The organism is Methylobacterium sp. PvR107 (assembly GCF_017833295.1).
Classification (GTDB): domain Bacteria; phylum Pseudomonadota; class Alphaproteobacteria; order Rhizobiales; family Beijerinckiaceae; genus Methylobacterium.
This window is the reverse complement of record NZ_JAFIBW010000001.1, coordinates 4,839,833-4,896,082: the sequence shown is the minus strand read 5'-3', so window position 1 is coordinate 4,896,082 and position 56,250 is coordinate 4,839,833. Positions and strand designations below refer to the sequence as shown.

The 56,250-nt window shown below is 69.8% G+C and carries 57 protein-coding genes (2 of these 57 only partly in view); 31 read left to right on the top strand and 26 right to left on the bottom strand.

Annotated elements, in window-relative coordinates; genetic code table 11:
- Positions 1–155, top strand: the final stretch of a protein-coding gene (locus tag JOE48_RS23135; RefSeq protein WP_210033186.1) for an alpha/beta fold hydrolase. Its footprint begins 865 nt before the window's first position; the window shows 155 of its 1,020 coding nt (coding positions 866–1,020); its start codon lies beyond the left edge, outside the window; the stop codon is at positions 153–155.
- A 196-nt stretch (positions 156–351) separates the two neighbouring features.
- Here the strand turns inward: JOE48_RS23135 and pyk are convergent, their stop codons facing one another.
- The 3 genes from pyk to JOE48_RS23120 form a co-directional block, all read right to left on the bottom strand.
- Complete coding sequence (gene pyk, locus JOE48_RS23130) at positions 352–1,788, bottom strand: pyruvate kinase (RefSeq protein WP_210033184.1); 1,437 nt, start codon at positions 1,786–1,788, stop codon at positions 352–354.
- Between the two features lie 112 nt (positions 1,789–1,900).
- Complete coding sequence (locus tag JOE48_RS23125) at positions 1,901–2,383, bottom strand: DUF1036 domain-containing protein (RefSeq protein ID WP_210033182.1); 483 nt, start codon at positions 2,381–2,383, stop codon at positions 1,901–1,903.
- The gene (locus tag JOE48_RS23120; protein WP_210033180.1) at positions 2,349–3,668 is read right to left on the bottom strand and encodes a glycerate kinase; all 1,320 of its coding nucleotides are present in this window, start codon (positions 3,666–3,668) and stop codon (positions 2,349–2,351) included. Before JOE48_RS23120 ends, JOE48_RS23125 begins: the two co-directional genes overlap by 35 nt.
- Positions 3,669–3,845: 177 nt before the next feature.
- Here JOE48_RS23120 and JOE48_RS23115 point away from each other — a divergent pair, with 177 nt between their 5' ends.
- The 3 genes from JOE48_RS23115 (at position 3,846) to JOE48_RS23105 (ending at position 5,382) form a co-directional block, all read left to right on the top strand.
- Positions 3,846–4,610 carry an N-formylglutamate amidohydrolase gene (locus JOE48_RS23115; RefSeq protein ID WP_210033178.1) on the top strand — a complete coding sequence of 255 codons (765 nt, stop codon included), beginning with the start codon at positions 3,846–3,848 and terminating at the stop codon, positions 4,608–4,610.
- Between the two features lie 61 nt (positions 4,611–4,671).
- Positions 4,672–4,980: a DUF1244 domain-containing protein gene (locus JOE48_RS23110; protein WP_210033176.1), complete on the top strand. Its 309-nt coding sequence runs from the start codon at positions 4,672–4,674 to the stop codon at positions 4,978–4,980.
- A 123-nt stretch (positions 4,981–5,103) separates the two neighbouring features.
- The gene (locus tag JOE48_RS23105) at positions 5,104–5,382 is read left to right on the top strand and encodes a DUF2312 domain-containing protein (protein WP_210036008.1); all 279 of its coding nucleotides are present in this window, start codon (positions 5,104–5,106) and stop codon (positions 5,380–5,382) included.
- A 228-nt stretch (positions 5,383–5,610) separates the two neighbouring features.
- Here the strand turns inward: JOE48_RS23105 and JOE48_RS23100 are convergent, their stop codons facing one another.
- Positions 5,611–7,443, bottom strand: a complete 1,833-nt coding sequence (locus JOE48_RS23100) for an alkaline phosphatase family protein (protein ID WP_210033175.1) — start codon at positions 7,441–7,443, stop codon at positions 5,611–5,613.
- Between the two features lie 140 nt (positions 7,444–7,583).
- On the bottom strand, positions 7,584–8,621 hold the full coding sequence (locus tag JOE48_RS23095) for an aspartate-semialdehyde dehydrogenase (RefSeq protein ID WP_210033174.1): 1,038 nt from the start codon (positions 8,619–8,621) through the stop codon (positions 7,584–7,586).
- 843 nt (positions 8,622–9,464) lie between these two features.
- Here JOE48_RS23095 and JOE48_RS23090 point away from each other — a divergent pair.
- The 3 genes from JOE48_RS23090 to JOE48_RS23080 all read left to right on the top strand — a co-directional run bounded on the left by JOE48_RS23090 (position 9,465) and on the right by JOE48_RS23080 (position 12,265).
- Positions 9,465–9,929 (top strand): hypothetical protein, encoded by a 465-nt coding sequence (locus JOE48_RS23090; RefSeq protein ID WP_210033172.1) that lies wholly within the window; start codon positions 9,465–9,467, stop codon positions 9,927–9,929.
- Between the two features lie 136 nt (positions 9,930–10,065).
- Complete coding sequence (locus JOE48_RS23085) at positions 10,066–10,488, top strand: hypothetical protein (protein ID WP_210033170.1); 423 nt, start codon at positions 10,066–10,068, stop codon at positions 10,486–10,488.
- Between the two features lie 157 nt (positions 10,489–10,645).
- Positions 10,646–12,265 (top strand): gamma-glutamyltransferase family protein, encoded by a 1,620-nt coding sequence (locus tag JOE48_RS23080; protein WP_210033168.1) that lies wholly within the window; start codon positions 10,646–10,648, stop codon positions 12,263–12,265.
- A 4-nt stretch (positions 12,266–12,269) separates the two neighbouring features.
- Here JOE48_RS23080 and JOE48_RS23075 read toward each other — a convergent pair whose 3' ends face one another.
- From JOE48_RS23075 to ruvA, 7 genes are all read right to left on the bottom strand, one after another.
- Positions 12,270–13,238, bottom strand: coding sequence for a hypothetical protein (locus JOE48_RS23075; protein ID WP_210033164.1), 969 nt, complete (start codon positions 13,236–13,238; stop codon positions 12,270–12,272).
- Positions 13,239–13,350: 112 nt separating this feature from the next.
- Positions 13,351–14,004 carry an alpha-ketoglutarate-dependent dioxygenase AlkB gene (locus tag JOE48_RS23070; RefSeq protein ID WP_210033163.1) on the bottom strand — a complete coding sequence of 218 codons (654 nt, stop codon included), beginning with the start codon at positions 14,002–14,004 and terminating at the stop codon, positions 13,351–13,353.
- On the bottom strand, positions 14,005–14,643 hold the full coding sequence (locus JOE48_RS23065; protein WP_210033162.1) for a 2,3-bisphosphoglycerate-dependent phosphoglycerate mutase: 639 nt from the start codon (positions 14,641–14,643) through the stop codon (positions 14,005–14,007). It lies immediately after the preceding gene.
- Between the two features lie 14 nt (positions 14,644–14,657).
- Positions 14,658–15,455 (bottom strand): 4-hydroxy-tetrahydrodipicolinate reductase, encoded by a 798-nt coding sequence (dapB, locus tag JOE48_RS23060; protein ID WP_210033160.1) that lies wholly within the window; start codon positions 15,453–15,455, stop codon positions 14,658–14,660.
- 116 nt (positions 15,456–15,571) lie between these two features.
- The gene (gene bfr, locus JOE48_RS23055) at positions 15,572–16,069 is read right to left on the bottom strand and encodes a bacterioferritin (protein ID WP_043380322.1); all 498 of its coding nucleotides are present in this window, start codon (positions 16,067–16,069) and stop codon (positions 15,572–15,574) included.
- A 43-nt stretch (positions 16,070–16,112) separates the two neighbouring features.
- A complete protein-coding gene (locus tag JOE48_RS23050; RefSeq protein WP_210033158.1) occupies positions 16,113–16,385 on the bottom strand; it encodes a bacterioferritin-associated ferredoxin in 273 nt (90 codons plus the stop codon).
- 460 nt (positions 16,386–16,845) lie between these two features.
- Complete coding sequence (ruvA, locus tag JOE48_RS23045) at positions 16,846–17,463, bottom strand: Holliday junction branch migration protein RuvA (RefSeq protein WP_210033156.1); 618 nt, start codon at positions 17,461–17,463, stop codon at positions 16,846–16,848.
- Between the two features lie 134 nt (positions 17,464–17,597).
- Between ruvA and JOE48_RS23040 the strand changes: the two genes are divergently transcribed.
- The 6 genes from JOE48_RS23040 (at position 17,598) to obgE (ending at position 21,497) form a co-directional block, all read left to right on the top strand.
- Positions 17,598–18,221 (top strand): YceI family protein, encoded by a 624-nt coding sequence (locus JOE48_RS23040; RefSeq protein WP_210033155.1) that lies wholly within the window; start codon positions 17,598–17,600, stop codon positions 18,219–18,221.
- Between the two features lie 115 nt (positions 18,222–18,336).
- A complete protein-coding gene (locus JOE48_RS23035; protein WP_210033153.1) occupies positions 18,337–18,738 on the top strand; it encodes a hypothetical protein in 402 nt (133 codons plus the stop codon).
- 189 nt (positions 18,739–18,927) lie between these two features.
- Positions 18,928–19,242, top strand: coding sequence for a 50S ribosomal protein L21 (rplU, locus tag JOE48_RS23030; RefSeq protein ID WP_210033151.1), 315 nt, complete (start codon positions 18,928–18,930; stop codon positions 19,240–19,242).
- 86 nt (positions 19,243–19,328) lie between these two features.
- The gene (rpmA, locus tag JOE48_RS23025) at positions 19,329–19,595 is read left to right on the top strand and encodes a 50S ribosomal protein L27 (RefSeq protein ID WP_210033149.1); all 267 of its coding nucleotides are present in this window, start codon (positions 19,329–19,331) and stop codon (positions 19,593–19,595) included.
- A gap of 185 nt (positions 19,596–19,780) precedes the next feature.
- Positions 19,781–20,377 carry a GNAT family N-acetyltransferase gene (locus JOE48_RS23020; RefSeq protein ID WP_210033147.1) on the top strand — a complete coding sequence of 199 codons (597 nt, stop codon included), beginning with the start codon at positions 19,781–19,783 and terminating at the stop codon, positions 20,375–20,377.
- A gap of 91 nt (positions 20,378–20,468) precedes the next feature.
- Positions 20,469–21,497: a GTPase ObgE gene (obgE, locus tag JOE48_RS23015; protein ID WP_210033145.1), complete on the top strand. Its 1,029-nt coding sequence runs from the start codon at positions 20,469–20,471 to the stop codon at positions 21,495–21,497.
- Between the two features lie 84 nt (positions 21,498–21,581).
- Here the strand turns inward: obgE and JOE48_RS23010 are convergent, their stop codons facing one another.
- Positions 21,582–22,193 (bottom strand): cupin domain-containing protein, encoded by a 612-nt coding sequence (locus tag JOE48_RS23010; protein ID WP_245252926.1) that lies wholly within the window; start codon positions 22,191–22,193, stop codon positions 21,582–21,584.
- 177 nt (positions 22,194–22,370) lie between these two features.
- Here JOE48_RS23010 and proB point away from each other — a divergent pair, with 177 nt between their 5' ends.
- From proB to JOE48_RS22960, 10 genes are all read left to right on the top strand, one after another.
- Positions 22,371–23,486, top strand: a complete 1,116-nt coding sequence (proB, locus tag JOE48_RS23005; RefSeq protein WP_210033142.1) for a glutamate 5-kinase — start codon at positions 22,371–22,373, stop codon at positions 23,484–23,486.
- Positions 23,487–23,645: 159 nt separating this feature from the next.
- Positions 23,646–24,944 carry a glutamate-5-semialdehyde dehydrogenase gene (locus tag JOE48_RS23000; RefSeq protein ID WP_210033141.1) on the top strand — a complete coding sequence of 433 codons (1,299 nt, stop codon included), beginning with the start codon at positions 23,646–23,648 and terminating at the stop codon, positions 24,942–24,944.
- Between the two features lie 19 nt (positions 24,945–24,963).
- Positions 24,964–25,575 carry a nicotinate-nucleotide adenylyltransferase gene (locus JOE48_RS22995; RefSeq protein ID WP_210033140.1) on the top strand — a complete coding sequence of 204 codons (612 nt, stop codon included), beginning with the start codon at positions 24,964–24,966 and terminating at the stop codon, positions 25,573–25,575.
- A gap of 123 nt (positions 25,576–25,698) precedes the next feature.
- Complete coding sequence (rsfS, locus tag JOE48_RS22990; protein WP_312893423.1) at positions 25,699–26,085, top strand: ribosome silencing factor; 387 nt, start codon at positions 25,699–25,701, stop codon at positions 26,083–26,085.
- A gap of 13 nt (positions 26,086–26,098) precedes the next feature.
- Positions 26,099–26,593, top strand: coding sequence for a 23S rRNA (pseudouridine(1915)-N(3))-methyltransferase RlmH (gene rlmH, locus JOE48_RS22985; protein ID WP_210033139.1), 495 nt, complete (start codon positions 26,099–26,101; stop codon positions 26,591–26,593).
- Between the two features lie 78 nt (positions 26,594–26,671).
- Complete coding sequence (locus JOE48_RS22980) at positions 26,672–27,982, top strand: peptidoglycan DD-metalloendopeptidase family protein (RefSeq protein WP_245253466.1); 1,311 nt, start codon at positions 26,672–26,674, stop codon at positions 27,980–27,982.
- Entirely contained in the window at positions 27,982–29,322 is a 1,341-nt protein-coding gene (locus tag JOE48_RS22975) for a S41 family peptidase (protein WP_210033138.1), read from the top strand. Before JOE48_RS22980 ends, JOE48_RS22975 begins: the two co-directional genes overlap by 1 nt.
- A 171-nt stretch (positions 29,323–29,493) precedes the next feature.
- The gene (locus JOE48_RS22970) at positions 29,494–30,726 is read left to right on the top strand and encodes a divergent polysaccharide deacetylase family protein (RefSeq protein WP_210033137.1); all 1,233 of its coding nucleotides are present in this window, start codon (positions 29,494–29,496) and stop codon (positions 30,724–30,726) included.
- 95 nt (positions 30,727–30,821) lie between these two features.
- The gene (locus JOE48_RS22965) at positions 30,822–31,376 is read left to right on the top strand and encodes an RNA pyrophosphohydrolase (RefSeq protein WP_210033136.1); all 555 of its coding nucleotides are present in this window, start codon (positions 30,822–30,824) and stop codon (positions 31,374–31,376) included.
- Between the two features lie 24 nt (positions 31,377–31,400).
- Positions 31,401–32,033, top strand: a complete 633-nt coding sequence (locus JOE48_RS22960; protein WP_210033134.1) for a DUF2939 domain-containing protein — start codon at positions 31,401–31,403, stop codon at positions 32,031–32,033.
- A 16-nt stretch (positions 32,034–32,049) separates the two neighbouring features.
- On the opposite strand, the gene JOE48_RS22955 is transcribed toward JOE48_RS22960, so the two are convergent.
- Both JOE48_RS22955 and JOE48_RS22950 read right to left on the bottom strand, forming a co-directional pair.
- Positions 32,050–32,415 carry a photosystem reaction center subunit H gene (locus JOE48_RS22955; protein ID WP_210033132.1) on the bottom strand — a complete coding sequence of 122 codons (366 nt, stop codon included), beginning with the start codon at positions 32,413–32,415 and terminating at the stop codon, positions 32,050–32,052.
- 24 nt (positions 32,416–32,439) lie between these two features.
- Complete coding sequence (locus JOE48_RS22950; RefSeq protein WP_210033129.1) at positions 32,440–32,871, bottom strand: response regulator; 432 nt, start codon at positions 32,869–32,871, stop codon at positions 32,440–32,442.
- 207 nt (positions 32,872–33,078) lie between these two features.
- Here JOE48_RS22950 and JOE48_RS22945 point away from each other — a divergent pair, with 207 nt between their 5' ends.
- From JOE48_RS22945 to JOE48_RS22930, 4 genes are all read left to right on the top strand, one after another.
- Positions 33,079–33,753, top strand: coding sequence for a YoaK family protein (locus JOE48_RS22945; RefSeq protein WP_210033128.1), 675 nt, complete (start codon positions 33,079–33,081; stop codon positions 33,751–33,753).
- Positions 33,750–34,763, top strand: a complete 1,014-nt coding sequence (locus tag JOE48_RS22940) for a WD40 repeat domain-containing protein (RefSeq protein WP_210033127.1) — start codon at positions 33,750–33,752, stop codon at positions 34,761–34,763. Before JOE48_RS22945 ends, JOE48_RS22940 begins: the two co-directional genes overlap by 4 nt.
- Before the next feature lie 70 nt (positions 34,764–34,833).
- Positions 34,834–35,358 carry a DUF2937 family protein gene (locus tag JOE48_RS22935; RefSeq protein ID WP_210033126.1) on the top strand — a complete coding sequence of 175 codons (525 nt, stop codon included), beginning with the start codon at positions 34,834–34,836 and terminating at the stop codon, positions 35,356–35,358.
- A 116-nt stretch (positions 35,359–35,474) separates the two neighbouring features.
- Positions 35,475–36,713 carry a peptide ABC transporter permease gene (locus JOE48_RS22930; RefSeq protein WP_210033124.1) on the top strand — a complete coding sequence of 413 codons (1,239 nt, stop codon included), beginning with the start codon at positions 35,475–35,477 and terminating at the stop codon, positions 36,711–36,713.
- Positions 36,714–36,717: 4 nt separating this feature from the next.
- Here the strand turns inward: JOE48_RS22930 and JOE48_RS22925 are convergent, their stop codons facing one another.
- Positions 36,718–37,737 carry an alpha/beta hydrolase gene (locus JOE48_RS22925; protein ID WP_210033122.1) on the bottom strand — a complete coding sequence of 340 codons (1,020 nt, stop codon included), beginning with the start codon at positions 37,735–37,737 and terminating at the stop codon, positions 36,718–36,720.
- A gap of 99 nt (positions 37,738–37,836) precedes the next feature.
- Positions 37,837–39,138 carry an RsmB/NOP family class I SAM-dependent RNA methyltransferase gene (locus tag JOE48_RS22920; protein ID WP_210036002.1) on the bottom strand — a complete coding sequence of 434 codons (1,302 nt, stop codon included), beginning with the start codon at positions 39,136–39,138 and terminating at the stop codon, positions 37,837–37,839.
- 210 nt (positions 39,139–39,348) lie between these two features.
- On the opposite strand from JOE48_RS22920, the gene JOE48_RS22915 reads away from it, so the two are divergent.
- A complete protein-coding gene (locus JOE48_RS22915; RefSeq protein WP_210033119.1) occupies positions 39,349–39,522 on the top strand; it encodes a hypothetical protein in 174 nt (57 codons plus the stop codon).
- A 21-nt stretch (positions 39,523–39,543) separates the two neighbouring features.
- On the opposite strand, the gene panE is transcribed toward JOE48_RS22915, so the two are convergent.
- Together panE and guaB are read right to left on the bottom strand one after the other, a co-directional pair.
- Positions 39,544–40,488 (bottom strand): 2-dehydropantoate 2-reductase, encoded by a 945-nt coding sequence (gene panE, locus JOE48_RS22910; RefSeq protein ID WP_210033117.1) that lies wholly within the window; start codon positions 40,486–40,488, stop codon positions 39,544–39,546.
- A gap of 7 nt (positions 40,489–40,495) precedes the next feature.
- Positions 40,496–41,989, bottom strand: coding sequence for an IMP dehydrogenase (gene guaB, locus JOE48_RS22905; protein WP_210033115.1), 1,494 nt, complete (start codon positions 41,987–41,989; stop codon positions 40,496–40,498).
- A 271-nt stretch (positions 41,990–42,260) separates the two neighbouring features.
- Between guaB and JOE48_RS22900 the strand changes: the two genes are divergently transcribed.
- Entirely contained in the window at positions 42,261–43,415 is a 1,155-nt protein-coding gene (locus JOE48_RS22900; protein ID WP_210033106.1) for a M20 family metallopeptidase, read from the top strand.
- On the opposite strand, the gene JOE48_RS22895 is transcribed toward JOE48_RS22900, so the two are convergent.
- Positions 43,412–44,302, bottom strand: coding sequence for a DUF3313 domain-containing protein (locus tag JOE48_RS22895; RefSeq protein WP_210036001.1), 891 nt, complete (start codon positions 44,300–44,302; stop codon positions 43,412–43,414). The two genes, JOE48_RS22900 and JOE48_RS22895, sit on opposite strands and share 4 nt — an antisense overlap.
- 205 nt (positions 44,303–44,507) lie before the next feature.
- On the opposite strand from JOE48_RS22895, the gene JOE48_RS22890 reads away from it, so the two are divergent.
- Positions 44,508–45,953, top strand: a complete 1,446-nt coding sequence (locus JOE48_RS22890; RefSeq protein ID WP_210033104.1) for an MFS transporter — start codon at positions 44,508–44,510, stop codon at positions 45,951–45,953.
- On the opposite strand, the gene JOE48_RS22885 is transcribed toward JOE48_RS22890, so the two are convergent.
- The 4 genes from JOE48_RS22885 to JOE48_RS22870 form a co-directional block, all read right to left on the bottom strand.
- Entirely contained in the window at positions 45,954–46,481 is a 528-nt protein-coding gene (locus JOE48_RS22885) for a DoxX family protein (RefSeq protein ID WP_210033103.1), read from the bottom strand. It abuts the gene before it with no gap.
- 75 nt (positions 46,482–46,556) lie between these two features.
- Positions 46,557–47,723 (bottom strand): multidrug effflux MFS transporter, encoded by a 1,167-nt coding sequence (locus JOE48_RS22880; RefSeq protein WP_245253462.1) that lies wholly within the window; start codon positions 47,721–47,723, stop codon positions 46,557–46,559.
- Between the two features lie 192 nt (positions 47,724–47,915).
- Positions 47,916–49,202 (bottom strand): MFS transporter, encoded by a 1,287-nt coding sequence (locus JOE48_RS22875; protein WP_210033101.1) that lies wholly within the window; start codon positions 49,200–49,202, stop codon positions 47,916–47,918.
- Positions 49,203–49,238: 36 nt separating this feature from the next.
- Positions 49,239–49,595, bottom strand: coding sequence for a MarR family winged helix-turn-helix transcriptional regulator (locus tag JOE48_RS22870; protein WP_312893351.1), 357 nt, complete (start codon positions 49,593–49,595; stop codon positions 49,239–49,241).
- Positions 49,596–49,815: 220 nt separating this feature from the next.
- Here JOE48_RS22870 and JOE48_RS22865 point away from each other — a divergent pair, with 220 nt between their 5' ends.
- Positions 49,816–54,660 carry an NAD-glutamate dehydrogenase gene (locus JOE48_RS22865; protein WP_210033099.1) on the top strand — a complete coding sequence of 1,615 codons (4,845 nt, stop codon included), beginning with the start codon at positions 49,816–49,818 and terminating at the stop codon, positions 54,658–54,660.
- Positions 54,661–54,706: 46 nt separating this feature from the next.
- On the opposite strand, the gene JOE48_RS22860 is transcribed toward JOE48_RS22865, so the two are convergent.
- Entirely contained in the window at positions 54,707–55,882 is a 1,176-nt protein-coding gene (locus JOE48_RS22860) for an MFS transporter (RefSeq protein WP_210033098.1), read from the bottom strand.
- Positions 55,883–56,102: 220 nt separating this feature from the next.
- Positions 56,103–56,250: the 3' end of a MucR family transcriptional regulator gene (locus JOE48_RS22855; RefSeq protein WP_210033097.1), read on the bottom strand. The gene runs 353 nt beyond the window's last position; the window shows 148 of its 501 coding nt (coding positions 354–501); its start codon lies off the right edge, out of view — the gene reads right to left on this strand; its stop codon occupies positions 56,103–56,105.

The following is a 56,250-nucleotide window of genomic DNA, read 5'->3' as shown; positions in this document are numbered from 1 at the left end:
TGGCGCGGGCGATCCCGGAGGCACGTCTCGTTCAGCTTCCGGGGGTCGGACACATGCTCCAATACGTGGCCGCGGAGCGCGTGACCGACGAGATCGTTCGGCTCTCGGGCGAGGTGAAGAGGTCGGTCAGCGCCGTGCCGGCTGCGTCTCGGTGAATCGCCGGGCGATCGGATTTCGTTTCTCCGACCGTTCCAGCCGTCATTCCGGTGCGCCGGAGGCGAGCCCGGACCCGAAAGGGCACGCCGGATGCGGGCAATCCAGACGCCTTGCCGGTCCTGAGTCGTGGCGCGTCGGCGGTTCTGGATCCCGGGTCCCGCTGCGCGGTCCCAGGATGACAGGGAGTGAAAGCGATCAGGCCTTCTCGGCGTGCTCGCGGGTGATGAAGGCGAGCCGCACCAGATTCGTCGCACCGGGCGTACCGAACGGCAGACCTGCCACCACGATCACCCGGTCCCCGACCGCGGCGAACTTCTCACGCACGGCGAACTTGGCAGCGCGGAACGACATGTCGTCCACGTCGCTGGCATCCTTGGTCACGATCGGATGCGTCCCCCAGACGAGCGCCAGGCGGCGCGCCGTCTCGCGCCGGGGCGTCAGCGCGATCACGGTGGCGTTCGGGCGCTCGCGGGAGAGGCGCAGGGCCGTCGAGCCGGAATTGGTCCACGCCATGATCGCGTCGAGGTTCAGGGCGTCGACCATCTGGTGGGCGGCGGCCGCGATCGCGTCGGCCGCCGTCTCGTCCGGCGTCGCGCTCTGCGCCCGGATGATCGACCAGTAGATCTGATCCCGCTCAACCTGCTCGGCGATGCGGTTCATGGTCTCCACCGCGCCGATCGGATGGGCGCCGGAGGCGCTCTCGGCCGAGAGCATCACGGCGTCCGCGCCCTCATAGACCGCCGTCGCGACGTCCGAGACCTCGGCACGCGTGGGCACGGGCGCCGTGATCATCGATTCGAGCATCTGGGTGGCCACGACGACGGGCTTGCCGTAGCGCCGCGCCCCCCGGGTGATGCGCTTCTGCACGCCCGGAACCTGCTCGAGGGGCATCTCCACGCCGAGATCGCCGCGGGCGACCATCAGCCCGTCGGAAATCTCCAGGATCTCGTCGAGGCGCGTCAGCGCCTGAGGCTTCTCGATCTTCGCCATGACCAGGGCGCGCCCGGCGCAGACCTTCTTTACCTCGGCCACGTCCTCGGGCCGCTGGACGAAGGACACGGCGATCCAGTCGGCGCCGGCGTTCAGCCCGGCATCGAGATCCAACCGGTCCTTGTCGGTCATCGCCGGCACCGGAATCACGGTGTGCGGCAGCGACACGCCCTTCCGGTTCGAGATCCGCCCGCCGACCTCGACGCGGGTGACGGCCCGGTTCTCCGACGTCTCGACCACGGAGAGCCGCAACTTGCCGTCGTCGAGCAGGATCGCGTGGCCCGGCTCGAGCGCCTCGAGGATCTCGGGATGCGGCAGGTGGCACCGGGTGGCGTCGCCGGGTGTCGTATCGCCGTCCAGCACGAAGGTGGCGCCGGCCTCGATCATCGCGGCGCCCTCCGCGAAGGTGCCGAGCCGCAGCTTCGGCCCCTGGAGATCGACCAGAATGCCAATCGGCCGCTTCGCCTCGCGTTCGATCGTGCGGATGGCCTCAACCTTCTCGGGCAGCTTCTCCCGCGGAAGATGGCTCATGTTGAGCCGGAAGACATCGACGCCCGCGCGGAACAGCCGCTCGATCATCTCCGGCGAGTCGGAGGCCGGGCCCAGGGTGGCGACGATCTTCGTGCGGCGCGAGCGTTTCAAGCGTCATCCTCCGGATGTTTTTACGGCCAGCCCGTAAGCATTGCCGAGTCGTTGTTCTGTTTGCGGGTGTGAGCACCCCGGACCCGACAGCGTCAAGGGCGCCGTCATCGCGTCAGGGTTTTGCGGGTGCGTCGGCCCGGTTGGGGTCGGTGAGCTGAATCGTCCAGCTCTTCTGCTCGCCGGTATCGACTTCGAAGAAGCCGTTACGGTCGTAGCCTCGGGCCAGACAATCCTCGTTGCCGCGAATCGTGAACTCGGAATCGCGGGTACACATCAGGGAGCGCCCGCTCCACTCGCCGCCGCGCGTATAGTCGACCGCGAAGACGTAGTAGAACCGCGCGGCCAGCGCGCCCTTGAGCAGAGTCTCGCAGGCTTTCGGCGCCAGATCCCACCAGCCCTCCGTCACCCACCCCTGCGGGTCGCGGTAGCCTAGCGAGATCCCGACCTTGCTGCCGGTCTGGTTGCACAGGCGCAGGTCGGCTCTTGCCGGGCTCGCGCAGACGAGCGCGAGGCCGAGTGCGGTGAGGGCGGGGAAAACCTGAGCCGTCGGCGCGCGACGCCTAATTGACGAGAATGATACGGCAGTCGTTGACATTGGTACGGGTCGGGCCGGGGTTCACGAGGTCGCCGAGGGCCGCGAAGAACGCGGTGGAGTCGTTCTGCTCCAGCATCGCGGCTGGGTCGAGGCCGGCGGCCTTGGCCCGCGCCAGGGTGGTCGGGTCGATCAGACCGCCCGCCGGGTCGGTGGCGAGGCCGCGGCCGCCATCGGTTCCGTCGGTGTCGGCGCTGATGCCGGAGATGCCGGGCTCCCCGGCGAGCGCCACCGCGAGCGCCATCGCGTATTCCTGATTCGGACCGCCATTGCCCTCGCCCCGGATCGTGACGGTGAGTTCGCCGCCCGAGATCAGCGCGACGCGCCGCCCGGCCGCCTTGTGGCGCTTGGCTTCCACCGCGTGCTCGGCGGCGACCGCGCGGGCTTCGCCCTCCAGGTCGGCGCCCAGCATCACCGGCTCGTAGCCCGCGGCCCGGGCCGCTTCGGCGGCCGCCTTCAGGGCATCGATCGGTCGCGCGATGATCCGGTATTCGGCCCGCGCGAAGGCCGGATCGCCGGCCTTCGGCGTCTCGTTGTGCGGATCGTTCAGGAGACGCACGGCTTCTTCGGGCAGCGGGATGCCGCGCTTCGCGCAGATGGCGCGGGCGTCGGCGAGCGTCGAGGGATCCGGAACCGTCGGGCCTGAGGCGATCACCGCCGGATCGTCGTGCGGAACGTCCGAGATCGCCAGTGTGAGGATTCGCCGGGCATTGCGGGCGGCTAGGGCGAGGCGACCGCCCTTGATGCGGGAGATGTGCTTGCGCACCGTGTTGATCTCGCCGATCGGCGCGCCCGAGCGGAGCATGGCCCGGGTGATGGCCTGCTTCTCGATCAGCGTGAGGTCGCCGGCCGGGGCGATCCAGTTGGCCGAGCCGCCGCCCGAGAGCAGGACCAAGACCTCGTCCTCCGGCCCGGCCTCCGTGGCGAGGCGGAGCGCCTCCTTGGTGGCGGCGATGCCGGCTTCGTCCGGGACCGGGTGGCCGGCCTCGACCATGTGGATACCCGGCGCCTCCTGGCCGTAGCCGTGCCGCGCCACGGCGAGTCCGACGATCCGGTCGTCCCCCAGCCCGTGCTGTTGCCGATAGAACCGGCTCGCCACGGCGCTCATGCTGCCCGCGGCCTTGCCGGCGGCCAGGATGATCAGCCGGCCCGGGCTCGGTGCGGGCAGATGCGGTGGCAGGGCAAGATCGGGATGGGCGGCCCGGATCGCCGCCGTCAGGATCGTCTCGAGCAGCGCGCGCTGCGCCTGGATGGCCGGATCGGCAACGGGCGGAACGGTCTCGGTCATGGCGTCGGACGGGCTCCTCTCTCGATTATATCGCGCGATCCCCGCCCGTTTTTCCGGGGGCGGCGGGCCCGTTTCTTGCCGTGAGCGCACGATCCTTGATAGGTGATCTGCCCGAGCGGCCGCGCCACGGCAAGCGCCATCGGCGGCCTCGCACAGAACTGAAGACCTCGGAGCCCCGTGACCTGCCCGGAGACTGAAGCGGCCCTTTCGCCTGTGCACCCTTGCGAGATCATCCCCGGCGATCCCGCCTGCGGCCTCGTCATCGCCTGCGATCACGCCTCGAACTATGTGCCGCCGGATATCGATCTCGGCGTGCCGGCTTCCGAGTTCGCTCGGCACATCGCCTACGATATCGGCGCGGCGGGGGTGACGCGGCGTCTGGCGGCCCTGCTCGACGCGCCCGCGATTCTCACGAACTTCTCCCGCCTGATCATCGATCCGAATCGCGGTCGCGCTGATCCGACCCTGGTGATGCGGCTGTCCGACGGTGCCATCGTGCCGGGCAATGCCCGGATCGACGAGACCGGCAAGCAGGCGCGGATCGCCCGGTTCTACGCGCCCTTCGATGCCGCGATCGACGCCGCCGTCGCGGCGGCCGAGCGGGCCGGACGGCCCCCGGCGATACTGACCATGCACAGTTTCACGCCTTATTGGCGCGGCACCGCCCGGCCCTGGCAGGTCGGCATCCTGTACGATTGTGACGAGCGCTTCGCCCGTCCGCTGATCCAGGCGCTCGAGGCCGACCCGGCCGGTCTGACGGTCGGCGACAACCAGCCCTACGGCGGCGGCCTGCCGGGGGACACGATCGATCGCCACGCCACCGCCCGCGGCCTGAGCAATGCACTTGTGGAGATCCGCCAGGACCTGATCGCCGGCGAGGTGGGCCAGGAGGCCTGGGCCGAGCGCTTCGCCCGCATCGTGCGCCCGCTGCTCGCGCCTTGATCTGTGGGTGGCCGGCTCCGAAATGCAGGCGGACAGCCAGAACCGGAAAGTGCCACGACCGATGAGCGAGATCGACCCGCAGACCCAGACCGAGCTCGAGGCGGCCGTGTTCCGCCGCCTCGTCGCGCACCTGCGCAACCGGACGGACGTGCAGAACATCGACCTGATGAACCTCGCCGGCTTCTGCCGGAACTGCCTGTCGAACTGGCTCAAGGATGCCGCCGACGAGAAGGGCGTGCCGCTCACCAAGGATGCCAGCCGCGAGGCCGTCTACGGGATGCCCTACGAGGCCTGGAAGGCCCGCCACCAGACCGAGGCGAGTGCCGCGCAGCAGGCGGGCTTCGCCGCTCAGCAGGCGAAAGACCATTGACGGGGCGTTGCGGTCCCCCTCGACCCGGGAATCGGCTAAGCTTCCGGTAAGGCCGGCCCGTTAACCACGGGTCAGGGCGCAACCGCGCCGTGCATTTCGGAGAGCCCCATGAACGCCCATTCGATGCCCGCCGCGGCCCAGCGGCCCGGCGGCGACGTTTCCTCGGCCGAGGGCGTCGCGGCCGACGAGCTGAAGCAGTTCATCGAGCGCCTGGAGCGCCTCGAGGAGGAGAAGGCCGGCATCATGGGCGACATCAAGGAGGTGTTCGCCGAGCTGAAGGGCCGCGGTTTCGACGCGAAGGCCGTGCGGACGATCCTGCGGATCCGCAAGCAGGATCACAGCGAGCGCCAAGAGCAGGAAGCGATCCTCGAGCTGTACATGCAGGCGCTCGGCATGGCCTAGTCGGGCCGCGCGAAAGCGCAGCCGGTCCGACGCGCGGCGACCATCCTGAGGTGGCCGGACCGCAGCGGAGGCCTCGAGGAGGCCTCCGGCCGGCTGCGCGATCCCTGGAGCCCTCCGTCAAGGCCCGTTGCGGCGGGCACATCAGGATGCGGGGGCGGGGGATCGCCTCTTCCGCGGTCGCCACGCGGTCGGGACGTACGACCGATGCCGACGCCGGTGGCGCGACGCTCAATGCGCCTCCGCCGCGGCCGAGAGGGCCGGAACGTCGAGGCCGAGGGTGCGGCCGGGATATCCCGCAGCATCGAAGTAGCGTGTCTGACCCACGGTCTGATACGCCAGCACCGTCACGTGGCCGGCGGCGTCCGGATCCGAGCGCAGCACCGCCCTGGCGAAGGTCGGGGTGCTGCCGTTCTTGAGCGCCTCGGTCAGGACGCGACCGACCAGATGGCCCCTGCCGGGGATCGTGAGGCCGAGGAGGTGAGCGATCGTCTGGCCGAGATCGGCGTTGCTCGCCGGCGCCGGGCTGTCATGGCCCGCCCGGAAGCTCGGCCCCCGCGCACCCATGACGTTGCGGGTATCGGCGCGCGAGAAGCTGCCGTGCATGCCCTGGCCCTGCTGCAGCCCTGTATCGGAAACCTCGACCCCGCAGGTCGTCGGATCCGAACACCCCGTCGAGAAGCTCCGGAAGTTGACCACGATCGCCGGCATCGGGGTCAGAGCCGATCCGTCGAGGGCGATTGCGGAGAGCGGCAGCGCCCCGGGGATCGGCCCGAGGGCGGCACTCACGAACAGGCCGCTCACGTAGTCCTGGCGCGACAGAGCCTCGACCACCTTCCGCGCAAGCGCCTTGTCGCCGCTCGGCAGGTAGACCAGATCCGAGCCGCCATTGGCCGCGACAACCACGTCGGGCTTCGCCGGGTCGGTGCCGAGCAGGCCGTTGGCCCGGCTGGGAAAGGCATCGGCAGCGAGCTGGGCGCCCTTGGCGTCGGGATCGAACAGGCCGAGCCCGAGATCATGCGCGAGGTCGACGGCGAGGAAGCCCGGGGGCAGCTGTCCCTTCGGAACGCCCTTGTAGGCCTGCGTCGCGGAGAAGCTCGTCGCGCTCTCCTTGGAGATGGTGGAGAAGCCGTGATCGGAGGTGAGGATCACGTCCGTGCTGTCCGACAGACCCTGTTCGTTCAGCGCGGCGAGCAGCGTGGCCAGGTTCGTGTCCGCGTTGTGGATCGCCGCAAGGCTGGTCGGACCGTTGATCCCCGGCACCAGCCGCCCGAGACTGTCGCCCTGATTGTGCTGCGTCCCGTCCGGATCGCGCGACCAGAACACAAGCACGAACGGTTTCCCGCGAGCCTTGAACAGCGGCAGGACCGCCTTGGTGGCCACATCGGTGAAGTAGCCCTGCTGCTCGACGTTGGCCGCCAGGGTTCCGGGCACCTCCGCGGTCCCGGCCTGGCCGTTGGCACCCCGCGTGGGCGCCTGGACCGGCAGGCCGACCGCACCGAGACGCGTGCGGAGTTCCTCGCTCAGCGGGATGCCGCCGGGCCGGCCCGTGCTGTCATCGACCAGGATGCTGTCCTGTCCTGAACGCGCCGTGTGGTCGAAGACCAGCGACGGTCCGAGCTTGCCGATGCTGGCGGTCGACAGCCCCTTGGCGTGGGCCGCGCGCAGGATCGTCTCCTCGTTGAGGTAGTTGCTGGCAAAATGCGCGTCGACGTCGCCGAGGACCGGATCACTCTCCAGAAACGGCGTCAGGCTCTCGCCGGCACCCGGAACCGGGAAGGCCGTGTAGATCGTGTTCCCGAACTGCCCGGTATCGCCCAGCAGATGGCCCGTCGCCATCGCGGTGGCGTTGGGCATGGTGAAGGTCGGGAACAGGGAATGCGTATTGGTGAACCGCACCCCGGCCCGCATCAGGCGGTCCATGGTCGGTGCGTTCGCGCCGTTCACCATGCCGGCGCGGAGCCCGTCAGCGATGAACAGAACGACGTTGCGGGCCTCCGGCTGCGCCTGAACCGGCCCCGCGATGCCGAAACCGATGAGGCAGGAAACGATGACGCGCCGCATACCCGAATCTCCGTGTGATCCGGAGTAGGGCGTGAGCCCGGGCGATGACAGACGCGTGACGGATCCTAGGTTATCTATCCCAAGACCCCGGGTGCAGGTCCCCCCCCCCCCCCCCCCCGCTAGGAGGGGGGGAGGTAGTCTCAGGCGGCGCGCTTGGCCCGATTCAGCAGCTTGCGGTTGACCAGCACCTCGGCGATCTGAACCGCGTTCAGGGCGGCGCCCTTGCGCAGGTTATCGGAGACGCACCAGAAGTTCAGGCCGTTCTCCACCGTCGCGTCCTCGCGGATGCGCGAGATGTAGGTCGCGTCCTCGCCGGCCGCCTCGTGGGGCGTCATGTAGCCGCCGTTCTCGCGCTTATCGATCACCAGCACGCCGGGGGCGGCGCGCAGGATCTCGGTGGCCTTCTCGGCCGAGAGCGGCCGCTCGAATTCCACGTTCACCGCTTCCGCGTGCCCGATGAAGACCGGGACGCGGACGGCGGTCGCAGTCAGCTTGATCTTCGGGTCGAGCATCTTCTTGGTCTCGGCGACCATCTTCCACTCTTCCTTCGTGTAGCCATCCTCCATGAACACGTCGATGTGGGGGATGACGTTGAAGGCGATGCGCTTGGTGAACTTGCCGCCCTCCTTGATCTCGCCGGCGGTGAACACCGCGCGGGTCTGGTTGAACAGCTCGTCCATCGCCTCCTTGCCGGCGCCGGAGACCGACTGGTAGGTCGAAACCACGACGCGCTTGATCGTGGCCGCCTCGTGGAGGGGCTTCAGCGCGACGACCAGCTGCGCGGTCGAGCAGTTCGGATTGGCGATGATGTTGCGCTTGGTGAAGCCGACCACGGCGTCGGCATTCACTTCGGGCACGATCAGCGGCACGTCGGCGTCGTAGCGGAATGCCGAAGAATTATCGATCACCACGCAGCCCGTCTGGCCGATGCGCGGCGACCACTCCTTCGACGCCTCGCCGCCGGCCGACATCAGGCAGATGTCGGTGTCGGAGAAGTCGTACGTGTCGAGGGTTTTGACCTTGAGCGTCTTGTCGCCGTAGGAGACTTCCTGACCCTGGCTGCGGCGCGAGGCCAGAGCCACGACCTCGTCGGCGGGAAAAGCCCGCTCGGCCAGGATATCGAGCATTTCGCGGCCCACGTTGCCCGTGGCGCCGACGACGGCGACCTTGTAACCCATCTCTCGTCTCCGCGCGGAAACCCCGATCGATCCGGGTGCCGCGCTCTCGCCTGCGAATTCGGCCGAAGGATCGTTCGTGCCGGACGGCGCCCGTAAAACGGACGCGGCCGCAGATCCCGCCCTCGCGGGAGGTGGGATCGACGGCCGGGTTGAGCAAGGCGCCGATGGGACCGCGGTGTCAAGGCCGCTGTCGGGGCAACCCGGGTCGCCGTTCGGGTTGACGGGTTGCAACGCTTCCGTGGGGCATTTGCCGCGCAACAATCACGCCGCCATTCCGGGCCTGGCTCCGCAGTCCCGGAATGACGCGTTTGTCCCTTCGAGCTGGAGCCAAGCTCTGCTAACCCGCGTTCGCAGTCCTTCGGGGCAACCGATAATTCACCTTAGGGGAACGAAGCCGGTGATCGTCCGGCCTTACGGAAAGGGAAATTAATCCTTTCTGGCGACCCTGGCGGCGGCTTGACGGAGCAGCCGTCCGCACGGGGTGACATGCTGATCAGGGCAACACGAGACGACGGCGTCGTCGAGACCGGGTCGGCGGCCCGTCGGCACGGGCTGTCGCCTCTTCGAGTCAGCGTGCAACTCGCCCTCGCGGCCGCCGTGATCACGGCATTGTCCTGCTACGCGCGGACGAACGTCGAACCATCGGGAGCCGCACGCCTTGCGACATCCTTCGTCCCGTTGAAGCCGGCCGATCAGGGCCCTCCCCTTGCCACGGTCGCGCAGTTCGGCTTGGCGGAACCGGGCTCCGATCCGGTCCGCGTTGCGTCTGGGCGGGTCGACGCCCGGACAGGCCAGCGCGAAGATACGCTGACACGCGGGGACTTCGACACGATGGAGGCCCCGATGGTGCGGGTCACCCTGACGCGCGGTCGGTCCGCCGACCTCCCGTCCAGCCTTTTCGTGCTCATGGCCCGGCGCGCCGCCGCCGGTCCCGAGATCGGTCACTCAGCCCTGTCCGTGTTGCGAACCGGCCCGTACAGCCGGATCGACACGAAGTTCGGGGCTGTGGAGCTTCTCGAGGTGACGCTCGGCGGTGCGTCGCAGCGGACATGCATCGGCTTTGTGACCCGAGAGGCGACTTCCCGGCTGGATGGCTGGCTCTGCGCGCCACTGGCGCAACCGCCGGAGGCGCAAACGGTCGCCTGCATGATCGACGCACTGAGCCTCGTCGACCTTGCGGATCCGGACACGACCGCGGCCTTCTCGGCCGCGCCCAGAAACTCCGAAGCTTGCGCGTTCGCCAAGCCCACCGCGGAGGCCGCAAGCCGGACAGGATCGATCGGTCGAAGGGCGCGAATTAAGAAATGAGGCTGCAGTGTGGCAAAACGCACAAGCTCGACCGTTTCGCCGGAACAACAGCCCCGCTCAAGCGTCTTCTTCTCAAAGGCGGCGAACTGTTAAGCTTCCACCGCCATATTGATGCCACTCTCAGACAAGGTTGGCCATGCGCTCGCTTAAGATCGCCCTTCTCGGCGTCATCGCCGCTGCCGGCTTCGGCGCCGCGGTCCCTGCGCCGGCCCAGGCACAGGACGGCTTCGTAACGGGCCCGATCTATCGGGTCAGCCGGCCCCTGCCGATCCGTGTCCGCCCGCGCAGCTGGCTCGACGCCGGCAACGTGCCGCTGACCTCGAACGTTCCGGGTGCCGGCGGCTCGCGCAACCCGGCCCTGAACCCCTACCTGATCGCGGCGTCGAACCAGCTGACCCCGCCCTACGGCCCGACCGACCGCTTCGGCCGCGGCATCCTGCCGGATCCGATCACCAACGGCCCGTTCATCGGCGCCCGTTCGTCCGCGATCCGGAACGTCGATCTCTCCTTCGTCGATCGCCTGGACCCGACGTCGCCGCTCTACGGCCGCCCCTACTAGGATCAATCGGCCTCATCGGGCTGACCATGCGGAGCGCGGGCCCACGGGTCCGCGCTTTTCGTTTGCGATCTCACGTTGTCTCGCCTTCACCGGCTTCGGTAATCCTGTATGCCAGTCGATGCGGCGACGTCGGTGCCGCCGCGACGGGATCGATCTCATGAAGCCCTTCAACTGGATGTCCGCGTATCCGTCGCTGCGCATGCCGATGTTCGGCCGCAACTGCGTGGCGACCTCGCATGCACTGGCTGCGCAGGCCGGGATCCAGATGCTCCAGGCGGGCGGAAACGCTGTCGACGCGGCGATCGCGACGGCTGCGGCCAAGACCGTGACCGAGCCCTGCAGCAACGGTCTCGGCTCCGACGCCTTCTGCATCCTGTGGGACGGAAAGGCGCTGCATGGCCTCAACGCGTCGGGCGGCGCGCCAGCGGCCTGGACCCCGGATTACTTCCTGCGGAAGTACGGAGCTTCCGAACGGCCGCCGATGCGCGGCTGGGATTCGGTCACCGTTCCCGGTGCGGTCGCGGCCTGGGTTGCGCTCAGCGAGCGCTTCGGCCGCCTCCCCTTCGCCGACCTGATGCAACCGGCGATCCGCATCGCCGAGCGCGGCTATCTCGCCCCCGTCGTCGTACAGCAGAAATGGGCGGCTGCCGCCGGTGTTGAGGCGATCACTCGCCAGCCGGGCTTTGCCGAGTTCTTCCTCCCGCGCGGCCGCGCCCCGGATGTCGGCGAGTTGGTCACCTTCCCAGGTGCCGAGAAGACCTTGCGGCTGATCGGCGAGACCAAGGGCGAGGCGTTCTACAGGGGCGAGATCGCCGAGGCGATCGCCGCGCACGCGCAGGCGCATGGCGGTGCCATGACGGCCGCCGACCTCGCGGCTTTCCGGCCCGAATGGGTCACGCCGACCGCTCAGGATTATCGCGGCTATACGCTACACGAGATCCCCCCGAATGGTCAGGGCATCGCCGCGCAGATCGCGCTCGGGATGCTGGAGCAGTTCGACCTCGCCGGCTTGCCGGTCGACGGTCCCGAGTCTCAGCACCTCCAGATCGAGGCGATGAAGCTCGCCTTCAGCGACACCTACCGGTACGTCGCCGACCCGCGCAGCATGGAGGTGACGCCGGAGGCGATGCTGGATCCGGCCTACCTCGCGGATCGCGCCAAGCTGATCGACCGCACTCGCGCCCAGGTTTTCGGCCCCGGCAAGCCGCCCGCAGGCGGCACGATCTACCTCACCGCTGCCGACGAATCCGGCATGATGGTGAGCTTCATCCAGTCGAACTTCATGGGCTTCGGCTCCGGCGTCGTCATCCCGGGCTGGGGAATCTCGCTGCAGAACCGTGGCTATGGCTTCGTGCTCGATCCCGCGAGCCCGAATGGGGTGGCGCCGGGCAAACGCCCGTTCCACACGATCATCCCGGGCTTCCTCACACAGGCCGGCGCGCCGGTGATGAGCTTCGGCGTGATGGGCGGCAACATGCAGCCGCAGGGTCACGTCCAGACGCTGGTGCGAATGATCGATCACGGTCAGAACCCGCAAGCCGCCTGCGACGCGCCGCGGTGGCGTGTGAACGAGGGCCTCGACATCAACGTCGAGGCGGCCATGCCGGCCGCAACCCTCGATCGTCTCACGGCCCTCGGCCACAAGCTCGAGGTGATCGAGGACAGCTACCAGGATTTCGGCGCCGGCCAGTTCATCTGGCGGATGGGCGACCCGGCCATCGAGGGCTACGTCGCGGCGAGCGATCCGCGCCGGGACGGGCAGGCTGCGGTCTGGTGAGGCGCTACTTCACCTGCACACTGTCGACGACCTCGCGGAACTTGGCGAGTACGCCGGACCGCTGATCCTCCCGGACCACGCCGAGCGCGCGCAGGTAGCCGTCCGGTGCGAACCGGATGGTCTGCGAGACGACCACCGGCACGTTGGTCGGCTGGTCGATGGCGCGGGCCACGATCTCGTGCCAATCGACGCCGTTCGAGCGGTAGCTCTGCGAGCGCTCGATCACGAAGTCCTTGAGTGTCTGGTTCGACGCAAGGGCGGCCCGGGCGAAGCCGTCCCGTTGCTCGGCCGTCGGCGGCTGCTGCACGGCCTGGGCCAGCACCAGGATCGGCTGCTCCAGATTCTGCATCTGGTCCTTCGGACCCTGGGTCAGCAGGACCGAATTCCCCGCCAGCACCCGCACCGGCCTGAAGCCGGCCAGGTCGGCGATGCGGAAGGGCAGCGCGTCGACCTGCTCACTCAGGCTCAGGGCCGGGCGCAGGGTGACGCCGGTCACCAACTTGCGCATCGTCGACTCGGTCTCGGCGTCGGGCAGCGCCTGTGCGATCACCAAGCCGGTCACGCTCGGCGCACCGACGACCAGGATCCACTTGCGGATCGCCGGCGCGGAGGCGTTGGGATCGGCGGGCTGCTCACCGGTGTAGAGCATGCCCTCGTTGTCGCCGATCTTGACCTCCTCGCGCTTCTCGACCGCGAAGCCCTGGCTCAGCAGGTTGGCGTCAGTGAAGCCGCTGACGAGCTCCGCGAAGGCGTTCGGGGGCAGTTCCACCACCGACAACGTCGCGCCGCCCTCCTTCCGCTCGAAGCCGGAGAAGCGGCGGGACAGCCCCATGTCGGCGGGCGGCTCGAAGCCGAACCGCGAGCCGGGGGGGAAGACTGGGTCGGCGGCCCACGCCGGGGCGCTGACCAGGGCCGCCAAGGTGCCCACAGCAAGAACTCGCCCGAGACGCAGCGTCAGGTTACGCACCAGCATCGGACTCCGCTTCTTCGCATAGGCGATGACCAATCTCCGCCTTGCATGATGCGTCGGACGAGGACCTTCTGCTGTCAAGCGCTTCGAAGATCGGCGGATCGGGAGGCGGGACTCAACGCGGGGGCTCGTCCGCCCGGGTGACCCGACGCAGGGTCAGGTTGCAGCGGCCGCCCGGCGGCAGGAACGCGGGTCCGGCTTCCGCGTCGAGGAGGTCGTCGGTCGGATAGAGCCGGTCGATCCCGTGATAGATCAGCCGCGACGCACCGCCGATCACCAGCGCATCTCCGGACTGGAGGCGCACCGAGCGTGTCGGGTCGGAGCGGTCCAGGCCGCCGTAGCGGAACAGCGCGGCGGCGCCGAGGGACAGCGACAGGACCGGCGCCGCGAGATCCGCCTCGTCACGATCCTGGTGGAGGCCCATGCGGGTCCCCGGCGCGTAGAGATTGATCAGGCACGCTTCCGGTGCGACCGGATAGGCCGTCAGCGCCCCCCATGTCGCGAGACCGGTGGGCGGCAGAGCCGGCCACGGGCGCCCTGTCTCGGGATGCGTTGACTGGTAGCGGTAGCCGCTGATGTCCGAGACCCACCCGAGGGGTCCGGCATTCGTCATCCGCACCGAGAAGGGCTTGCCGGTACGGGGCATGCGCGGTGTGACCGGCGGGGCGGCTTCGAGGATCGCGGCGATCTCGGCGGCGAGGCGCGCGCGGGCGGTCGCGTCGAGGAAGCCCGGATGATGGATCAGGCCGGGCGCAAGTGCGGTCGCCACTCAGGGACCCGTATCGCCGTCCCACGCCAGCACCGTCTTGGCGGCGATCGTGGTGTCGGCGTTGAGGCGGTAGATCAGCGGGACGCCGGTCCTGATCTGGAGGTCCGTCACGGCTTCACCGTCCAGGCGGTCGAGAACCATTACAAGGGCGCGCAGCGAGTTGCCGTGGGCGGCCACCAGGACCCGCTGTCCGGCCATGACCTGGGGCAGGATCGTCGTGATGTAATAGGGCAGCACCCGCGCCGCCGTGTCCTTGAGGCTCTCGCCCCCGGGCGGACGCACGTCGTAGGATCGCCGCCAGGCATGAACCTGCGCGTCGCCCCAGCGGGCCCGGGCCGCGTCCTTGTTGAGACCCGAGAGATCGCCGTAGTCACGTTCGTTGAGTGCCGGATCGCGGATCACCGCGAGATCGCGCAGACCCATCTCTTCCAGCAGCAGGGCGCAGGTCCGCTGCGCCCGCACTAGCTCGGACGTGAACGCCGCGTCGAAGCTGTAGCCCTCGCGCTTCAGCCCGCGGCCGGCCGCGCGGGCCTCGGCCACGCCGCGCTCCGTCAGGTCGGGGTCGCGCCAGCCGGTGAACAGATTCTCAAGGTTCCATGCGCTCTGGCCGTGCCGGACGAGGACGAGGACCCTTTCCATGGCCGCACCGCCCGTCACAGGCCGAGCACGTCCGCCATCGCGTATAGGCCCGGCGGTTTCGGATGCGCCCAGAGGGCGGCCTTCACCGCACCGGTCGCGAACAGGCCGCGGTCGGCGGCATGGTGGCTGATCGTGAGGCTCTCTCCGGCGCCGGCGAAGATCACGCTGTGATCGCCCACGACGTTGCCGCCCCGGAGCGTGGCGAAACCGATATCGCCGGGCTTGCGGGCGCCGGTATGCCCGTCCCGGGTCGAGACGCGGACCGCCTTCAGGTCGACGCCGCGTCCCTCCGCGGCGGCCTCGCCCAGCATCAACGCCGTGCCGGAGGGGGCGTCCACCTTCATGCGGTGGTGCATCTCGCAAATCTCGATGTCGAACTCGTCGCCGAGCGACTTGGCCACGCGGCGCACCAATTCGGTCATCAGGTTGATGCCGAGGGACATGTTGCCCGACTGCACGATCCGGGCGTGGTAGGACGCCGCTCTCAGCTTGGCGAAATCATCCTCGGACAGGCCGGTCGTGCCGACGACATGGACGATGCGCGCCTGGGCCGCGAGCTCGGCGAAGGCGATCGTGGCTGCCGGCGCGGTGAAATCCAGCACGCCGTCGGCCGCCGCGAAGGCCGCCAGGGAATCGTCGGTCACCGGCACGTCGAGGGGCGACAGGCCGGCCAGCGTCCCCGCATCCTGCCCGAGCGCCGGAGAGCCCGCGCGCTCGATCGCCGCCGAAAGGGTGCATCCTTCGGCCTGCGCCACCGCGCGGACCAGCATCCGCCCCATGCGCCCGTCGGCGCCGACCACTACGAGACGCATCCGGTTCCCATTTCCGTCACAGGGTTTGCGGGGAGCGGGCCGGGAAGGCCCGCTCGGCCGCGTGTCGTCCGCCGGGCGCCCGTTCCACCGCAAGCGAGAGGGGCGCCCGCGCGCTATTATTCCTTCTCGGGGGCGATCTGCTCAAGGCCGCCGATATGCTTTTGCGCGTAGAGCGGCAGCCCGATCTGCTTGATCAGCTCCAGCTGGGTCTCGAGGAAGTCGATATGACCCTCCTCGTCCTCGGCCAGATCCTCGAACAGGCGCTTCGACACGCGGTCGTTGATCGAATCGCAGTACTTCGCGGCCTCGAGGTAGAGGCTGCGAGCCTCGTTCTCGGCGGCGAGATCGGAATCCAGGATCTCCTGGACGTTCTGGCCGATCCGCAGCGGGTCGAGCTCCTGCAGGTTCGGGAACCCGTCGAGGAACAGGATCCGGTCGATGAACCGGTCGGCGTGGTTCATCTCCTCGATCGATTCCTTGCGCCAGAATTTCGCCAGCTCGACGTAGCCCCAGTCATTGAGCATGCGGAAATGCAGCCAGTACTGACTGACGGCGGTCAGCTCGCTGCGCAAACCACGATTGAGATACTCGATGACCTTGGTGTCGCCCTTCATGCCCCCGTACTCCTTACCGTGTTCTCAGGCGGGGGCAGAAGCATCAGGCAGCGACTCCCTCATCCGCAGTTTGGAATTTCACCAAAGTACAGGCGCTGGCGCAAGCCGTCGAGCAGGCATGGCTGCCCTCCGCTGGCGCGGCTCGGCCGAGGGCGCTGTCCATGATCGAGCGGATGGTCCGGGCGCAGCGCCCACATTTCGGGCTGCAGCCCAGACACGCATAGACCTGGGCCGGCGTGCGCGGGCAGCCGGGCCCGGGCGAGAGGCAATTGCGTACCGCGCCGTCCGAGATGACATTGCAAGAACAGACGATCATGCGCGCCGCAGATCCCGCCTTCTCCGAGCCGGTCGCAGCCTCGCTGGGCCGAACCAGACATATCCGCCAGATTAGAAACATTGAAAAGTAGCTGATTTTTCAATGTTTTACTGGTCGGCGCTGCACATGACACTCACGCCTGCTCGGGTCAAGTCCATGGTCTGGCCCGAGGGGCCGAGGGCTCGGGCTGAAGGGTTGCAACGCTTCCGTGAGGCGTATGCCGCGTAACAATCGCGCCGTCATGCCGGGGCGCCGCTGGCGAGCCAGGACCCGGAGTGGCACGCCGGAGGGGGGCGATCTGGATCCGCCGACCGCGCCATGCCGTGCGCGCGTTGCGTGTCTGGATTGCGGGCTCCGCGCCGCAGTCCCGGAATGACGGGATCGTCCCTCCGAACTGGAGCTAAGCCTGCAAACCCGCGGTCGGAGCCCTGTTCGGCACGGGGGGCCGTCCCGAGTGGGATCAGCGCGCCAGCTCCCGCAAGCCCAGGCGGATCAGCACCCTGGCCTCGGCCCCCTCCCCGGCGCTCTTGAGGGCGGCGGCGACCGCGGCGGCGGCCTGAACCTGGGGGTAGCCGAGATTGACCAAAGCCGAGATCGCGTCGGCGACAGGCTGCGGCGCGACGCCCGCGCCCACGGCATCCGTCAGGGCGATCAGGGACGGATCCACGGGGGCGAAAGCCGGGGCCTTGTCCTTCAGTTCGGCGGCCATCCGGGCTGCGAGTCGGGGTCCGACGCCCGGCGCGCGGCTGATCGCAGTCTTGTCGCCCGTCGCGATCGCGTTGGCCAGCACCTCCGGCTCAAGGGCCGACAGGACGCCCAGAGCCACGCGGGCCCCGACGCCCTGGACGGTCTGGAGCAGACGGAACCATTCCCGTTCGGCATCGGAGCGGAAGCCGTAGAGCCGAATCATGTCCTCGCGGACATGGGTCTCGATCGACAGCTCCGCCGGCTCACCAGCCTTCGGCATGCGCTGGAGCGTCCGCGCAGAGCAATGCGCGATGTAGCCGACGCCCGCGACGTCGAGGATCACGAAATCCTCGCCGAACGAGTCCACGATGCCTCTGAGCTTGCCGATCATGCCGTGCCTGTCCGCCAAACCGCGATGCCTACAGAAGCGCAACCGCCTCCGCCAGACGTGCTTGAGCCGGCCTGGACTTCATGAAATCAGGTTCGCTGCGCTGGCCGAGCTTGGCTGGCCGGGGGGAGACGACCATGCGCGTGCCATTTCTTGCCCTGATGGGATTGCTGTGCCTGGCTCCGGCCCAGGCGGCGGACAATCCCGCGCCGCCCGTGGGCCCGAGCGCCGATCCGACCCAGGTGCGGCCGGGCGCCTACGTGCTCGATCCCGATCACGGCAAGATCACATGGTCGGTCTCGCACCTCGGCTACTCGACCTATTACGGCCAGTTCACCGGCCTGACCGGGACGTTGCAGCTCGATCCGAAGGCGCCGGAGAAGAGCGGCCTTGACGTCACCGTGCCGCTTGGCGGCGTGATCACGGGCAGCGCGCGGCTCAACGAGCACCTCGCGGCGCCGGACTTCTTCGATGCCCTCAAGTTTCCGAACGCTACCTTCACGGCCACCCAGATCGAGCCGACGAGCCCCACGACGGCGCGGATCACCGGCGACCTGAACCTCCGCGGCACCGTCCGGCCGCTCGCGATCGACGCGACCTTCAACCAAGCCGGCATTCACCCGGTCGATCAGCGCTACACGGTGGGCTTTGACGGCCGGGCTGTGATCAAGCGCTCCGATTTCGGCATCAACGCCTATCTGCCGCAGCTCGGCGACGAGGTGACCCTGCGGATCGAGGGTGAGTTCAAGGCTGCGCCCTGACGCAGTCGGAGGCTGGCCCGTGACGCCGCCGCAGCACGGGTGTAGGCAGCCGCCACCGTGGGCGGCGTCTGTCAGGACGGCCACGCGTGTCGATGGCGGCAGGGAGGTCTGAGCGGTGCGGGGTACGAGACTCTTCGGCGTCGTCCTGGCTCTCGGTCTGGCCAGCGCCGCCGCCGCACAGGCGCCGGGATCGCCGGCGCCTCCAACCACGCCGGTCAGCCCACAATCGCCCCTCGACAGCTACGCCACGGCGGCCTCGACAACGATCATCGCCGAGCAGGCTTGTCCGGGCGTCCAGGTCAGGGCCGGGCAGCTCACGACCCTGCGCCTCGCGGCCCGGGTCAATCCCGGTCAGGAGTCGGTGCTGGAGGAGAAGCTCCGCTCGCGTGCCTCGCAGGTTCGGCAGCAACTCGCGGCCGATGGCCGGGAGGCGTGGTGCGCCGAGGCGCTGGCCGCCTTCGGCCCGCAGGGGACCGTCGCCAAGGGCGTCCTCGCTACCGGCGCACGGGTCCGCTGATCCGTGCCGCGATCCGGCCGTGAGGATTGACACGAAGCCGCAGCGCCCCTAGTGACCCGGCATGGCGCGCGGCCTCTTTTGAGGTCCGCGCGTTTCGCGTTGTCCGGGCTCAAGCCCGCGCAATGACTTCAAACAAGAAGCCGGTCCAGGGGCAGCCCCCCGGAGGCCGTTCGAGAACACGAGAGAACGATGTTCGCAGTCATCAAGACGGGCGGTAAGCAGTACCGCGTCGCCGCCAACGACACCATCACCATCGCGTCGCTCGCGGGCGAGGCCGGCGAGGCCGTGACCTTCGGCGAAGTCCTGCTGTTCGCCGACGGCGCCGGTGCGACCCAGGTCGGCGCCCCGACCCTGTCGGGCATCAACGTCACGGGCGAGATCGTGCGCCATGGCCGCGACAAGAAGGTCATCGCCTTCAAGAAGCGCCGCCGGCAGAATTCGCGCCGCAAGCGCGGCCATCGGCAGGACCACACGGTCGTGCGCATCACGGGCATCTCGGCCTGAGGCGTCGCTCAAAGCTGGGCGCGTAGAGGTCCCCGGGGACCTGACCCGCGACCGCATCAAGCAGATCGAAATTCGGAGCTCATCCCATGGCACACAAGAAAGCAGGCGGCTCGTCCCGCAACGGCCGCGACTCGGCCGGCCGCCGCCTCGGCGTCAAGAAGTTCGGCTCGGAGGCCGTGATCCCGGGCAACATCATCGTGCGCCAGCGCGGCACGAAATGGCATCCCGGCAGCAACGTCGGCATGGGCAAGGACCACACGCTCTTCGCGCTGGTACCGGGCCATGTCCGCTTCGAGACGCGCCGCGGGCGCGACTTCGTAACCGTAACCCCGCTGGCCGAGGCCGCGGAATAAGAGGCGGGCGCCCGAGAGGCGAAGCTGGCGTCCCGCCCGGTGTCCCACACCGGACCGGAGACGTCGTTGCCGAGCCCCTGATGGGCCGGTTCGGACGGAACACCGGGGAGGATGGGACGCCATCCTCCCCTTCGTCGTCTTGAGGCGGTGCCCCGGAGCCGGGCGCGCCGCCCAGCGAGGGCACGATGTTCCCCGATCTGACCCGTGATGACGTCTTCCGGATCGAAACGCGCCGGCTGTGGCAGCGCTGGCCGACCGCCAAGGACAGGGACGCGATCCTGAAGCTGGCCGCGGATCCGGCCGTGTCGGAGATGCTGGCGCGGGTCCCCCACCCGCTGACGCCTCCCCTGGTGGATGCCTTCCTGCTGCAGGCACGCTCGGAGAATGCGGCCGGGTCCGCGCTGACCCTCGCTCTGGCGCGACGCGCAGCACCGGCAAGCGCGATCGGCGTCGTCAGCATCGAGGTCGGGCCCGATCGGGTGCCGGAACTCGGCTACTGGCTCGGAACGCCCTATTGGGGCGCCGGCCTGATGCGCGAGGCGGTGTCGAGTCTGTGCCACGCCTTCTTCGCCTATGCCGGCGGGACGGAGCTCGCGGCTTCGGCGCGCAGCATCAACCCGGCATCCCGGCGCGTCCTGGAGGCGTGCGGCTTCCAGCATGTCGGCACCGGCCTGCGGCCGTTTCCGGCGCGGGGCACGGATCTGCCGGTCGATCGCTTCCGTCTCGACAGGCGGCTGTGGCAGGTGCTGGAATCCGGCCCCGCGATGACCGAGGCTGCCTGAAGGCAGCTCCGCGGAACCGGCGTCGGCCGGCGGCCACTGACAAGGATGATGGTGCGGGTCCCGGATCCGCACCCGATTAGGGAATCGAGCCGTGAAGTTCCTCGACGAAGCCAAGGTCTATGTCCGTTCCGGTGACGGCGGTCCCGGCTGCGTCTCGTTCCGGCGGGAGAAGTTCATCGAGTTTGGCGGCCCGAACGGCGGCGACGGCGGCCGCGGCGGCGACGTCTGGGTCGAGTGCGTCGAGGGGCTCAACACCCTGATCGACTATCGCTACCAGCAGCACTTCAAGGCCAAGAAGGGCGAGCACGGCATGGGCTCGAACTGTCACGGCGCGAACGGGTCCGATGCGGTCCTCAAGGTCCCGGCCGGCACGCAGATCTTCGCCGAGGACGGCGAGACGCTGCTCGCCGATCTGACCGAGGTCGGCCAGAGGATCCGCCTCGCCAAGGGCGGCAATGGCGGCTTCGGCAACGCCTATTTCACCACGTCCACCAATCGCGCCCCGAAGCACGCCAATCCCGGCCTGGAAGGCCAGGAGATGTGGATCTGGCTGCGGCTGAAGCTGATCGCCGATGCCGGGCTCGTCGGCCTGCCCAACGCAGGCAAGTCGACGTTTCTCGCGAGCGTCACGGCAGCCAAGCCGAAGATCGCCGATTACCCGTTCACCACCCTGCATCCCGGCCTGGGCGTCGTGCGCTCGGACGGGCGCGAGTTCGTGCTCGCCGACATCCCGGGCCTGATCGAGGGCGCGCATGAGGGCGTCGGGCTCGGCGACAGGTTCCTGGCCCATGTCGAGCGCTGCCGCGTGCTGCTGCACCTCGTGGACGGCACGAGCGAGCATGCCGGCAAGGCCTACAAGCTGGTGCGCGGCGAGATCGAAGCCTATGGCAACGGCCTGGCCGAGAAGCCCGAGGTCGTGGCGCTCTCCAAGGCCGACGCCCTCGATGCCGAGACCCTGAAGAGTCAGGTGGCCAAGCTGAAGCGCGCGGCCGGACGCGCGCCCCTGGTCCTGTCCTCGGCGAGCCGGAAGGGTGTGCCGGAGGCGCTGCGGGCGCTTCAGGCCGAGATCGACGCGAGCGCCGAGGCAGACCGGGAACCGGAGGCCGCCTGGCAGCCGTGACCGGCTGAAGCCTCCGATCGCGTGATTGCGCCGGCAGGGCCGCTCGATACGAGCCCTGCCGGCGATCCGTTTTGGTGCGTGCGATCAGCCCTGCTTCAGCTTGGCGATCGTCTCGGCCGGCACGCCGGCGAAGTTGTTCGACACGAGATAGTTCGGGCTGGCCTTGACCCCGGCGTCGAGGTCGATCTCCTCGAACTTGCCGTTGTCCCGGGTCTGGATGATCTCCGGGTCCTCGTCGCCGACATTCTTGATCGCGTGACCGAAGCCCATCGGGATGTAGGCCACGTCGCCCGGATTGAACTCCGCGACCTTGCCGCGGCCGCCCGAGCCGAACAGCGCCACCTGGCCCTTACCCTTCAGGTCAAAGTGCCACTCGTTGGCGTTCACGTTCCAGTGGAACTTGCGCATCTGGCCGGGCCGGATGGTCATGACGCCACCCGACATCGACTTGGACACCGGCCACTCGTCGACGGTCGCGAGACGAAAGGTCCCGCCGTCGAACTCGCGCACGGCGCGCGGGTCCTTGAGGAGCCGAAACTTGTGGGTCGATTCCTTCGGCCAGGGCGCATCGAGCGCCTGGGAGAGCGGGATGATCGGTCCGGCCTGGATGTAGGCCTCGCCCTCCGGAAAAGCGTTGAGCGCCTCCTTCGGGGCCCGGCGCGTCGCCGCGCTGCAATATCGACATTTGGTATGCAAGACACTCGCGAGGTCCTGACGCCTGACACTTTCGAAAACGCGTCTGGCGTCACGCTCGAGTGAGCGCTGTGGGCTCGGACCAGCACGGCAGATCCTGCGCTGCACTGCGCCCCAGTGGCTGTTCAACCGCGCGGTCTTCGTCCAAACCGCGTCGGTGCTCCCGCCGTCACAAGAATCATGATCCCTGCCCTCGAAGATTTCCGCCGCATCGTCATCAAGGTCGGCTCGGCGCTTCTGGTCGATCGCGGCGCCGGCCGCCTGCGGCACGCTTGGCTCGCGGCCTTGGCCGAGGACATTGCGGAAATGCACGCCCGCGGGGTCGATGTGCTCGTCGTGTCATCGGGCAGCATCGCGCTCGGGCGGACGGTGCTCGGCCTGCCGGCGGGCGCCCTGCGCCTTGAGGAGAGCCAGGGGGCGGCCTCCGTGGGGCAGATCACGCTCGCGCGGCACTGGGCCGAGGCGCTGGGCCACCACGGCATCGTCGCCGGTCAGATCCTCGTGACGCCCCAGGATACCGAGGAGCGCCGCCGCTACCTGAACGCCCGGGCGACGGTGCTGAAGCTGCTGGAAATGCGCGCGGTGCCCGTGATCAACGAGAACGACACGGTGGCGACCTCCGAGATTCGTTACGGCGACAACGATCGGCTCGCCGCCCGTGTCGCCACCATGATCGATGCCGACGTGCTGGTCCTGTTCTCGGATATCGACGGCCTCTATACGGCGCCGCCGAAAAGCGATCCCGACGCGCGCCACTTGCCTGTCGTGGAGCGCATCACCCCCGAGATCGAGGCCATGGCGGGCGGCCCGGCCTCGGAGCTGTCGCGGGGCGGGATGCGCACCAAGGTCGAGGCGGCGAAGATTGCGGCATCGGGCGGCACGCATCTGGTGATCGCGGACGGGCGGGGAAAGAACCCGCTGAAGGCCATGCGGGACGGCGCCCGCTGCACGTGGTTCCTGTCGGGCTCGACCCCGACCGCCGCACGCAAGACCTGGATTGCCGGCTCGCTGGAGCCGCGCGGGACGCTGATTATCGATCCCGGTGCCGTCAAAGCTTTGCGCGGTGGCGCCAGCCTGCTCCCCGTTGGGGTCCGCGCGATCGAGGGCAGCTTCTCCCGCGGCGATGCCGTGGTGATCCGTGATCCTGAGGGCCGCGTACTCGGCCGGGGTCTCGTGGCCTACGACAGTGCCGAGGCGGGATTGATCATCGGGCACTCGAGCGCCCGTATTCCGGAAGTGCTCAATTACCCCGGTCGCGCCTGGATGGTGCATCGCGATGACTTGGCACTGTTCTAGTTAATCCGTGACGCTCGCGTTCTTATTGATCTTTTCTCGGTCGGTGATTGATCTGAAGAGCCGGCGAGCGCTCTTGTATGTGCGGTGCACGGTGTGCAAATACCCGTCCTCAACCCCGTCAGGCCAAATGAGCGGCCGTCGCGAAGCGAGGACGCCGGAGTGCCCGTCCTGAACCTGAGATCGGATTTCGCCGAGGCCGACGCGCTTCCGGAGCAGATGGCTGCGATCGGCCGTCGCGCGCGGGCGGCGGCACGCCGGATGGCGCTGGCTTCGGCCCGGACCAAGGACGTCGCCTTGAAGGCGATCGCCGAACGCCTGCGGGCGAGCCGGGACGAGATCCTGAGCGAGAATGCCCGTGATGTCGCCGCGGCCCGTAATGCCGGCCAGACCGCCGCGTTGATCGATCGGCTGACCCTCGATCCCGGCCGCCTCCTCGCCATGGCGGATGCCGTGGGGAAGGTCGGATCGCTGGCCGATCCGGTGGGACGCCAACTCGCCGCGATCGAGCGGCCGAACGGCCTGCTGATCGAGCGCATCGCGGTTCCGCTCGGTGTCGTCGGGGTGATCTTCGAGAGCCGCCCGAACGTCACCGCGGATGCCGGTGCCCTGTGCCTCAAGGCCGGCAACGCGGCGATCCTGCGGGCCGGGTCCGACTCACATCGCACGGCGATGGCGATTGCGCGGGCGATGAGCCGTGGTCTGGCCGATGCCGGTCTGCCGGAGGACGCGATTCAGCTTGTGCCGACCCGCGACCGGGCCGCCGTCGGCCTGATGCTGGCCGGCCTCGACGGCTGCGTCGACGTGATCGTGCCCCGGGGCGGCCGCGGCCTGGTCGAGCGCGTCCAGGCCGAGGCGCGCGTGCCCGTCTTCGCGCATCTCGACGGCATCAACCACGTCTACGTCGCCGCCGCGGCGGACCTCGACATGGCGCGGACCATCCTGTTGAACAGCAAGATGCGGCGGACCAGCGTCTGCGGCGCCGCCGAGACCCTGCTGGTCGATCGCGCCTGCGCGCCTACGCATCTCGCGCCGCTTGTCGCTGCACTGGCCGATGCCGGCTGCGCCGTCCGCGGCGATGCCGAGACCCAGTCGGTCGACCCGCGCGTGACCGCCGCCTCTGAGGACGACTGGCACACCGAGTATCTCGACGCGATCATCGCGGTCCGCGTGGTGGACGGGATCGATGCGGCCATCGAGCACATCGAAACCTACGGCTCGCACCACACCGACGCGATCATCACGCAGGATGACGCCGAGGCCACGCGCTTCCTGGCGGAGGTGGATTCCGCAATCGTGACCCACAACGCCTCGACGCAGTTCGCCGACGGCGGCGAATTCGGTTTCGGGGCCGAGATCGGCATCGCGACCGGGCGCATGCATGCGCGCGGCCCGGTCGGGGTCGAGCAACTGACCACCTTCAAGTATCGCGTCCACGGTAGCGGTCAGGTCCGCCCGTGACCTCAGCCAACGGCCCGGCGTGCGGCTGAGCCTGCCGCCGAGTGCGCCGGGGATGCGGATCGGTCTCTACGGCGGATCCTTCAATCCGGCCCATACCGGCCATCGCCACGTCAGCCTGATGGCCCTGCGCCGGCTTGGGCTGGACAGGGTCTGGTGGCTTGTAAGCCCGGGCAACCCGCTCAAGAGCCGGAACGCTCTGCCGCCTGTCGAGGTGCGGTGTCGCCAAGCCGAACGGATCGCTCGGCATCCGCGCATCGCGGTGACCGGCATCGAGGCGGTACTCGGCGTTCGCTTCACCGTGCACACCCTGCGCATCCTGACCCGCCGGTGTCCCGGTGTGCATTTCGTCTGGATCATGGGGGCTGATTCGCTGGGAACGTTCCACCGCTGGAAGGGCTTCGCCGAGATCGCGCATCGCGTGCCGATCGCCGTCGTTGATCGGCCCGGCTGGACCTTGGCCCCGCTGAGCGCACGGGCCGCGCGGCGCTTAAGTGGTTCACGTCTGCCGGAGGAGGCCGCGCCGACGCTCGCGCTGCGCTCGCCACCCGCCTGGGTCTTCCTGCACGGTCCCCGGTCGCATCTCTCGTCGACCGCCATCCGCAACGGAATGCACGTACGTCGCGATCGGTAGGTCGCGGCGCAGTTGCAATCGGAGCCCGAAGCCGCCAATTTCATTCCAACCCACCAGGCGTGATATGGCCGCGTGGCATCACGAGGAACTAGGACTCTGCCCGAGACCATCCGCACGGAGACGATCCGCACCCCCGTTCAGGCACCGGAGGAATCCGGCCAGGCGCGCTCGGACGATTTGAAGGCTCTCGCCCTCGGATGCCTCGACGAGATGAAGGCCGAGGAGACGATCGCGATCGATCTGGCCGGCAAGACGTCGCTCGCCGACACGATGATCATCGCGTCGGGACGCTCCCAGCGCCATGTCGGCTCGATTGCCGACAAGATCATCCAGGAGATGAAGAACCGGGGCTTCGGCAATGCCCGGGTCGAAGGCTTGCCGGCCTGCGACTGGGTCCTGATCGACGCGGGCGACGTGCTGGTGCACATCTTCCGTCCCGAGGTGCGCGGCTTCTACAACCTCGAGAAGATGTGGGGTGCGGACCGCCCGGTCGGGCTCGCGGTCGGCTAGGCGTCTCACCCGCTTGCGCCTGCTCCTCGCAGCGGTCGGACGGCTGAAGGCCGGCCCGGAGCGCGAACTCGCGTCACGATACCGCGACCGGACCGCACAATTAGGCCGCGGGCTCGGCTTCCCGTCCTGCGACAGCATCGAGATTCCGGAATCCCGCGCGCGGCGGGCCGTCGATCGTTGTACCGAAGAGGCTGCGGCGCTCGCCGCTCTGCTGCCCTCCGGCGGCGTCCTCATCGCGTATGACGAACGGGGCCGGGCCGATCTGGCGAGCGCGGCTCTCGCCCAACGCGTCGCCGCCTGGCGCGATGTCGGGCGGCCCGCGCTGGTCGTTGCGATCGGCGGCCCTGACGGCCTGGACGCCTCAATTCGGACGAAGGCGGAGCTGATCCTGTCCTTCGGGGCTGCAACTCTGCCCCACGGACTGGTGCGCGTGCTCGCTCTGGAACAGATCTATCGCAGCCTGACCATCCTGGCCGGCCACCCGTATCATCGGGGCGAGGCAGGCTGATCCGACGTGGCGACCGCAGACACAGGCCCACTTGGTCACCCCAATCGCGTCCGCGCATTGCGGGCGGCTTTCGCCCCGCTGCTGGTGGTGTCGGCGTTCGGGTCTCTCGCTGTGCCTGCATGGGCCGAAACGCCGCCGCCGAAGGATGCCGAGGCGATCCAGCGCGCGGACGAGGAGCGTGACCGCCGGGCCGAGAATCTGAAGCGGGTGCAGGACGCGCTCGCCGCCAGCGCCGGCCAGCGGACGCAGTTCGAAGCTGAGATCGCCGCGATCGGCTCCGATCGCGCCAAGCTGGACGCGGCCCTCCTCGATGCGGGACGACAGGCGCAAGCCACCGAGGAGCGGCTCAGCCGCCTTGAGGAACGCCTGAAGGCGATGAGCGAGAGCGAGGCCGCCATCCGGCACTCGCTCCAGGCCCGACGCGGCATCGTGGCCGAGATTCTGGCCGCGCTGCAGCGGATGGGACGCAGGCCGCCGCCCGCGGTGCTGGTGAGCCCTGAGGACATGCTGGCGGCGATCCGGACGTCGATGCTGCTCGGGGCAGTGGTCCCGGAACTGCGCGGCGAGGTCGATACCCTGGCGGCCGATCTCGCCGAGATGATCCGCTTGCGCGGCTTGATTGCGCAGGACAAGGAGGGCCTCAGCAACGATCTGGCAGGCTGGGCGCGTGAGCAGCAGCGGCTCCAGGCACTGGTCGCCGCCCGGCGCGCCCGGCAGGCCGAGATCGAGAGCGGCCTCACCGCGGAGCGGCGCCGCGCCGCGGAGCTTGGCGCCCAGGCCAAGTCGCTGAAGGATCTGCTCGACAGGACCGAGGCGGCGGTCGCGGCGGCGAAGCGGACGGCCGAAGAGGCGAAAGCGGCGGCCGAGCGCGAGATCCGCGTGACGCAGGAGCGATTTGCCGCGGCGGGCTTCCGGGATCCCGCCCGTCTGGCACCCAAAGTGCATTTTGCCGACGCGCGGGGCGAAGTGCCGCGGCCGGTGAGCGGACGCTTGGCACGGGGCTTCAACCAGCCCGACGGCAACGGCGGCAGCACCCGCGGGGTGTCTTTCGCGACGCGCGCGAAGGCGGTGGTGTCCTCGTCGGCGGATGGATGGGTGCAGTTCGCGGGGCCGTTCCGGTCTTATGGCCAACTCTTGATCATCAATGCGGGCGACGGCTACTATCTTTTGCTCGCGGGGATGGATCAGATCAGCGTCGAGGTCGGCCAGTTCGTGCTCGCGGGCGAACCGGTCGGCAACATGGGCGAGAAGAGTGCGGGCCCCGCCGGGTCCGACGGCGATCCCACCCTGTACGTCGAATTCAAGAAGGACGGCGGCTCCATCGACCCGGAGCCGTGGTGGGCAAAGAGCCCCAGCAATACGGTACTTGGCGAGAAGGTTCGCGGCTGATGCGCAAGACATCCCTGATCATGCTGGGCGCCTTCCTGGGTGCCGGCACCTCCATGGTGGCCACCCAGACCGACTTCCTGTCGGGTCCGCGGGCCGTGGCCGCCTCGGCCGAGACCTATCGTCAGCTCAGCCTGTTCGGCGACGTGTTCGAGAAGGTCCGCACCGACTACGTCGAGAAGCCCGACGAGTCGAAGATGATCGAGGCCGCGGTCAACGGCATGCTGACCTCCCTCGACCCGCATTCGAGCTACATGGACGCCAAGGCGTTCCGCGACATGCAGACCACCACCCGCGGCGAGTTCGGCGGGCTCGGCATCGAGGTCACGATGGAGGACGGCCTGATCAAGGTCGTCACGCCGATCGACGACACCCCGGCCGCCAAGGCCGGGCTGCTGGCCAACGACGTCATCACCCAGATCGACGACGATCAGGTCCAGGGGCTCACCCTGAACCAGGCGGTCGACAAGATGCGCGGCCCGGTGAATTCGAGCGTCAAGCTCAAGATCTCCCGCAAGGAGTCGAAGGAGCCGATCGACGTCACGCTCACCCGCGACGTGATCAAGATCAAGCCGGTGCGCTCGAAGGTTGAGGGCGGCGACGTCGCCTATATCCGTCTCACCCAGTTCAACGAGCAGACCTTCGACGGCATGCGCGCCGCCATCGACAAGCTCACGAGCGATATCGGTGCCGACAAGATCAAGGGCTACGTCATCGACCTGCGCAACAACCCGGGCGGCCTGCTCGATCAGGCGGTGATGGTCTCGGACGCGTTCCTGGATCGCGGCGAGATCGTCTCGACCCGCGGCCGCAACCCGGACGAGACGCAGCGCTTCTCGGCCAAGGCCGGCGACCTGACCAAGGGCAAGCCGGTTGTCGTGCTGGTCAACGGCGGCTCGGCCTCGGCGTCCGAGATCGTCGCCGGCGCCCTTCAGGATCACAAGCGCGCGACCATCATGGGCACGCGGTCCTTCGGCAAGGGCTCCGTGCAGTCGATCATCCCGCTCGGCGGCTCCGGCGCCCTGCGGCTCACCACGGCGCGCTACTACACGCCGTCGGGCCGCTCGATCCAGGCGAAGGGCATCGAGCCCGACGTCGAGGTACTGCAGGACGTTCCCGACGAGCTGAAGGGGAAGGACGAGACCAAGGGTGAGGCCGGCCTCAAGGGGCACCTCAAGCAGAAGGATACCGACGAGCGCGGCGGCTCGTCCGCCTACGTGCCGCCGGATCCGGCCAAGGACAAGCAGCTGATCTCGGCCGTGGACTTCCTGCACGGGATCCAGAAGGGCGCAGCCAATGGTGCGCCGGCGGCGCAGCAGCAGAAGCCGAGCCTGCCGAACTGATCCTGACGAACAGCCAAGACGACGCGCGCTCCCGTCCGGCACACCAGCCGGGCGGGATCTTTGTTTTCCGGAGCTGCCGTTAGCGGAACGTTAACCCTACCGAACGGGAATGGTGGCGGGATCTGCGCCGCGTCTGCCGGCGCATGAACCGCGATCCCGCAAGAGATCCCCTTGACCGAGTCCACCGACGATATCCTCACGCGGCCCCTCGGGGTGCCGGAGGCGCCGGAGCCACCCGCGGGCCGGTTCGAGCGCCTCGTCGCGGTGCTGCGCCGGCCCAGGGTTGCGGGCGGTGCGATCGCCGCCGCCCTCGCCGGGGCGGCCGGCCTCGTCCTGCTGCTCGGCGATCCCCAGGGTGGCGAGCCGCGCGTCGAGGCGAAGATCACCCTCCGCGAAACGGCGGCACGGCCCTCTGCCCCGCTCCCGCCCACCGCAGATCAGCAGGTCGCAACAGCGGCGCCGGCGACGTCCGGGCTTCAGCGGAGCGCCGAGGAACTGGAAACCGCGTCCGGGGTCACGGTCGTGCGCCCAGCCGGCTCCGGGCCGACCGATGCGGTGCTGATCCGGATCCCGCCGCCGAGCGCACCGCGGCTCGCCCCGGCGCCGGATCCGCGGATCAGCGAGACGAGCCGCCACGGCCTGATGCCGAAGCTCGGCGAGGGCCGCGTCCGCGCGCTCGACGTCTACGCCCGGACCGAGGAGCCCGGCACGGGGCCGCGCATCGCCGTCGTGGTGACGGGGCTCGGGGTCGGTCAGGCCGCCACCGCCGGCGCGACGGCGCGCCTGCCGGCGGCCGTCAGCCTCGCCTTCCTGCCCTATGGCGGAGAGGCCGAGCGCGCCGCCGCCCGGGCCCGCGATGCCGGACACGAAGTCTTCCTCCAATTGCCCATGGAGCCGTTCGACTATCCCGACAGCGATCCCGGCCCGCAGGCCCTCCTGACCGCGCTCAAAGGACCGGAGAACGCCGACCGCCTGGCCTGGGCACTGGCACGGTTTACCGGCTATGTCGGGGTGGCGAACTTCATGGGCTCCAAGCTGATGACGGATTCCGCCTTCGAGCCCGTCCTGCGCGAGATCGGCGCCCGCGGTCTCGGCTTCCTTGATGACGGGACCGGGCCGAAGCCAGCCAACGCGCCCGCCAACAAGGGCCGGACGCCCATCGCCCGTGCCGAGATCGTCCTCGACGCCACGCCGCGCGCCGATGCCATCGACGCGGCCCTGGCGCGTGCCGAGGCCCGGGCGCGCGCCGACGGATTCGTCTTGGTCTCGATGAGCGGATCCGTCCTCAGCGTCGACCGGGTCGCCCGCTGGGCCAAGGATCTCGATGCGCGGGGTCTTCGCCTCGTGCCGGCCAGCGTGGCGCTGCGCGGCGCCCGCGACAAGCGTGTCTCGACGGCCGATTGAGTGATTGGTCAGCCGGGTTGCGGACGCGTCGATCCGGGAGCCATGTCGAGATCTCGGACGCCCATCGCCGTTGCCGCGCCGGATGTGGCTGACCTATGGTCCTGCCGATGACGACGGATTCGGACCCGGGCCACGCCCTGCCCTACCGGCCCTGCGTGGGCATCGCGCTGATCGCGCCTTCGGGCGGCGTCTTGGTCGGGCGCCGCAGCAAGGATGCGGGGCCCGAGCATGTGGCCGGCCCGCATATGTGGCAGATGCCGCAGGGCGGCATCGATCCGGGTGAGGATCCGGAAGTCGCGGCGCGCCGCGAGCTCTTCGAGGAGACCAATGTTCCGCCGGAGGCCGTCAAGCTGCTCGCGGAGATCCCCGATTGGCTCGCCTACGACCTGCCGCCCGCCGTCATGAAACTGGCCTGGAAGGGCCGCTATCGCGGGCAGACCCAGAAATGGTTCGCCTACGGTCTTCTGGGCAGCGAGGATCTGATCGACGTGCAGAGCCCGGGTGGCGGCGCCCACAAGCCGGAATTCGACGCGTGGCGCTGGGCGCGGATGTCGGAGCTTCCCGACCTGATCGTGCCGTTCAAGCGTCCCGTCTACGAGAGCGTGGCCGCGGCGTTCTCCAACCTCGAATCATGGGCGAGCCGGCCATGACGCCGCCTCCGGGGATCTGAGTCGGTGCGCTGGCTCGCGATCCCGCTCGGCATTGCCCTCGCGTGGCTCGCCTTCACGATGAGCCCGCTCTGGTCGCTCTACGACCTCGCCCAGGCGGTCCGGCGGCACGACACCGTCTATGTCGAGAACCACGTGAACTTCCGGACGCTTCGGCTGTCCCTGGTGCGCCAGATCACCGCCGCCATGCGGACCGCTTCGGAGACCGATCCGGACCTGGAACCGCGCGACCGCCAGCGCCTCAACGATGCCGCCTACGGGCTCGCGCTGGCCCTGTCCGAGACGATGGTCACGCCCGAGACCGTCATCGATCTGCTGGCGAACGGCTGGCCCGACAAGCTCGACGTGGAGCGTCCGGCCGGCACGCGGCCGGAGGGTCTCGCGATCCGCAGTGTCGGGCGGCTCATGCCTTATTATGGGGCCCTCGAGATGCGGGGCTTTCGCGCCGTTGTGATCCCGATCCCCCCGGAGGCGCCGCGGACGGAGCGGACCCGGATTCGCCTGCGGCTGCGCGGTCTCAGCTGGCGGCTGGTCGACATCGAGATGGCCGACATGCTGCGCGAGCAGATCGCCGCGAAGCTCGGCCGGGCGCTGGCGCGGGCCAAGATCGGAGCCAGCGCGGGAGAGGAGCGTCCGTGATCTCCGGACGCCGGGGTCACTTCGCCTTGGCGGCGCCAGACGCGTCCTTGGGCTGCCGCGCCTCGACCAGGCCCTCGGCCTTGTCCTCGTCGGTGTCACCGCCCTGCTCGATGGTCTTGCCCGGATTGGCCAGCAGCGACTTCGCGATCCCGAGCAGGACCTCGCACTCTCCGGGGAACTTGTACGTCTCAAGGACGATGGCGGCGTCGCGCAACGTGCGCAGATCCCGCACAGTCTGAGCGTTGGCGTCCGCGCGCAGCTCGCTTTTGGCGGCGATGGCTTCCTCGATCTGCGCGCCTTTCACATCGCAGGCGGCCCGCGCCGGCGGCGCGGCGACCGCGAAGGCGAGAGCAAGGCCGGTCGCGGTTAGGGAGCGCCACATGGCGGTGATCCTCGGAAATCCGGTTCAGGCGTGGTGAAGGTGCGAGACGCGCAGGATGTTCTGGGTCAGTCCCAAGAGCTGGCTGGGACGGTAGGGCTTCGGAAGAAACACCGAGTCTGCAACGGCTTCGCCTGCCGGCAGGCTGGCTCGACCGCCCGATGTGTAGACCACGGGAAGATCCGGGCAGAGGCTGCGCGCCCGGCGAGCCAGCGACAGGCCGTTCGTATTGCGGGCGAGGTCGATATCGGTGAAGAGCATGTCGATGTGCCCCCGCGCGAGGATCGCCTCGGCCTCCCACGCATCCGCGGCGGTGATCACCCGATATCCCTCATCGATGAGAACTTCGGCGGCCAGCTCGCACACGGTCGGCTCGTCCTCGACAACCAGGATCGTGGCGGCGGCCGAATCCAGCACGGCCAAGGACGGGCAGACGAAAGCGGCGGCGAACGGAACCATGACGCAACTCCCACTCACCCGGCGGGGGTACGGTGTTCCCGGACCGGATCGCAGGGGCAACGGCCCCCTCCGACGGGGTGTTCACCCTGTTTCCATCAAATTGCTCGGGTTTGGTGAGCGGTGCGTTAACTGCGCCCCGGCACCCCTCAACGAAATGGTCCGAATGGTTAATGGTTGGTTACCAAGGCGCGGACACGGAGCGGAAGCGTGAGCCGGGCCTGGCAACTGAGCATCGGCCTTCTGCTGACGGGGCTCGCCGGATACGTCGACGCCCTCGGTTTCGTGCGTCTCGGCGGGCTCTACACCTCCTTCATGAGTGGCAACACCACGCAGTTCGCGGTCTTCGGCGCGGAGACCGCGCTTCACCGGATGGTGCTGCCCGCGATGCTGCTCCTCGCCTTCCTCACGGGGGCCGTCCTGGGCAGCGGGCTGGCGATCCTGGCACCCCCGCGTTGGACGACGCCGATCGTGCTCGCCTACGAATCGCTCCTGATCCTCGGCGGCCTCGGTCTGGGACTGGAATCGCCTGAGCTCGGGCTCGCGGCCTTCTTCGTCGCCGTGGCGATGGGTTCGCAGAACGCGGTCCTCGCGCAGGTGAAGGGCTTCCGCGCGGGCACGACCTTCGTCACGGGCGCGCTGTTCAGCCTGGGCCAGAAGATCGCCCAGGCGTTAACCCGCACAGGCGATCCGCTGGGCTGGGTCGGCGACGGGCTGGTCTGGCTGTCCCTCCTGTTCGGCGCGTATCTCGGCGCGCAGGCCTACGGGATCTTCAGCCTCTACGCCCTGATCGCGCCGGCCGCGCTCTCGGGCGGACTCGCGCTGATCACGGCCATCCTCGTCTTGCGCGCCGGTCCGCCGGCCAAGAAAGTCCCTTCGCTATGAGCAGCTCCATCAGCAACCCCTCCCTCACCGAGCACGTCGCCGAACTCGAGGCCGGCGCCCACGTCGTGGCGGCGCATTTCCTGACGGCCATTCCGGCCCTGGCGCTCAGCGACGGCACGATCGCCCTGTCACGCGGCGGGAACACGGTGCGCCTGACCGCCCATCCCGAGAGCGGCATCCTCGTTGCGGCCAGCGGCGGCGACCGTCTGGTGACCGGCGGCGACGATGGGCGTGTGGTCGAGATCCGGGCCGACGGTGCCATGGACCAGCTGGGCCTGGCCAAGGGTGGCGCGTGGATCGACGCGATCGCGGTCCATCCTGACGGCGCGGTGGCGTGGTCGGCCGGCCGCGCCGTCGTGGCGCGCGACGCCAAGGGTCGCGAGCGCGGCTTCGAGGCGCCCACGAGCGCCCGCGGCCTCGTCTTCGCGCCGAAGGGCTACCGGCTCGGAATCGCCCACTACAACGGCGTCAGCCTCTGGTACCCGAACCTGGAGACCCCCGCCGAGGTGATCAGCTGGAAGGGCTCGCATATCGACGTCTCGTGGTCGCCAGACGGCCGTTTCGTGGTCTCGACCATGCAGGAGAACGCCCTCCACGGCTGGCGTCTCCAGCCGGACCGCGGCCACATGCGGATGTCGGGCTATCCCGGCAAGGTCCGGTCGATGTCGTGGTCGTCGGACGGGCACTGGCTCGCGACCAGCGGCGCCGAGGCGGCGATCGTCTGGCCGTTCGACTCGAAGGAAGGCCCGACCGGCAAGGCCCCGCGGGAATGCGGCGTCCGGCCGGCGCGGGTCTCCCGGGTCGCCTTTCATCCGAAAGCCCCGGTCCTGGCGATGGGCTACGAGGACGGCTGCATCCTGCTGGTGCGCTTCACCGACGCCGCCGAACTGCTCGTGCGTCCGGCCGTGCCGGGCAGCACGGTCACGGCGCTCGCCTGGGACGGGCGCGGCGCGCGGCTCCTCTTCGGCTGCGGCGACGGGCAGGCCGGGCTGCTGACCCTGCCGAGCTGAGGCCCGGCTGGAACCACGGCCTGGGGCATGCTCTTTGTCGAGGGTCGAATCGTCGAGCCGGAGGCCAGAAGTGTTCCGCGTATTCCGCACCCTCGGCCTTGCCCTGGGTCTGCTCGGCGGCGTGGTCGCGGCGCAGGCCCCCGAGTTTGCGCAGCAATACGCGCAACGTCTCGGCGGCGCCGCCGATGAGCTGCGTCGGCAGGTGGCCGTGCTGGAATCCGACGCGCAGGCCTCCGGCACGACCCGCGACGGCGCCGTCGACCGGCTTCGGTCCAATCCGGACCAGCTCGTCGCGCGACGCGGCGCGGCGGCGCGCGACGACATCGCCCGGCTCGCCCGGCTGAACGCCCAGCAGCAGGCCCTGGCTACGGCGAGCAGCCCCCTCGGCCGTGTCGTGGCGATGATGCGCGATCCCGACCTCCCGGTCGCGGAAGCCGCCTACCACGAATTCAGCCCGGCCGTTCCCACCACCGCCGACGGGTTGGCGGCCGGTCTGATCGGCTTCTTCGCGGCCTGGGGCGGCTGGCGCGTCGTGTCGGATGTCGGCCGACGGGTCGCGCGCCGCCGCCCGCGCACGGCCGCGACCGCCGCCTGAGGGCAGCGCGCAACCGGAAGTGTGCCGCACAGTGTGGCGCAACGTCTACAGCGGCTTGCGCGAGGCTTGCGTATCGAGCAGGGATCCGACCGTCCCGGTCCGGGAAAAGGCACACGATGCCGCGCGCGGCGAAATCTACCCCGATCGATCCGGCACTCGATGCCGCCGCGCTCCTGCGCCGCATCGGCTTCTTCGGCCTGTTCGTCGTGCTTCCCGTCCTCGCGCAGGTGGCGCGCCGCGCCTCCGTGATCCTGGCGCCGATCGCCGTCATCCTCCTGATCATCGCCAGCGTCATCGACCGGCGGCAGCGGCCAGTGCGGCCGGCCACCTCCCGCCTGCTGACCGCCCCGGCCTTCCTGGCCGGGATGCTGGTCGTGCTGTGGTCTGCGCTGTCGCTGATCTGGACGCCGTTCCTCGGCCCCGCCGTCGAACGGCTGGCGAACCTCGTCGCCACGATCGGGCTCGCGCTGCTGGGCTACCTGGCCCTGCCCGACCGGATGCGCTCGGCGAATCTCTACCTGCTTCCCCTCGGGATCGTGGCGGGCGCCATCGTGGCGATCGTGCTCGGCATCTTCGGTGCCCATATGGCGCCGTCCGGCACCGAGGATGACGGCGCTCTGGATCGCGGCCTCGTCCTGCTGATCCTTCTCGTCTGGCCGGCGCTCGCCTGGCTCCGGTCCAGGCGCCGCGACCGCGAGGCCCTGGGGCTCGCCCTCCTCGTGGCGCTGGCGCTCACGGTCCAGCCGGACGCGACCCAGATCGCGGCCCTTGCGGTCGGCGCCCTCGCCTTCGCGGTGACGAGCTACCGGCCGAAGCTCGGCGTCACCCTGACGGCGACCCTGTCGGCCCTCCTCCTGGCCGTGGCGCCGCTGCTGCCCTTCCTGGCACGCCCGGTCGGCGCGGCGATCCTGGGTCCTCTCGCCCCCGCGGTGCTGTCCCTGAAAAGCTGGCAGAAGGTGGTGACCAATGATCCGGTGCGCCTGATCACGGGCCACGGCTTCGAGACGGCCCTGCGCGGGCGTCTGGTCGGGCTCCTTCCGCTGAACGCACCGACCACGGCCCTGTTCGAGTTCTGGTACGAGCTCGGCATCGTCGGGGCGCTGGCGGCCGCTTTCGCGCTCCACGCGTCGATCCGCCGTGCGGGACGGGACGTTCCGGCCCTGGTTCCGGGCGCGATGGGGGGCTTCGCGTCCGCCTTCACGGTGGCCTGCCTCGGCGCCGGCCTGACGGCGATCTGGTGGCTGACGACGCTCGCCATCGCGATCGTCGTCTTCGTCGCCGTCGAGCGGGGCCAGTTCCGCACCAGCCGGCCGAAGGTCGCCAAGCTGCACCGCCTGAACACCGGCGAGAGCTGAGCGATCAGCTCCGCAGGAAGCCGTGGAGCCGAATCCAGGCCAGGAACAGGCCGGGCCAGGCGGCCGCGGGCGTGCCGGGCTTGCCGAGGCCGAACCCGTGGCCGCCGCGCTCGAACAGGTGGAGCTCGGCCGGGACCCGCGCCTTGCGCAGGGCGGAGAACATCAGGAGCGGGTGGTCGGCCACCGCGACCGGGTCGTCGATGGCCTGCACCAGGAAGGTCGGCGGCGTCTCCGGCCCGACCTGCAGGTCGACTGAGTAGGTCTTCATCTCCAGGGGCGTGACCTCGTCGCCCACCAGGATCCGGCGGGTGTGGGTCCGGTCGAACGGCTTGCGCATGGTGATGACCGGGTAGATCAGCCCCGCCAGGGCGGGCCGAACCGGCTGCGAGTCGACCGCATCGACGCCCGGGTAGAGATCGAGGGCGCTGCCGACGGCCGTCTCGCCCATGAGATGCCCGCCCGCCGAGAAGCCGAGGACGCCGACCCGCGCCGGGTCCACGCCGAACTCCGTGCCGCGCGACCGGACCAGCCGGAGGGCGCGCTGGGCGTCCTGCCGCGGGGCATCCGGCCCCGCCCCCCAGCTCTCAGCAGGCAGGCGGTAGATCAGCAGGAAGACCGTGATGCCCGCGGCGTTGAGCACCCGCCCGACCGGGACGCCCTCGTTGCCGAGCGCGATGAACTCGTATCCGCCCCCCGCCGCGACGATCACCGCCGCGCCGTTGGCGTTGGCCGGCCGCATGACCAGCAGGCAGGGCCGAGCCACGCGGGTGATGTCGCCGAAGGTACCCTCCACGTAGCGATACCCGGCGGCGTCAGGTCCGCTGCCGCCGCCGGGCGGATCGCCGGGCCAGAGGTCGATCACCTCGAGGTCCGCTCCCGGCAGCGAGCGCGGCAGCGCGCGGATCGCCTCTTGCGGCGCCCCCTGGGGAGCGGGCTGCGCCTTCCCATCGATCTCAGCCTGCGCAGAGCGCAGGCCGAAGGCGCTCCCAAGTCCGGCGAGCAGCAGTCGGCGGTCGAGGCGCAAGGGCATCTCCGGAATGAGGCCGCGTTCGAGCCCGTCGACGGACCCGGCTCCCGCAGGAGCCCGGGTCCAACGTCGGCGGCTCCGCCGCGGTTTCGCGGCTCAGCCCCGTCGGGCGATCACAGCGACGTAGAAGCCGTCGGTGCCGGTGCGGAGCGGGCTCATCTGTACGCCGTGCGCGGTGATGCGCACCGCGTCCCGCAGCGAGGCCGGTCCCGCCGCCAGGACATCCGCCGACGGCACGACGTCGAAGCGGCCGCGCCACCGTGAGACGAGGCCGGCCACCGCCGCGTCGTTCTCGGCCGGGAGCAGCGAGCAGGTGATGTAGACGATCCGCCCTCCGGGCTTCACCAGCCGCGCCGCCCGGTCGAGGACCTGAGCCTGTTCGGCCGTCCGAAGCGCGAGGCTGCCGGGACGCAGGCGCCACTTGGCGTCCGGGTTGCGGCGCCACGTACCCGACCCGGTGCAGGGCGCATCGACCACGACCCGATCGACGCGGCCGTCCAGATCCTCCAGGACGTCGGCGCGCGCCTTGCCGGTCCGCGGCGTGCGCACCTCGGCCACGGCGCCCGAGCGGCGCAGGCGTTCGTGGATCGGCGCGAGGCGGCGCGGATCGCCATCGGTGGCGATGAGGCGGGCGCCGTTCCGGGTCTGGGCGGCGAGCGCCAGGGTCTTGCCGCCGCCGCCGGCGCAGAGGTCGACGATGGTCTCGCCGGGCCGGGGATCGGCCAGGAGCGCTGCGAGTTGCGAACCCTCGTCCTGGATCTCGTACCAGCCGTCGAGGAACTCCGCCTCGACATGGAGGGCGGGCCCGCGTCCGTCCGCGCCGATCGGGATCCGCAAGCCCTGCGGTGCGTGCGGAGCCGGCGCGGCCTCGAAGGCGGCGAGGGCCGGCATCACGTCCTCGCGGCTGCCGCGCAGGGCGTTGACGCGGATATCGAGGGGCGCGCGCCGGGCCAGCGCCTTCAGCTCCGGGACCAGATCGTCACCGAGGGCGGCCGACAATTCCGGAAGCGCGAAGGCCGGCGCATCGCCCGCCACCGCGGGTGGCGCATCCTGCAGCGTGCCGGTCTCGAGGCGCGCGCGCTCCGCGTCGCTCAACGGCTCCGGCGCGAAACGCTCCCCCGAGAACAGGGACGCCACCGAGGCCGCGGCGAGGCCCTGCTGAAGCCGCAGCGCGCCGATCAGGATGGCGCGGGGCGTGTCCGAGCCCATGATCCACGCGGCGGACGACCGGCGGCGGAGGGCGTCGTAGACCAAGCTCGCGATGCCCGCGCGGTCGCCGGATCCGGCGAAGCGGTGCGCGAGGCCCCAATCCTTGAGCGCATCGGCGGCCGGACGGCGGCGCTCGGTGATATCGGTGAGGACTTCGATGGCGGCGGAGCAGCGGGCGGCGGGGGTCAGGGTTCAGATCCTTTGGAATGCGTCAACGACAGCGTAAAACGGCCACGCTTGGCCCACGAAGCCGCCACGATACGGCCGAGCTTCCAGCACGTTCGCGGCCCAGACCGTCAGGCGGGCGGTCCAGCGCGGACTGCCGCGTGTCCTATGGCATCCGTCGGCGGCCGACCAGCGCGGTCGGTCGTCGGCTGCCGAACAGGAGTATCTCTGCCCATGACGTGCGTTGTTCGGGTCGCCTGCGCGGCCCTGGTCGCCGCTTCCCTCGCTGCCTGCGCCAGCGCCCCGGCCGCGCAGCCGGACCTCACGCCGCCCCCGCGCCGGCCGGTCGATGCCAAGACGCAGCTGAAATACGGCAATCCGCCTCCGCCGCCACCCGGCCGGTACTGAGCGATCGGCGCGGGTTGCGGCTCAAGCCGATTCCCGCGCCCGACGGGCCTCGTAGGCCTTGAGACCGGTATAGACCGCGGCCAGGACCGGGAGCGGCGCCTCCGGCGCCAGCCGCTGGCCGCGGGCGATCAGGTCACCGATCACGTGATCCGCCTCGATCCGCCCCTTGTTCTCCATGTCGCGCAGCATCGAGGCCGTGAAGGTCGATCCGGCCGTGTTCAACTGCGCGCGGGCCCTTTCGGCGACGACGGCGCGCGGCTCGAAACCGCTCGCGGCAGCCACGGCCGTGCATTCCGCGTGGAGCGCCGCGATGAGCGCGGTCCCGCCGGGCGCCGCTACGATGTCGCCGATGGCGGCGCGCATCAGGGTCGTGGCGCCCGCGAGCGTCGCGAGGAAGACCCACTTCTCCCACATCTCGAGCAGGATCATGTCGCTGAGCCGAGACTGGAATTTCAGCCCGCGCATCAGGCCGTCGACTGACTCGATGCGGCTTGAGCGCGATCCGTCCCGCTCGCCGTAGGTGATGCTGCACAGCTCGCTCATGTGCCGGATGGCCCCGTCGGGCGCGACCGTCGCGGCGATCGCGCAGGAGCCGCCAAGTACCCGCTCGGCGCCGAAGCGGGCGTCGAGCGCGTCGAGATGCGACATGCCGTTCAGCACCGGCAGGATCGCGGTCTCAGCACCGACGGCGGGGGCGAGATCCGCGAGGGCGCTGTCCAGGTCGTAGGCCTTGCAGGACAGGAGGACCAGATCGAACTGCCCGGCCTGGGCCAGCCGGTCGGCCGTGACCGTCGGCGGATTCGGCAGATGCAGGTCACCGAGCGGGCTGCGGACATTTAGCCCGTCCGCCGCCAGCTTCTCCGCCCGGGCCGGCCGGACCAGGAAGGTCACGTCGGCGCCCGACTCGGCGAGGCGAGCCCCGTAATAGCCGCCGGTCGCGCCGGCCCCGACAATCAGCGTGCGCATCGCTTCCTCAGGTCCGCGACGGGTAGTTCGGGCTCTCGCGGGTGATCGTCACGTCGTGGACGTGACTCTCGCGCAGGCCGGCATTGGTGATGCGGATGAACTGCGCCCGCGCCTGGAACTCCGGAATCGTCGCGCCGCCGACATAGCCCATGGCGGCGCGCAGGCCGCCGGCGAGCTGGTGGAGGACGTTGCCGACCGGGCCCTTGTAGGGCACCTGCCCCTCGATGCCCTCGGGCACGAGCTTGTGGGTGTCGTTCACCTCGGCCTGGAAGTAGCGGTCGGCCGAGCCGCGGGCCATCGCGCCCACCGAGCCCATGCCGCGGTAAGACTTGTACGAGCGGCCCTGGTAGAGGAACACCTCGCCGGGCGCCTCGTCGGTGCCGGCGAGCAGCGAGCCGAGCATCGCCACCGAGGCGCCGGCTGCGATCGCCTTGGCGAGGTCGCCCGAATACTTGATGCCGCCATCGGCGATCACCGGGATGTCGGCTTCGCCCGCGGCCTCGACGGCCTCCATGAGGGCGGTGAGCTGCGGCACGCCGACGCCCGCCACGATGCGGGTGGTGCAGATCGAGCCCGGCCCGATGCCGACCTTGATGGCATCCGCGCCGGCATCGATCAGCGCCTGGGCGCCGTCCCGCGTCGCGACGTTGCCGGCGATGACCTGCACGGCATTCGAGAGCTGCTTCACCCGCGCGACGGCGTCGAGCACCTTGATCGAATGGCCGTGGGCGGTATCGACCACGATGACGTCGCAGCCGGCATCGATCAGGCGCTCGGCCCGCTCGAAGCCGCTGTCGCCTGTCGTGGTGGCGGCGGCGACCCGCAGACGGCCCTGCTCGTCCTTGACGGCGTTCGGGTAGGTGACGCGCTTCTCGATGTCCTTGACGGTGATCAGGCCGATGCAGCGGTAATGGTCGTCGACGACCAGCAGCTTCTCGATCCGGAACTGGTGAAGCAGGCGCTTGGCCTCGTCCTGCGTCACGCCCTCGCGGACCGTGATCAGGCGGTCCCGGGTCATCAGCTCGGCGACCGGCTGGGCTGAGTTGGTGGCGAAGCGGACGTCGCGATTGGTGAGGATGCCGACGAGCTTGCCCCGCGAGCCGTTGGGCCCCCGCTCCACCACCGGGATCCCCGAGATCCGATTGCGCTTCATCACCTCGAAGGCGTCGGCCAGCGTCTCGTCGGGGTGGATGGTGATGGGGTTCATCACCATGCCGGATTCGTATTTCTTGACGAGCCGGACCTGCTCGGCCTGCTCGGCCGGCTCCAGGTTGCGGTGGATCACCCCCATCCCGCCGGCGGCCGCCATGGCGATGGCCATCGGCGCCTCGGTGACCGTGTCCATCGCGGAGGCGAGGATCGGCAGGTTCAGCGGGATCGTGCGGGTGAGCCGGGAGGCCACGTTCACCTCGGTGGGCATCACCGAGGAGGCGGCGGGCCGCAGGAGCACGTCGTCGAAGGTCAGGCCCTCGATGATCGATGCGGTTTCTACTCGGGCCATGTGCCAACTTTCCTCGGACGGCGGCGCGCGGGTCGCGCAGCGGGATCGGGTTGGCAAGTGCCAGTATCACGGGCCCCACGAAGGCGCCAATGCACGCTTGCCGCGTCGTCACGTGAAAACACGCATGGCTCGCGGCTTTTCCACGCCAGCCTGTGCAGAGGATTCACGCCGCGGCTCCGACCCGGACCGGGCGGAGGCCGGGCACGGTTCCTGCGGGGTCGATCCCGTCCGCCCGACGTTGTCTCATCCGTCCGGCCGAAGGATCCCGCGCATGCTTATCGACGCCGTCACGCTGGCGCAGCAGCTCATCCGTTTTCCGTCGCTCAATCCGCCCGGACTCGAGAAGGATTGCGCGGCGTTCCTCGCGCAGCTGTTGGCGGAACGCGGCTTCGCGGTCGAGAGCCACGCCTTCGCGGAGGATCGCCCGACCCTCGTCGCGCGCATCCCCGGAACGGGCAGCGGCAAGCCGCTCTGCTTCACCGGCCATATCGACGTCGTCCCGGTGGGCACGAACCCGTGGACGTTTCCCCCCTTCGCGGGGATCGTCCACGAGGGCCGGCTGTACGGGCGCGGCGCCAGCGACATGAAGGCGGGCGTCGCCGCCTTCGTCGCGGCGGCGTGCAACGTGCGCGCGGACGGCTGTCGCTTCCGCCACGGCCTCACCCTGGTGATCACTGCCGGCGAGGAGACGGGCTGCGAGGGCGCCTTCCATGTCGGCCGGGAACGGGTCCTCGGTCCGGCAGGCCTCCTGATCGTGGCGGAGCCGACCTCGAACGCCCCGATCTTCGCCCATAAGGGCTCGCTCCGCGTGGTGGTGACGGCGCGCGGCCGCGCGGCCCATTCGTCCATGCCGGAGGAAGGGCAGAACGCCGTCGCCAAGGCTGCGGCTTGGATCCAGACGCTCGGAGCGCACGATTTCGGCGCCCGCCATCCGCTGCTCGGGACGACGACCGCCTGCGTCACCACGATCCGGGGCGGCGAGAACATCAACTCCGTTCCCGACTGGGCCGAGTTCTCCGTCGATATCCGCACCCTGCCGGAGCAGGATCACGGGCAGCTCCTCGACGCGCTGAGGACGCTGTTCGGCCCGGATGCCGAGATCCGGGTCGTCACAGATTTCCCGGGCTTCTCGACGGCGATCGACGATCCCGCTGCGGCATCGCTGCTCGCGCTTCTTCACGAGCGGACCGGGTTGACCGCCGAGCCGGCGGGCGCGCCCTACTTCACGGATGCATCGGCCCTGGTGCCCGCCTTCGACAACGTCGCGACCGTGGTGATCGGCCCTGGTGAGGCCGAGCAGTGCCACAAGACCGACGAGCATTGCCGCATCGACAGGATCGCGGAGGCGCAGGCCCTCTACACGGATCTGATCCGGCGGCTGTGCATCGACGGAGCGGTCATTGAGCCGACCGCGCGGTCGGCTTAGCGCATCGCCGGAATCCTGGCGCCCTTATCGGTGTATTCCGGTGGCAGGCCGATATAGTCGCCCAGCATCCCGTCGATGCCGGGCGCCCGGCCGAACGCCTCGCAATCCGGATCCAGCGGCGCCTCGCCGAGCGTGGTGATCCGGATGCGGTCCCAGGTCGGCAGCGTGTTGGGCGCCGTGAACGGATCCTCGCCGGTCGCCAGCATGAAGCCGAAATCCTGCCCGAATTCGCCGGCGAGATCGTAGGCGTCGCTCGCCCGTGAGAAGCGCGGCTGACTGGTGAAGGAGTTGGCTGCCCCGCCCCAGACCATGGCGGCGCGCTGCTCGCGCCTCCGGTCGAGCGCCTCCGCCTCGACCGTCAGGCTGCCGAGACCGATCGGCACCCGCGGGATCGGCACGCGCCCGACGCCTTCGGCGAAGCTCAGGCCGAGCTGCGACGCGACCGTCACGCCGGCCGAGCCGGCGATCGTGGCCCCGGCCCCGAGCAGATCCGTCGGGTCCACCCGGGTAACCTGCGCCCGCACCGTCAGGTCCGCGTCGCGGCTGGTGACGATGTCGTACTTCAGCGACAGGTCGTAGCAGAGCGCCCGGTCGGCGGCGTTGGCGATGAGGCGCCGTTCGGCCTGGGTCAGCGGCGCCGCCCCGGCGACATCGGCGTGGAAGGCCGTCGGGATGATGCGGACGGTGCGGGCTTTCGCGAGCGCCGGCTGGTCGACGTAGATCCGCGAGGCCGACGCCACCTGGTCGCTGGACTTCAGGCGATCGTAGCGGGTGAGCGAGCCGCGATCGTTGAGCAGGACAGTGCCGCAGGCGGCCACCATGGAGAGAAGCGCGACGCCGGCGGCGATCCGCGGCAGGGAGCGCACCTTGCTGGGGCTGGACTGCATCATTTCCTCGTAGCCCGGCTTCGTACCGGCTGCAGCCACTTCACGGCCGCGTGATTAAACGTAGCCATTCGGCCTCCCGCAAAAAAGGTGGCCGTCCTCAGGCGCTCAACCTCTGTTGCAGGAGAGATACAATCGCGAAACATGAGGGTGCGAGTTGGCGGCGCTGCCGTGCAACCGCCGCGGCACGACACGCGTCTGCTGTCTGATGCCCCCTACAGCCAAAAGACCGCTCTGGATCGTCCCGCTGACGGTCGCCACCGCGCTGTTCATGGAGAACACCGACTCGACGGTGATCGCCACCGCGTTGCCCAGCATCGCGGCGAGCCTGCACGAGGATCCGATCGCGCTGAAGCTCGCCCTGACCTCCTATCTGGTCAGCCTCGCGATCTTCATCCCGGTGAGCGGCTGGATGGCCGACCGCTACGGTTCGCGGACCGTGTTCCGCGCGGCCCTGGTGGTGTTCATGGCGGGATCGCTGGCCTGCGCGGCCGCGAACGGTCTGGCCTGGTTCGTGGCGGCGCGGTTCCTTCAGGGCATGGGGGGCGCGATGATGGTGCCGGTCGGGCGCCTCGTGGTGCTGCGCAGCGTGCCGAAGTCGCAGCTCGTCACCGCGCTGGCCTATCTGACCTTTCCGGCGCTGGTCGGCCCGGTTCTCGGGCCGCCGGTCGGCGGCCTGATCACCACATGGTTCGACTGGCGGTGGATCTTCTTCATCAACCTGCCGATCGGCTGCGCGGGGATCGTGCTGGCAAGCCTGTATTTCGAGGATATCCGCGAGCCGGAGCGGCCGCCCCTCGACCTGCTCGGCTTCGTGCTGCTCGGCGCCGGACTCGCCGCGCTGATGCTCGGCCTCGCGTCGCTGGGCCGCCACCTCCTGCCGTCCGCGGTCTCTTGGGGCTGCCTCGCCGCGGGGGCGGTCCTGCTGCCGGTCTACGTCGCGCATGCGAGGCGGGTCGCCCACCCGATCGTCCGGCTCGACCTGATCCGGCGCCCGACCTTCCGGGTCGCCGTCATCGGCGGCAGCCTGTTCCGGATCGGCACCGGGGCGATCCCGTTCCTGCTTCCGCTGATGCTGCAGGTCGGCTTCGGCCTCGACGCCCTGCATTCCGGCCTGATCACCTTCGCGGCGGCCGCCGGCGCCATGTTCGTGAAGACTCTGGCACCCAAGATCCTCCGCCGCACCGGGTTCCGGACCCTGATGGTGTGGAACGCGGCGCTGGCCTCTGTCTTCCTGGCGGTCAACGGGCTCTACACCGCCGAGACGCCCCACTGGATCATGCTGGCCCTGCTGTTCGTCGGCGGCTGCTCGCGCTCGGTTCAGTTCACCTGCGTCAACGCCATCGCGTATGCCGATCTCGAATCCCGTGAGATGAGCGCGGCCACGAGTTTCGCGAGCGTCTGCCAGCAGCTCTCGCTGAGCCTCGGCGTCACCCTCGGCGCGCTGGCCCTGGAGGGGACGGCCGCGTGGCACGGGCGGACGCAGATCGAGGCCGGCGATTTCGGGCCGGCATTCGTCGCCGTGGCGATGATCTCGGCGGCCTCCGTCCTAGGCTTCCGGCAGCTGTCGCCGGATGCCGGGGCCGAGGTCTCCGGCCGGAAGTCGGTCGCGGCGACGCCGCCGGCCGCCGAGATGACGCCGCGGCACGGCTGATCAGGCCGCGGCCCGGGCGGGCTGCCGACCGGTCGTGCGCTTGCCCCCGCCGCGCGTCGCGGCGCTCTTCGCCGGATTCTTGGCGGCGCCCGTGGCGCTCGGCGACGGAGCGGCCATCGTGCCCGCGCGCCAGCCCTGCCAGCTCCAGGCGCCCGGTCCGGTGAGGGCGTACATCAGGAAGCCGCCCGCGAGGCCGAGATCGGCCAGCATCAGCGTGCGCTCGGCGATCGCCGTCGGGCCGATGTAGCGCCAGAAATCGTGGATCACGAAAGCCGTCGCGGTCGCGAAAGCCGCGAGGGCAAGCCCGGTCAGGCGCGGCAGCACGCCGAGGACCAGCGCCAGCGGCCCGAAGACCTGAACCACCACAGCCGCGGTGGCGACAGCGTTCGGAAACGGCATGCCGTTGCCGGCGAGGGTCAGCGCGAAGCCCGAGACGTTGAGGGCCCGGGCAATCCCGGTGGGCAGCAGCGCTGCGGCGAGCAGCAGACGCGCAGCGAGGAGGGTTCCGTCCTGGGCGCGTGCGATCATGGGCGGGTCCGGTCAGCTGAAATCAGGTCCGGAGCTTGACGGTCCTCCGCTAAAGACCGCGTTAAGCCGGACGCGTCAGCCGCCGACGCCGCCGCGGAACAAGCGGCCCCTTTCCGTCCAGACCACCACCAGCAGCGCCAGGATACCCAGGCTCGCGTAACCGATCCCGACCGGCAGCACGGTGCCATCGAAGGCCTGACCGATCAGAAAGCCGCAGAACGCGCCCAGGATCGTGGTGTAGAAGCCGAGGAACGACGCGGCGGTACCGGCAATGGCGCCGAGCGGCTCCAGCGCCAGCGCGTTGAAATTCGGCATCGCGAAGCTCATCAGGAACTGGTTCAGCGCCAGGAGTGCCAGGAACAGGACCAGCGGCGGACGGCCCTGATAGGCGAAGCCGACGCCGACCTGCACCAACGCGACCAGGGTGAAGGCGATGACGCCGCCGTGGGACATCGCCCGCATCCCGACCCGCCGGACAACGCGCGCGTTGATCAGCGTCGCCGCGCCCATGGCGCCGGCCACCAGCCCGAAGGCCAGGGGGAAGAGCGGGCCGAGATGGTACAGGCCGGTGTCGAACACCTGCTGAGCCGAGCCGACGTAGCCCATGATGCAGCCGGTCATCAGGCCGAGCGCGGTGGTGTAGCCGATCGCGACGCGCGTCCTGAGCGTCAGGCGGATCGCCTCCCAGGTCGCCGCCGGCGAGAGCGGCCGCCGGTATTCCGGGTGCAGCGTCTCCGGCATGCGCAGGGAGAACCAGAGGGTCAGCCAGAAGGCCAGGACCAGCATCGAGACGAAGACGTAGATCCAGGAGCCCAGCGCCAGCATCAGGCCGCCGATCGCCGGCGCGATCATCGGCACGATCAGGAACACCATCATGGTGAGCGACATGACGCTCGCCATCTCGCGGCCGGAGAAACGGTCACGCACGATCGCTACCGACAGCACGCGCCCGCCGGCCGCGCCGATGCCCTGAATGATCCGCGCGGCGAGCAGCCAGCCGAAGCTCGGCGCCACCATGGCGAGGCCGCAGCCGACCACGTAGATGGCGAGGCTCGCGAGAAGGACCGGTCGTCGCCCGAGCGCGTCGGAGACCGGCCCGTAGACGATCTGCGCGAATCCGAAGCCGATCATGTAGACGTAGACGAGAAGCTGCAGCCGGTTCGGATCCGGAACGCCGAACCGCGTCTCGATGGCCGGGAAGGCTGGGAGCAGGTTGTCGATCGAGATCGCCGTCACCGCCATCATCAGCGCGATGATGGCGACGAACTCGGCGAAGCCAGGCCCCGACCAGGGGCGCGGGGCACGAACGTCCTGGACCGGCGGCACGGGCCGGATCGCGATGGTCAAAGCGGGCACTCGAATGGTGAGGAAGGCGGCCGATCAGGGCTCGTCCTTCGCGGCACACTTGTGACAATCGCGCCCGCCCGGCGCAGTTCAGGCCGGCAGCGGACGCAGCACGGGCTCGGCTGGCTTGCGGCCGACGAAGGCCGCCATGAGCGCCGCGACAAGGCAGAGCAGGCCCGCCGACACGAAGGCGCCGAGATACGTCCCCGTGTCGGTCCGCACCATGCCGGCGAGCCACGCCGCCGAGGCGGCGCCGATCTGATGGGCGGCTGCGATCCAGCCGAACATCAGCGCGGCGTTCTCCTCGCCGAAGGACTTGCCCGCGAGCTGGACGGTGGGCGGCACGGTAGCGATCCAGTCGAGCCCGTAGAAGACCGCGAACAGCGACAGGCCGTAGAAGCTGTAGTCGAAGGAATAGGGCAGGAAGATCAGCGACAGGCCGCGCAGGCCGTAATACCAAGCCAGGAGCTTGCGCGAGTCGAACCGGTCCGTGAGCCATCCCGACGCCGTGGTGCCGATCAGGTCGCAGATCCCCATCAGCGCGAGGAGACCCGCCGCGGTCACCTCGGCGATGCCGTGATCGATGCAGGCGGGGATGAGGTGCGTGCCGATCAGGCCGTTGGTCGAGGCTCCACAGATGAAGAACGTGCCGGCGAGCAGCCAAAAATCCCGGGATTGCAGCCCGATGCGCAGGCCGCGCAGCGCGCGACGCGCCGGGTTCTCCGTCAGGACCGGCGTCGGCGTGATCGCGTCCTCCCCGTAACGGGGCAGCCCGAGATCGGCCGGACGATCGCGCAGCAGCAAGGCGGCGAGCGGGATCAGCGCCAGCGTCGCGGCCGCCACCACGAGCGAAACCGAACGCCAGCCCTGCCCGACCGCCAGGGAGGCCAGCATCGGCAGGAAGACGAGCTGACCTGTGGCGCTGCTCGCCGTCAGCATGCCGAGCACCAGCCCGCGCCGCTTGGCGAACCAGCGCCCCGCTACGGTGGCGCCGAGGACGTTCGCGACCATGCCCGAGCCCGAGCCGACCACGATCCCCCAGAGCAGGACCATCTGCCAGGGCGCGGTCATCAGGCTGGTGGCCGCGGTGCCGATTGCCAGGATCAGGAGCGCGATGCAGACCGAGCGGCGCAGGCCGAACCGCTCGATGATCGCCACCGCGAAGGGGCCGATCATCCCGTACAGGAAGATGTTGAGCGCGATCCCGACCCCGATCGTCGCCGCCGTCCAGCCGAACTCACGCTCCCACGGTACGATCAGCACGCTCGGCGTGGCCCGGACCCCGGCCCCGACGAGGAGAACCAGGAACGTCACCGCGGCCATGATCCAGGCGTAGTGGAGGCGCGGCGCGGGACGCGTCTCTGAGAGAGCGGGCATGATCGGGCTCCGGTTGAAACGGCTGCTGCAGGTCGGTCAGGCTGCGGAAATCAGGGCATCGGTCAGGGCCGCGACCGCACCGGGCTCCACTTGGGCGTTGATGCGGGCCTGCGCGTCCCGCCAAAACGGCAGCGCCGCCGCGATGGCTTCGCGCCCGGTCTCGGTCAGCGTCACCACGCGCTCGCGGGCATCCTCCGCACCGGCCGCGATCTGCACCAGCCCGCGCCGTTCCAGCGGATCGAGATTGCGTCCCATCGTGGTGCGCTCGAGGGCGGCCTCCGTGGCGAGCCGCGTCACGGGGCTCGGTCCCAACCGCTCCAGCAGGCGGAGAATCGCGAATTGCGTCACCCGAAGCCCCGACGGGCGTAGGGCCGCATCGTAGGCCGTCGTCACGGCGCGAGTCGCCCGCCGCAGCGCGGAACAGGTGCAGGGCTCGACCGGGGGGTCGTTTGTCATGATGCGTGTATATGCACGTTTTATTCGGAAGACAATCGGGGCCTGACGGTTCGCACCGATCGACACCAACGGGGCGCCAAACGGGTGGGGAGTGTCATCGACACCTCGGATCACCCTGCTATCGCTTAGGCGAGTGACCCGGTTCGGGAGAAGCGCGATGACACTCGAGACCGCGACGGCGTTGTCCTCATCGGAGCAGAAGTCGGCCCGCACGGGGCTGATCGAGGCGGCTGCCGACATCGTCACCGAGCAGGGCGGACCGGGCGGGTTCGTGCGCGACCTGTTCGGCCGTGTGACGCCCGAGGATCTGGCGCCCTACCCCGCCGACTCCCTGGCCGATCTGGCCGGGCGGGCCCGCGCCTTCCTGGCCGAGCCACGGCGGCCGCAAGATCCCGCCCGGATGCGCCTCGTTGACGCCGAACTGCCGCGGGCCGGCCGGCGTCACGAAATGACGATTCTCGAAGTCATCAACGACAACCGCCCGTTCCTGCTCGATTCGACCCTCGCGGAGCTGACCGAGCAGGGACTTTCTCCCCACCTCGTCGCCCATCCGATCCTCGGCGTCGACCGCGATGCGGGCGGGTCCCTGATCCGCGTGGTCGGCGAGACGACGGCGGACGCGAACGGCAGCCTCGCGCGGGAGAGCTTCCTCCACATCCACCTCGACCGCCTGGACGCGGAGGCCGGCGACCGGCTGCTGGACGCCCTCGCCCAAGTCTACCGGGATGTCGCCCTGGCGGCCGCCGACCACGACGCCATGCTGGCGCGCCTGTCCGAACTCGCGACGAATCTCGGCGCGGCGCCCACCCCGATGCCGCAGGAGGAGACCGCCGAGGCGCGCGCCTTCCTCGCCTGGCTGAGCGACGGCCAGTTCCTGATCCTCGGGATGCAGCAGCACGGCATCGACGGCGAGGCCCATCCCCTGATCGAGGGGTCGAGCCTCGGCGTGTTGCGCGATCCGGGCGCCACGCCCCTGCGCCGCGGCCGGACGCCGGTCGACTACACGCCCGAGATCCTGGCCTTCCTCGAGGAACCGCAGCCGCTAATCATCACGAAGGCGAGCGTGCGCTCCCGCGTCCACCGGTCGGCCTATCTCGACTATATCGGCGTCAAGCTGTTCTCCGGCCTCGGCAAGCTCTCGGGCGAGATGCGGATCGTCGGGCTGTTCACCGCCTCCGCCTATACGAGCCCGACCCGGGAGGTGCCGATCCTGCGCCGGAAGGTGGACTCGGTTGTCCAGCGCGCGGGCCTCGATCCGACGAGCCATGCCGGGCGAAGCCTGCTGGCGGTCCTCGAGAGTTACCCGCGCGACGAGCTGTTCCAGATCGACGTCGAGCGGCTGTACCGGTTCACCCTGGCCATCGCCAACCTCGCCGACCGGCCGCGAATCCGGGTGCTGTCGCGTCCGGACCGGTTCGGCCGCTTCGTCTCGCTCCTCGTCTACGTCCCGAAGGACCGGTACGACTCGACAATCCGGCAACGGATCGGCGGCTACCTCGCAGAGGCCTATGGCGGGCGGCTCAGCGTCGCCTATCCGGACTACCCGGAGGGCCCGCTCGCCCGCATCCACTACATCATCGGCCTGCCCGACCAGGGCGCGCCGGAGCAGGACCCGGCCGCCCTCGAAGCCGGTATCGGAGATTTGGTCCGGACCTGGGGCGACGCGTTGCGGGCGGCCCTCGCCGACGCGCAGGGCGGTGACCGCGCGCGGATCCTGTCCGCGCGCTACGGTGATGCGTTCTCCGCCGCCTATCGCGACAATTTCCAGCCCGAGGTCGCGGTCGCCGACGTGGCCATCCTCGAAGGTCTCGGCGGGGCTCAGCCGCGCGCCGTGCATCTCGGCCGCCGCCCCTCCGATCCGGCCGCGCAGGTCCGCCTGAAGGTGTTTTCCCGCGGCACCGCCATCGCCCTGTCCGACCGCGTTCCGGCCCTGGAGAATCTCGGCTTCCGCGTCATCAACGAGCGGACCTACCGGGTCATGCCCACCGGCGCCGACGAGGCCGAGCGCGTCTGGCTGCACGACATGCTGATCGAGCGCGCCACCGGCGCGGCGATCGACCTCGCGGCGCTGGAGCAGCCGCTCGAAGCCGCCATGCTCGCCATCGCGGACGATCTGGCGGAATCCGACGGCTACAACCGGCTCGTCCTCGAAGCCGCCCTGCCCTGGCGCGAGGCCGCTCTGCTCCGGGCGCTCGGGCGCTACCTGCGCCAGCTGCGCATCCGCTACGGACAGGATTACCTCGCCGGCACGCTGAGCCGGCATTCCGGGATCGCCCGGGCGATCGTCGCGCTGTTCCGCACCCGGTTCGACCCAGCCCTGACGGGGGATCGCGACGCCCGGCAGGCGGAGGTCCGCGCCGGCATCGAGGCGGCGCTCGCCGACGTGACCAGTCTCGACGACGACCGGATCCTGCGCCGGTTCGTCAACCTCGTCGAGGCGGCCGTCCGGACCAACTTCTTCCAGAGCGGCCCGGACGGAAAGCCCCGGGAGACGATCAGCTTCAAGTTCGCCTGCTCCAGGGTCACGGCGATGCCGCTGCCGCGGCCGCTCTTCGAGATTTTCGTCTACGCGCCCCGCGTCGAGGGCGTGCATCTGCGCTTCGGCTACGTGGCCCGCGGCGGCCTGCGCTGGTCGGACCGGCCGGAGGATTTCCGCACCGAGATCCTGGGCCTGGTGAAGGCCCAGCAGGTGAAGAACGCCGTGATCGTGCCCGTAGGCGCCAAGGGCGGCTTCTTCCCGAAGCGCCTGCCGCCGGCCTCGGACCGCGCCGCCTGGATGCAGGAGGGGACCGAAAGCTACCGGATCTTCATCCGAACGCTGCTGGAGCTCACCGACAATATCGTCGACGACGCCATCGTGCCGCCGCCCGACACGGTGCGGCACGATCCCGACGATGCTTATCTGGTGGTCGCGGCCGACAAGGGGACCGCGACCTTCTCGGACATCGCCAATGCCCTCTCGCTGGAGAAGGGGCACTGGCTGGGCGATGCCTTCGCTTCCGGCGGCAGCCAGGGCTACGACCACAAGGGCATGGGCATCACCGCCCGTGGCGCTTGGGAGGCGGTGCGCCGCCATTTCCGCGAGATCGACGTCGACGTGCAGACGGATCCGATCGTCACGGTCGGCGTCGGCGACATGTCGGGCGACGTGTTCGGCAACGGCATGCTGCTGTCCGAGAGCATCCGGCTGATCGCGGCGTTCGACCACCGGGATATCTTCCTCGATCCCAACCCGGACGCGGCGGCGAGCTTCGTCGAGCGGCGGCGGCTGTTCGATCTCGGGCGCTCCTCCTGGGCCGATTACGATCGGAGCCTGATCTCGGAAGGCGGCGGCGTGTTTCCGCGCAGCCTGAAGACCATCCCCCTCTCGGAACCGGTGCGCGCCGCCCTCGGGTTCGACCGAGCCGAGGCAACGCCCACCGAACTGATGCAGGCGATCCTGAAAGCGCCGGCCGACCTGCTCTGGTTCGGCGGCATCGGAACCTACGTCCGCGCCACCGCGGAGACCGACGAGGATGCCGGCGATCGCGCCAACGATGCCGTGCGCATCACCGGGCCGGAGCTGCGCGCCAAGGTTGTCGGCGAGGGCGCCAATCTCGGCCTGACCCAGCGCGGGCGGATCGAGGCGGCGCGCGCGGGCGTCCGGCTCAACACCGACGCGATCGACAACTCCGCCGGGGTCAACACCTCGGACGTCGAGGTGAACATCAAGATCGCGCTCATGACTCCGGAGCGGGACGGTCGTCTGAGCTACGAGGCGCGCAACGCCCTGCTGGCCGCCATGACCGATGAGGTCGGGCACCTCGTCCTGCGCAACAACGAATTACAGACCCTCGCCCTGTCCCTCGCCCAGCGCGGCGGCCTCGACGAGACCGGCTTCGCCATGCGGACCATGCAGGCGCTGGAGGGCGAGGGTCGGCTGGATCGCGCGGTGGAATTCCTGCCCGACGATGCCGCGCTCACCGAACGGATGCGCCGAAACGAGGGGCTGACCCGGCCGGAATACGCCGTACTCCTGGCCTACGCCAAGCTGGCGTTGCACGACGCGATCCTCGACAGCGCCGTGCCGAACGACCCGTATTTCGACCGCGAGCTCCAGCGCTACTTCCCCAAGGCGCTGCGCGAGCAATTCCCGGATTCGGTGAAGGCGCACCGCCTGCGGCGCGAGATCATCGCCACCGCGCTGGCCAACATCATCGTCAACCGCGGCGGACCCTCCCTGATCACCCGCCTCGTCGACGGGACCGGCGCCGATGCCGCGACCATCGCCAAGGCTTATGCGGTGACGCGCGACGCCTTCGGGCTGATGGAGTTGAACCTCGCCATCGACAGCCTCGCCGGACGCATCTCCGGCCAGGGTCAGCTCGGTCTGTACGCGGAGGTTCAGGGCCTGCTGCTCAACCGGATCGTCTGGTTCATCCGCAACCTCGACCTCAGCGGTGGCATCGCCCCGGTGGTAGACCGCTACCGCGATGGCATCGCCGCCGTGGAGTCGGCACTGCCGAAGGTTCTCGGAGAGGAAGCGCTCGCGGTCGTCGGCACCCGCGAGGCCGAGCTTGCCGGGCTCGGCATGGCGCCGGCTCAGGCCCGGCGCCTCGCGTCGCTGAGCGCCCTGATCTCTGCCCCCGACATCGTCCGGGTCGCCGAGGCGAGCGGGCGGCCGGTGGAGGCGGTGGCGGCGACGCACTTCGCGCTGGAGCACGCCTTCCGGCTGGACGACCTCGCGGCCGCGGCGCGGACCGTGCCGGTCGCCGACACGTTCGACCGTGTTGCGCTGGAGCGTGCGGTCGCCGGGATCGGGGCGGCGCATCGCAAGCTGACGGCCGAAGTCGTGACCGATCTGGGCGCCGGTCCGGACGCTGTCGAGGCCTGGGCGAAGGCCAGGGGTGCGCCGCTGGCGCGCATCCGCCAGGCGGTGGATGCCATCGGCGATTCGAGCCTCACGGTCTCGAAGGTCACCGTGGCGGCGAGCCTTCTCGGTGATCTCGTCCGAACCGATTAGAGGCGGCCCATGCGGGCTTCGATACGCCCGGCGGGCGGTCCCGCGATCACGCTCCCGGCGCGGCCGGCGCGAGCATGCGCCGGCCGCTCCGGCTGACAGCCGTGAGCACCAGACCGAGGCCGATCAGCGAGACGGCCGCGGCGATCAAGGGAAGCTGGCCGTAGCCGGCCCCCAGCGTCAAAGCCGTACCGCCGATCCAGGCGCCCGTGGCGTTGCCGAGATTGAAGGCGCCCTGGTTCAGGGTCGAGGCCAGGTTGGGCGCGTCGGTCGCGGCCTCGACCACCCAGATCTGGAGCGGTGAGACCAGCGCGAAGACCAGCGCCGACCAGAGGACCAGCACCGCCAGCGTCAGGCCCGGATGGTGGGCGACCGCGGCGAGCAGAAGCAGCGCCGCGACGATCCCCACGAAACTTCCGATGATCGTCGCCATCTGCCCGCGATCGGCAAACAGACCGCCGGCGAGGTTTCCGATCGTCAGGCCCATGCCGGCGGCGAACAGCACGCCGGTCACACCTTGCGGCGAGTACCCGCTCACGCCGGTCAGGAACGGCGTGATGTAGGTGAACACGGTGAAGAAGCTCACCGAGGACAGGGTCGAGATCAGCATCGGTCGCAGCACCGGCCAGCGGCCGAGCGCGCGGAACTCGCTCATGAGGCGGCCGCGCGTCCCCGGGAGCCCGGATGGTACGCAGAGCTGGATCGCGAGGCCGGCCGCCAGGCCGATCGCCACCACCGCCCAGAACGTTGCCCGCCACCCGACGGCCTGTCCGAGGGCGGTGCCGAGGGGTACACCGAGCACGTTGGCGAGCGTGAGCCCCGCGAACATCAGCGAGACCGCCTGTGTGCGCTTCGTTCGAGGCACCAGATCCCGGGCGACCACGGCGCCGATGCCGAAGAACGCCCCGTGCGCGAAGGCCGTGAGAATGCGTGCCGCCATGAGCAGGCCGTAGCTGGGGGCCAGGGCGCAGCCGAGATTTCCGATCAGGAAGACGCCCATGAGGGCGAGCAGCGCCGCCTTGCGCGGCAGGCCCGCGGTCGCGATCGCCACGATCGGTGCGCCGATCACGACGCCCATGGCGTAGCCCGAAACCAGGTAGCCGGCTTGCGGGATCGTGACGCCGAAACTCTGCGCCACCTCCGGCAGCAGTCCCATGATGACGAATTCGGTGGTGCCAATGCCGAACGAGGCGACGGCAAGAGCCAGGATCGGCAGTGGCGGCACGCGGTCGCTCTCCAGCGCAGGACCTTCGCGCGATTGTGCGAAGCAACATGCGTAGGATGGCAGCCGAGGGTCGCCTGCCTAGCCGAGAGGACGCGGCGCACGGTTGCAAGACGCGCAAGCGCCAACTCGCGCCAAGCTCGCGGGCGACTCTGGGTTGGGCAGCCCGTCCCCGCCCAGAGCTCGGGCAGCTGCGAGGCGCCGCGACGGTGAGCGGGGGACCCTACTCCGCGGGTGCCTTCCGCCGTGCCCGCGGCTTCCGCGCTGCCGCCGCCGGCACCTCTGCGGGCGCCGATGGCGCGCCGCGGTGCTTGCGGCGCTGTTGACCGAGCCCCAGGGCGCGGGCGAGCTCGGACCGTTGGGCCGAGTAG

Coding starts and splice junctions, on each gene's coding strand:
- JOE48_RS23125 (WP_210033182.1), bottom strand. CDS start 2,383: ATGTCAACGACTGCCGTATCATTCTCGTCAATTAGGCGTCGCGCGCCG.
- JOE48_RS23120 (WP_210033180.1), bottom strand. CDS start 3,668: ATGACCGAGACCGTTCCGCCCGTTGCCGATCCGGCCATCCAGGCGCAG.
- JOE48_RS23110 (WP_210033176.1), top strand. CDS start 4,672: ATGAGCGAGATCGACCCGCAGACCCAGACCGAGCTCGAGGCGGCCGTG.
- JOE48_RS23105 (WP_210036008.1), top strand. CDS start 5,104: ATGCCCGCCGCGGCCCAGCGGCCCGGCGGCGACGTTTCCTCGGCCGAG.
- JOE48_RS23100 (WP_210033175.1), bottom strand. CDS start 7,443: ATGCGGCGCGTCATCGTTTCCTGCCTCATCGGTTTCGGCATCGCGGGG.
- JOE48_RS23095 (WP_210033174.1), bottom strand. CDS start 8,621: ATGGGTTACAAGGTCGCCGTCGTCGGCGCCACGGGCAACGTGGGCCGC.
- JOE48_RS23090 (WP_210033172.1), top strand. CDS start 9,465: ATGGTGCGGGTCACCCTGACGCGCGGTCGGTCCGCCGACCTCCCGTCC.
- JOE48_RS23085 (WP_210033170.1), top strand. CDS start 10,066: ATGCGCTCGCTTAAGATCGCCCTTCTCGGCGTCATCGCCGCTGCCGGC.
- JOE48_RS23080 (WP_210033168.1), top strand. CDS start 10,646: ATGAAGCCCTTCAACTGGATGTCCGCGTATCCGTCGCTGCGCATGCCG.
- JOE48_RS23075 (WP_210033164.1), bottom strand. CDS start 13,238: ATGCTGGTGCGTAACCTGACGCTGCGTCTCGGGCGAGTTCTTGCTGTG.
- JOE48_RS23065 (WP_210033162.1), bottom strand. CDS start 14,643: ATGGAAAGGGTCCTCGTCCTCGTCCGGCACGGCCAGAGCGCATGGAAC.
- dapB (WP_210033160.1), bottom strand. CDS start 15,455: ATGCGTCTCGTAGTGGTCGGCGCCGACGGGCGCATGGGGCGGATGCTG.
- bfr (WP_043380322.1), bottom strand. CDS start 16,069: ATGAAGGGCGACACCAAGGTCATCGAGTATCTCAATCGTGGTTTGCGC.
- JOE48_RS23050 (WP_210033158.1), bottom strand. CDS start 16,385: ATGATCGTCTGTTCTTGCAATGTCATCTCGGACGGCGCGGTACGCAAT.
- ruvA (WP_210033156.1), bottom strand. CDS start 17,463: ATGATCGGCAAGCTCAGAGGCATCGTGGACTCGTTCGGCGAGGATTTC.
- JOE48_RS23040 (WP_210033155.1), top strand. CDS start 17,598: ATGCGCGTGCCATTTCTTGCCCTGATGGGATTGCTGTGCCTGGCTCCG.
- rplU (WP_210033151.1), top strand. CDS start 18,928: ATGTTCGCAGTCATCAAGACGGGCGGTAAGCAGTACCGCGTCGCCGCC.
- rpmA (WP_210033149.1), top strand. CDS start 19,329: ATGGCACACAAGAAAGCAGGCGGCTCGTCCCGCAACGGCCGCGACTCG.
- JOE48_RS23020 (WP_210033147.1), top strand. CDS start 19,781: ATGTTCCCCGATCTGACCCGTGATGACGTCTTCCGGATCGAAACGCGC.
- proB (WP_210033142.1), top strand. CDS start 22,371: ATGATCCCTGCCCTCGAAGATTTCCGCCGCATCGTCATCAAGGTCGGC.
- JOE48_RS22975 (WP_210033138.1), top strand. CDS start 27,982: ATGCGCAAGACATCCCTGATCATGCTGGGCGCCTTCCTGGGTGCCGGC.
- JOE48_RS22965 (WP_210033136.1), top strand. CDS start 30,822: ATGGTCCTGCCGATGACGACGGATTCGGACCCGGGCCACGCCCTGCCC.
- JOE48_RS22955 (WP_210033132.1), bottom strand. CDS start 32,415: ATGTGGCGCTCCCTAACCGCGACCGGCCTTGCTCTCGCCTTCGCGGTC.
- JOE48_RS22950 (WP_210033129.1), bottom strand. CDS start 32,871: ATGGTTCCGTTCGCCGCCGCTTTCGTCTGCCCGTCCTTGGCCGTGCTG.
- JOE48_RS22940 (WP_210033127.1), top strand. CDS start 33,750: ATGAGCAGCTCCATCAGCAACCCCTCCCTCACCGAGCACGTCGCCGAA.
- JOE48_RS22930 (WP_210033124.1), top strand. CDS start 35,475: ATGCCGCGCGCGGCGAAATCTACCCCGATCGATCCGGCACTCGATGCC.
- JOE48_RS22915 (WP_210033119.1), top strand. CDS start 39,349: ATGACGTGCGTTGTTCGGGTCGCCTGCGCGGCCCTGGTCGCCGCTTCC.
- panE (WP_210033117.1), bottom strand. CDS start 40,488: ATGCGCACGCTGATTGTCGGGGCCGGCGCGACCGGCGGCTATTACGGG.
- guaB (WP_210033115.1), bottom strand. CDS start 41,989: ATGGCCCGAGTAGAAACCGCATCGATCATCGAGGGCCTGACCTTCGAC.
- JOE48_RS22900 (WP_210033106.1), top strand. CDS start 42,261: ATGCTTATCGACGCCGTCACGCTGGCGCAGCAGCTCATCCGTTTTCCG.
- JOE48_RS22895 (WP_210036001.1), bottom strand. CDS start 44,302: ATGCAGTCCAGCCCCAGCAAGGTGCGCTCCCTGCCGCGGATCGCCGCC.
- JOE48_RS22890 (WP_210033104.1), top strand. CDS start 44,508: ATGCCCCCTACAGCCAAAAGACCGCTCTGGATCGTCCCGCTGACGGTC.
- JOE48_RS22885 (WP_210033103.1), bottom strand. CDS start 46,481: ATGATCGCACGCGCCCAGGACGGAACCCTCCTCGCTGCGCGTCTGCTG.
- JOE48_RS22880 (WP_245253462.1), bottom strand. CDS start 47,723: ATGGCGGTGACGGCGATCTCGATCGACAACCTGCTCCCAGCCTTCCCG.
- JOE48_RS22875 (WP_210033101.1), bottom strand. CDS start 49,202: ATGCCCGCTCTCTCAGAGACGCGTCCCGCGCCGCGCCTCCACTACGCC.
- JOE48_RS22865 (WP_210033099.1), top strand. CDS start 49,816: ATGACACTCGAGACCGCGACGGCGTTGTCCTCATCGGAGCAGAAGTCG.